This is a genomic window from Methanocorpusculum bavaricum DSM 4179, assembly GCF_000430905.1.
GTDB lineage: Archaea > Halobacteriota > Methanomicrobia > Methanomicrobiales > Methanocorpusculaceae > Methanocorpusculum > Methanocorpusculum parvum.
This window is the reverse complement of record NZ_AUMX01000011.1, coordinates 1-55,037: the sequence shown is the minus strand read 5'-3', so window position 1 is coordinate 55,037 and position 55,037 is coordinate 1. Positions and strand designations below refer to the sequence as shown.

At 53.3% G+C, this 55,037-nt stretch carries 65 protein-coding genes and 4 tRNA genes (1 of these 69 running past the window's edge); 29 read left to right on the top strand and 40 right to left on the bottom strand.

Annotated features, from left to right (window positions below; translation table 11 throughout):
• Window positions 1–1,128, top strand: the 3' portion of a protein-coding gene (locus H575_RS04970; protein ID WP_042698852.1) for a coiled-coil domain-containing protein. It extends 408 nt beyond the left edge of the window; the window shows 1,128 of its 1,536 coding nt (coding positions 409–1,536); the start codon falls outside the window, past its left edge; its stop codon occupies window positions 1,126–1,128.
• Here the strand turns inward: H575_RS04970 and H575_RS04965 are convergent, their stop codons facing one another.
• The 10 genes from H575_RS04965 to H575_RS08930 all read right to left on the bottom strand — a co-directional run bounded on the left by H575_RS04965 (window position 1,129) and on the right by H575_RS08930 (window position 9,129).
• Window positions 1,129–2,214 (bottom strand): HEAT repeat domain-containing protein, encoded by a 1,086-nt coding sequence (locus tag H575_RS04965; protein WP_042698849.1) that lies wholly within the window; start codon window positions 2,212–2,214, stop codon window positions 1,129–1,131.
• 6 nt (window positions 2,215–2,220) lie between these two features.
• Entirely contained in the window at window positions 2,221–2,502 is a 282-nt protein-coding gene (locus H575_RS04960; protein ID WP_042698846.1) for a peptidylprolyl isomerase, read from the bottom strand.
• A 34-nt stretch (window positions 2,503–2,536) separates the two neighbouring features.
• Window positions 2,537–2,974 carry a ribonuclease III domain-containing protein gene (locus H575_RS04955; RefSeq protein WP_042698844.1) on the bottom strand — a complete coding sequence of 146 codons (438 nt, stop codon included), beginning with the start codon at window positions 2,972–2,974 and terminating at the stop codon, window positions 2,537–2,539.
• Window positions 2,971–4,194: a methyl coenzyme M reductase-arginine methyltransferase Mmp10 gene (gene mmp10 / locus H575_RS04950; RefSeq protein WP_042698840.1), complete on the bottom strand. Its 1,224-nt coding sequence runs from the start codon at window positions 4,192–4,194 to the stop codon at window positions 2,971–2,973. Before mmp10 ends, H575_RS04955 begins: the two co-directional genes overlap by 4 nt.
• An 89-nt stretch (window positions 4,195–4,283) precedes the next feature.
• Complete coding sequence (locus H575_RS04945; RefSeq protein WP_042698837.1) at window positions 4,284–5,000, bottom strand: SAM-dependent methyltransferase; 717 nt, start codon at window positions 4,998–5,000, stop codon at window positions 4,284–4,286.
• Between the two features lie 655 nt (window positions 5,001–5,655).
• On the bottom strand, window positions 5,656–6,420 hold the full coding sequence (locus H575_RS04940) for a MarR family transcriptional regulator (protein WP_042698834.1): 765 nt from the start codon (window positions 6,418–6,420) through the stop codon (window positions 5,656–5,658).
• Between the two features lie 89 nt (window positions 6,421–6,509).
• A complete protein-coding gene (rnz, locus tag H575_RS04935) occupies window positions 6,510–7,448 on the bottom strand; it encodes a ribonuclease Z (protein WP_042698832.1) in 939 nt (312 codons plus the stop codon).
• Window positions 7,449–8,219, bottom strand: a complete 771-nt coding sequence (locus H575_RS04930; protein ID WP_081406668.1) for a sugar phosphate isomerase/epimerase family protein — start codon at window positions 8,217–8,219, stop codon at window positions 7,449–7,451. It lies immediately after the preceding gene.
• Window positions 8,216–8,755 carry an AAA family ATPase gene (locus tag H575_RS04925; protein ID WP_042698828.1) on the bottom strand — a complete coding sequence of 180 codons (540 nt, stop codon included), beginning with the start codon at window positions 8,753–8,755 and terminating at the stop codon, window positions 8,216–8,218. The genes H575_RS04930 and H575_RS04925 overlap by 4 nt, the downstream gene beginning before the upstream one ends.
• On the bottom strand, window positions 8,755–9,129 hold the full coding sequence (locus H575_RS08930) for an Sjogren's syndrome/scleroderma autoantigen 1 family protein (protein WP_052319966.1): 375 nt from the start codon (window positions 9,127–9,129) through the stop codon (window positions 8,755–8,757). Before H575_RS08930 ends, H575_RS04925 begins: the two co-directional genes overlap by 1 nt.
• Window positions 9,130–9,250: 121 nt before the next feature.
• Here H575_RS08930 and H575_RS04915 point away from each other — a divergent pair, with 121 nt between their 5' ends.
• Window positions 9,251–9,514: a UPF0147 family protein gene (locus H575_RS04915; protein ID WP_042698825.1), complete on the top strand. Its 264-nt coding sequence runs from the start codon at window positions 9,251–9,253 to the stop codon at window positions 9,512–9,514.
• Here H575_RS04915 and H575_RS04910 read toward each other — a convergent pair.
• Window positions 9,511–9,759, bottom strand: a complete 249-nt coding sequence (locus H575_RS04910) for a DUF1922 domain-containing protein (protein WP_042698822.1) — start codon at window positions 9,757–9,759, stop codon at window positions 9,511–9,513. The two genes, H575_RS04915 and H575_RS04910, sit on opposite strands and share 4 nt — an antisense overlap.
• Window positions 9,760–9,890: 131 nt before the next feature.
• Here H575_RS04910 and H575_RS04905 point away from each other — a divergent pair.
• The 3 genes from H575_RS04905 to H575_RS04895 all read left to right on the top strand — a co-directional run bounded on the left by H575_RS04905 (window position 9,891) and on the right by H575_RS04895 (window position 10,211).
• Window positions 9,891–10,001 (top strand) — tRNA-Tyr (locus tag H575_RS04905).
• 19 nt (window positions 10,002–10,020) lie between these two features.
• Window positions 10,021–10,093: transfer RNA gene (locus H575_RS04900), tRNA-Asp, on the top strand.
• 45 nt (window positions 10,094–10,138) lie between these two features.
• Window positions 10,139–10,211 (top strand) — tRNA-Asp (locus H575_RS04895).
• Between the two features lie 65 nt (window positions 10,212–10,276).
• On the opposite strand, the gene H575_RS04890 is transcribed toward H575_RS04895, so the two are convergent.
• The 12 genes from H575_RS04890 to H575_RS04835 form a co-directional block, all read right to left on the bottom strand.
• On the bottom strand, window positions 10,277–11,113 hold the full coding sequence (locus H575_RS04890; RefSeq protein ID WP_042698819.1) for a tetratricopeptide repeat protein: 837 nt from the start codon (window positions 11,111–11,113) through the stop codon (window positions 10,277–10,279).
• The gene (gene cofC / locus H575_RS04885) at window positions 11,106–11,744 is read right to left on the bottom strand and encodes a 2-phospho-L-lactate guanylyltransferase (RefSeq protein ID WP_042698816.1); all 639 of its coding nucleotides are present in this window, start codon (window positions 11,742–11,744) and stop codon (window positions 11,106–11,108) included. The genes H575_RS04890 and cofC overlap by 8 nt, the downstream gene beginning before the upstream one ends.
• A 44-nt stretch (window positions 11,745–11,788) precedes the next feature.
• Entirely contained in the window at window positions 11,789–12,592 is an 804-nt protein-coding gene (folP, locus tag H575_RS04880; RefSeq protein ID WP_042698814.1) for a dihydropteroate synthase, read from the bottom strand.
• Window positions 12,592–13,842 (bottom strand): serine hydroxymethyltransferase, encoded by a 1,251-nt coding sequence (gene glyA, locus H575_RS04875; RefSeq protein WP_042698811.1) that lies wholly within the window; start codon window positions 13,840–13,842, stop codon window positions 12,592–12,594. The genes folP and glyA overlap by 1 nt, the downstream gene beginning before the upstream one ends.
• A 40-nt stretch (window positions 13,843–13,882) precedes the next feature.
• Window positions 13,883–15,196, bottom strand: a complete 1,314-nt coding sequence (locus tag H575_RS04870) for an FAD-dependent oxidoreductase (protein WP_042698808.1) — start codon at window positions 15,194–15,196, stop codon at window positions 13,883–13,885.
• Between the two features lies 1 nt (window position 15,197).
• Window positions 15,198–16,133, bottom strand: coding sequence for a hypothetical protein (locus H575_RS04865; RefSeq protein WP_042698804.1), 936 nt, complete (start codon window positions 16,131–16,133; stop codon window positions 15,198–15,200).
• A 66-nt stretch (window positions 16,134–16,199) separates the two neighbouring features.
• Complete coding sequence (gene nadE, locus H575_RS04860; RefSeq protein WP_042698800.1) at window positions 16,200–16,955, bottom strand: NAD(+) synthase; 756 nt, start codon at window positions 16,953–16,955, stop codon at window positions 16,200–16,202.
• Window positions 16,952–17,506, bottom strand: coding sequence for a hypothetical protein (locus H575_RS04855; protein WP_042698797.1), 555 nt, complete (start codon window positions 17,504–17,506; stop codon window positions 16,952–16,954). Before H575_RS04855 ends, nadE begins: the two co-directional genes overlap by 4 nt.
• Window positions 17,507–17,600: 94 nt before the next feature.
• A complete protein-coding gene (locus H575_RS04850) occupies window positions 17,601–18,335 on the bottom strand; it encodes a protein-L-isoaspartate carboxylmethyltransferase (RefSeq protein WP_042698794.1) in 735 nt (244 codons plus the stop codon).
• Window positions 18,332–18,670 (bottom strand): nascent polypeptide-associated complex protein, encoded by a 339-nt coding sequence (locus H575_RS04845; RefSeq protein WP_042698792.1) that lies wholly within the window; start codon window positions 18,668–18,670, stop codon window positions 18,332–18,334. The genes H575_RS04850 and H575_RS04845 overlap by 4 nt, the downstream gene beginning before the upstream one ends.
• Complete coding sequence (locus H575_RS04840) at window positions 18,667–19,134, bottom strand: PUA domain-containing protein (protein WP_394296162.1); 468 nt, start codon at window positions 19,132–19,134, stop codon at window positions 18,667–18,669. The genes H575_RS04845 and H575_RS04840 overlap by 4 nt, the downstream gene beginning before the upstream one ends.
• Window positions 19,094–20,491 (bottom strand): single-stranded-DNA-specific exonuclease RecJ, encoded by a 1,398-nt coding sequence (locus H575_RS04835; protein WP_042698787.1) that lies wholly within the window; start codon window positions 20,489–20,491, stop codon window positions 19,094–19,096. The genes H575_RS04840 and H575_RS04835 overlap by 41 nt, the downstream gene beginning before the upstream one ends.
• 63 nt (window positions 20,492–20,554) lie before the next feature.
• Between H575_RS04835 and H575_RS04830 the strand changes: the two genes are divergently transcribed.
• The 12 genes from H575_RS04830 (at window position 20,555) to H575_RS04775 (ending at window position 27,253) form a co-directional block, all read left to right on the top strand.
• Complete coding sequence (locus H575_RS04830) at window positions 20,555–21,928, top strand: bifunctional ADP-dependent NAD(P)H-hydrate dehydratase/NAD(P)H-hydrate epimerase (protein WP_042698784.1); 1,374 nt, start codon at window positions 20,555–20,557, stop codon at window positions 21,926–21,928.
• A gap of 1 nt (window position 21,929) precedes the next feature.
• Entirely contained in the window at window positions 21,930–22,406 is a 477-nt protein-coding gene (gene moaC / locus H575_RS04825; RefSeq protein WP_042698781.1) for a cyclic pyranopterin monophosphate synthase MoaC, read from the top strand.
• A gap of 136 nt (window positions 22,407–22,542) precedes the next feature.
• Complete coding sequence (locus H575_RS04820) at window positions 22,543–23,127, top strand: 50S ribosomal protein L15e (RefSeq protein ID WP_042698778.1); 585 nt, start codon at window positions 22,543–22,545, stop codon at window positions 23,125–23,127.
• A gap of 24 nt (window positions 23,128–23,151) precedes the next feature.
• The gene (locus H575_RS04815) at window positions 23,152–23,796 is read left to right on the top strand and encodes an RNase P subunit p30 family protein (protein ID WP_042698774.1); all 645 of its coding nucleotides are present in this window, start codon (window positions 23,152–23,154) and stop codon (window positions 23,794–23,796) included.
• Entirely contained in the window at window positions 23,793–24,236 is a 444-nt protein-coding gene (locus tag H575_RS04810) for an Rpp14/Pop5 family protein (protein ID WP_052319965.1), read from the top strand. The genes H575_RS04815 and H575_RS04810 overlap by 4 nt, the downstream gene beginning before the upstream one ends.
• 2 nt (window positions 24,237–24,238) lie before the next feature.
• Window positions 24,239–25,057, top strand: a complete 819-nt coding sequence (gene psmA, locus H575_RS04805) for an archaeal proteasome endopeptidase complex subunit alpha (protein ID WP_042698771.1) — start codon at window positions 24,239–24,241, stop codon at window positions 25,055–25,057.
• An 8-nt stretch (window positions 25,058–25,065) separates the two neighbouring features.
• On the top strand, window positions 25,066–25,767 hold the full coding sequence (locus H575_RS04800; protein ID WP_042698768.1) for a ribosome assembly factor SBDS: 702 nt from the start codon (window positions 25,066–25,068) through the stop codon (window positions 25,765–25,767).
• 59 nt (window positions 25,768–25,826) lie between these two features.
• The gene (locus H575_RS04795) at window positions 25,827–26,111 is read left to right on the top strand and encodes a 50S ribosomal protein L37ae (RefSeq protein WP_042698765.1); all 285 of its coding nucleotides are present in this window, start codon (window positions 25,827–25,829) and stop codon (window positions 26,109–26,111) included.
• Between the two features lie 4 nt (window positions 26,112–26,115).
• Complete coding sequence (locus tag H575_RS04790) at window positions 26,116–26,247, top strand: DNA-directed RNA polymerase subunit P (protein ID WP_011833307.1); 132 nt, start codon at window positions 26,116–26,118, stop codon at window positions 26,245–26,247.
• Window positions 26,244–26,645 carry a Brix domain-containing protein gene (locus tag H575_RS04785; RefSeq protein ID WP_042698762.1) on the top strand — a complete coding sequence of 134 codons (402 nt, stop codon included), beginning with the start codon at window positions 26,244–26,246 and terminating at the stop codon, window positions 26,643–26,645. Before H575_RS04790 ends, H575_RS04785 begins: the two co-directional genes overlap by 4 nt.
• The gene (locus H575_RS04780) at window positions 26,642–26,872 is read left to right on the top strand and encodes a KEOPS complex subunit Pcc1 (protein ID WP_042698759.1); all 231 of its coding nucleotides are present in this window, start codon (window positions 26,642–26,644) and stop codon (window positions 26,870–26,872) included. The genes H575_RS04785 and H575_RS04780 overlap by 4 nt, the downstream gene beginning before the upstream one ends.
• A gap of 3 nt (window positions 26,873–26,875) precedes the next feature.
• Window positions 26,876–27,253, top strand: coding sequence for a prefoldin subunit beta (locus tag H575_RS04775; protein ID WP_042698756.1), 378 nt, complete (start codon window positions 26,876–26,878; stop codon window positions 27,251–27,253).
• A gap of 17 nt (window positions 27,254–27,270) precedes the next feature.
• On the opposite strand, the gene cofE is transcribed toward H575_RS04775, so the two are convergent.
• From cofE to H575_RS04755, 4 genes are read right to left on the bottom strand one after another with little or no spacing between them, the layout of a single operon-like run.
• On the bottom strand, window positions 27,271–28,059 hold the full coding sequence (gene cofE / locus H575_RS04770) for a coenzyme F420-0:L-glutamate ligase (RefSeq protein WP_245554494.1): 789 nt from the start codon (window positions 28,057–28,059) through the stop codon (window positions 27,271–27,273).
• A gap of 24 nt (window positions 28,060–28,083) precedes the next feature.
• Complete coding sequence (gene tmk, locus H575_RS04765; protein ID WP_042698750.1) at window positions 28,084–28,680, bottom strand: dTMP kinase; 597 nt, start codon at window positions 28,678–28,680, stop codon at window positions 28,084–28,086.
• Complete coding sequence (locus H575_RS04760; protein ID WP_042698747.1) at window positions 28,674–29,339, bottom strand: HisA/HisF-related TIM barrel protein; 666 nt, start codon at window positions 29,337–29,339, stop codon at window positions 28,674–28,676. Before H575_RS04760 ends, tmk begins: the two co-directional genes overlap by 7 nt.
• Window positions 29,340–30,077: a coenzyme F420-0:L-glutamate ligase gene (locus H575_RS04755; protein ID WP_042698745.1), complete on the bottom strand. Its 738-nt coding sequence runs from the start codon at window positions 30,075–30,077 to the stop codon at window positions 29,340–29,342.
• A gap of 93 nt (window positions 30,078–30,170) precedes the next feature.
• Here H575_RS04755 and H575_RS04750 point away from each other — a divergent pair, with 93 nt between their 5' ends.
• A complete protein-coding gene (locus tag H575_RS04750) occupies window positions 30,171–30,443 on the top strand; it encodes a hypothetical protein (protein WP_042698901.1) in 273 nt (90 codons plus the stop codon).
• Between the two features lie 9 nt (window positions 30,444–30,452).
• Here H575_RS04750 and H575_RS04745 read toward each other — a convergent pair whose 3' ends face one another.
• Window positions 30,453–30,605 carry a DNA helicase PriA gene (locus tag H575_RS04745; RefSeq protein WP_042698742.1) on the bottom strand — a complete coding sequence of 51 codons (153 nt, stop codon included), beginning with the start codon at window positions 30,603–30,605 and terminating at the stop codon, window positions 30,453–30,455.
• Between the two features lie 77 nt (window positions 30,606–30,682).
• Here H575_RS04745 and H575_RS04740 point away from each other — a divergent pair.
• The 4 genes from H575_RS04740 (at window position 30,683) to hcp (ending at window position 34,322) form a co-directional block, all read left to right on the top strand.
• A tRNA-Leu gene (locus tag H575_RS04740) sits at window positions 30,683–30,766 on the top strand.
• Between the two features lie 239 nt (window positions 30,767–31,005).
• Window positions 31,006–31,890, top strand: a complete 885-nt coding sequence (locus tag H575_RS04735) for a class 1 fructose-bisphosphatase (RefSeq protein ID WP_042698739.1) — start codon at window positions 31,006–31,008, stop codon at window positions 31,888–31,890.
• Window positions 31,891–31,892: 2 nt separating this feature from the next.
• Complete coding sequence (locus H575_RS04730) at window positions 31,893–32,552, top strand: fructose 1,6-bisphosphatase (RefSeq protein ID WP_042698736.1); 660 nt, start codon at window positions 31,893–31,895, stop codon at window positions 32,550–32,552.
• A gap of 153 nt (window positions 32,553–32,705) precedes the next feature.
• Complete coding sequence (gene hcp, locus H575_RS04725; protein WP_042698734.1) at window positions 32,706–34,322, top strand: hydroxylamine reductase; 1,617 nt, start codon at window positions 32,706–32,708, stop codon at window positions 34,320–34,322.
• 56 nt (window positions 34,323–34,378) lie between these two features.
• Here the strand turns inward: hcp and H575_RS04720 are convergent, their stop codons facing one another.
• Genes H575_RS04720 through H575_RS04695 form a run of 6 tightly spaced genes read right to left on the bottom strand, consistent with a single transcriptional unit; the run spans window position 34,379 to window position 40,951 of the window.
• The gene (locus H575_RS04720; RefSeq protein ID WP_042698731.1) at window positions 34,379–35,503 is read right to left on the bottom strand and encodes an isocitrate/isopropylmalate dehydrogenase family protein; all 1,125 of its coding nucleotides are present in this window, start codon (window positions 35,501–35,503) and stop codon (window positions 34,379–34,381) included.
• Window positions 35,500–35,976, bottom strand: coding sequence for a 3-isopropylmalate dehydratase small subunit (locus H575_RS04715; RefSeq protein ID WP_042698729.1), 477 nt, complete (start codon window positions 35,974–35,976; stop codon window positions 35,500–35,502). Before H575_RS04715 ends, H575_RS04720 begins: the two co-directional genes overlap by 4 nt.
• Window positions 35,977–35,979: 3 nt before the next feature.
• Window positions 35,980–37,230: a 3-isopropylmalate dehydratase large subunit gene (locus H575_RS04710; protein WP_042698726.1), complete on the bottom strand. Its 1,251-nt coding sequence runs from the start codon at window positions 37,228–37,230 to the stop codon at window positions 35,980–35,982.
• A 31-nt stretch (window positions 37,231–37,261) separates the two neighbouring features.
• Window positions 37,262–37,771 (bottom strand): acetolactate synthase small subunit, encoded by a 510-nt coding sequence (gene ilvN / locus H575_RS04705; RefSeq protein ID WP_042698724.1) that lies wholly within the window; start codon window positions 37,769–37,771, stop codon window positions 37,262–37,264.
• Window positions 37,768–39,465 carry a biosynthetic-type acetolactate synthase large subunit gene (gene ilvB / locus H575_RS04700; protein WP_042698722.1) on the bottom strand — a complete coding sequence of 566 codons (1,698 nt, stop codon included), beginning with the start codon at window positions 39,463–39,465 and terminating at the stop codon, window positions 37,768–37,770. The genes ilvN and ilvB overlap by 4 nt, the downstream gene beginning before the upstream one ends.
• Entirely contained in the window at window positions 39,437–40,951 is a 1,515-nt protein-coding gene (locus tag H575_RS04695; protein ID WP_042698719.1) for a 2-isopropylmalate synthase, read from the bottom strand. Before H575_RS04695 ends, ilvB begins: the two co-directional genes overlap by 29 nt.
• A gap of 197 nt (window positions 40,952–41,148) precedes the next feature.
• Between H575_RS04695 and H575_RS04690 the strand changes: the two genes are divergently transcribed.
• From H575_RS04690 to H575_RS04665, 6 genes are all read left to right on the top strand, one after another.
• Window positions 41,149–42,717, top strand: coding sequence for a 2-isopropylmalate synthase (locus H575_RS04690; protein ID WP_081406666.1), 1,569 nt, complete (start codon window positions 41,149–41,151; stop codon window positions 42,715–42,717).
• A gap of 59 nt (window positions 42,718–42,776) precedes the next feature.
• Window positions 42,777–43,769 (top strand): ketol-acid reductoisomerase, encoded by a 993-nt coding sequence (gene ilvC, locus H575_RS04685; RefSeq protein ID WP_042698713.1) that lies wholly within the window; start codon window positions 42,777–42,779, stop codon window positions 43,767–43,769.
• Between the two features lie 404 nt (window positions 43,770–44,173).
• A complete protein-coding gene (locus H575_RS04680) occupies window positions 44,174–44,971 on the top strand; it encodes a 2-amino-3,7-dideoxy-D-threo-hept-6-ulosonate synthase (RefSeq protein WP_042698709.1) in 798 nt (265 codons plus the stop codon).
• Window positions 44,972–45,013: 42 nt separating this feature from the next.
• On the top strand, window positions 45,014–45,880 hold the full coding sequence (locus H575_RS04675; RefSeq protein ID WP_052319970.1) for a prephenate dehydrogenase/arogenate dehydrogenase family protein: 867 nt from the start codon (window positions 45,014–45,016) through the stop codon (window positions 45,878–45,880).
• Entirely contained in the window at window positions 45,877–46,674 is a 798-nt protein-coding gene (gene pheA, locus H575_RS04670) for a prephenate dehydratase (RefSeq protein WP_042698706.1), read from the top strand. The genes H575_RS04675 and pheA overlap by 4 nt, the downstream gene beginning before the upstream one ends.
• A 413-nt stretch (window positions 46,675–47,087) precedes the next feature.
• Complete coding sequence (locus tag H575_RS04665) at window positions 47,088–47,510, top strand: DUF3795 domain-containing protein (RefSeq protein ID WP_211213857.1); 423 nt, start codon at window positions 47,088–47,090, stop codon at window positions 47,508–47,510.
• Window positions 47,511–47,547: 37 nt separating this feature from the next.
• Here H575_RS04665 and H575_RS04660 read toward each other — a convergent pair whose 3' ends face one another.
• The 6 genes from H575_RS04660 to H575_RS04635 all read right to left on the bottom strand — a co-directional run bounded on the left by H575_RS04660 (window position 47,548) and on the right by H575_RS04635 (window position 54,351).
• Window positions 47,548–48,225 carry a CpXC domain-containing protein gene (locus H575_RS04660; RefSeq protein ID WP_042698703.1) on the bottom strand — a complete coding sequence of 226 codons (678 nt, stop codon included), beginning with the start codon at window positions 48,223–48,225 and terminating at the stop codon, window positions 47,548–47,550.
• Entirely contained in the window at window positions 48,222–48,848 is a 627-nt protein-coding gene (locus H575_RS04655) for a CpXC domain-containing protein (protein ID WP_042698701.1), read from the bottom strand. The genes H575_RS04660 and H575_RS04655 overlap by 4 nt, the downstream gene beginning before the upstream one ends.
• Window positions 48,848–49,603, bottom strand: a complete 756-nt coding sequence (locus H575_RS04650) for a dihydroorotate dehydrogenase electron transfer subunit (protein ID WP_042698699.1) — start codon at window positions 49,601–49,603, stop codon at window positions 48,848–48,850. The genes H575_RS04655 and H575_RS04650 overlap by 1 nt, the downstream gene beginning before the upstream one ends.
• Window positions 49,596–50,480, bottom strand: coding sequence for a dihydroorotate dehydrogenase (locus H575_RS04645; RefSeq protein WP_042698696.1), 885 nt, complete (start codon window positions 50,478–50,480; stop codon window positions 49,596–49,598). The genes H575_RS04650 and H575_RS04645 overlap by 8 nt, the downstream gene beginning before the upstream one ends.
• 186 nt (window positions 50,481–50,666) lie before the next feature.
• The gene (locus H575_RS04640) at window positions 50,667–52,424 is read right to left on the bottom strand and encodes a PKD domain-containing protein (protein ID WP_042698692.1); all 1,758 of its coding nucleotides are present in this window, start codon (window positions 52,422–52,424) and stop codon (window positions 50,667–50,669) included.
• A gap of 13 nt (window positions 52,425–52,437) precedes the next feature.
• A complete protein-coding gene (locus tag H575_RS04635; RefSeq protein WP_081406665.1) occupies window positions 52,438–54,351 on the bottom strand; it encodes a YIP1 family protein in 1,914 nt (637 codons plus the stop codon).
• Window positions 54,352–54,445: 94 nt separating this feature from the next.
• On the opposite strand from H575_RS04635, the gene H575_RS04630 reads away from it, so the two are divergent.
• Entirely contained in the window at window positions 54,446–54,994 is a 549-nt protein-coding gene (locus H575_RS04630) for an HdeD family acid-resistance protein (RefSeq protein ID WP_162139396.1), read from the top strand.
• The last annotated feature ends 43 nt before the right edge of the window (window positions 54,995–55,037 follow it).

Below are 55,037 nucleotides of genomic sequence, written 5' to 3'. Positions count from 1 at the left end.
GTCGAAGGCGCCCGCGAAGAACAGGCCCTCGCCGAAACCGAGCGCAGACAGGAAGAGATGGCGAGATACCGGAGCCTGGAATCAGCCTATGCAGAACTCGCCGAACAGTTCAGCCTCGCCAAAGGAAAAATCGCAGCCCTCGAAAGCCTGAGAGACGAACAGCTGTCCGCCGAAGCCTCCCGGAGAAAAGAAGAAGCCCAAAAATATCAGGAACTCAAGGAAAACCTTGACGAGGTCACCCGCGACCTGATTACGGCAAAAGAGCAGCTCTCCGGTCACGAAAGCGTCCGCGAGGAGCAGGCCGCCGAATACAACCGCAAAATCGAGCGGATCAACACCCTTTACGACCAGCTCAAAAGCGACCGGGAAACGCTCGCAAACGAACAGATGAATCTCCTCGTGAAAAAACAGGAGGAACTTGCCGTCTCCTGGCAGAAACATGAAACCGAAGTTGCCGAAAGCATCCGAACGATCTGCAGAAAGCATGACTTTGTATGGTGCGAGAAGTGCGAATATCCCCACCAGGGAACGCCCGACAATGTTGTGCTGATCGGAAAGATGTACACCATCTTCGACGCAAAAAGCCCGAAAAACCCGGAAGAACTCGAAAACTTCCCGACGTATCTGAAGAATCAGGCCGAAGCGATGAAAAAATACTGCAAACACGACGACGTCAGAAAAGAAGTCTTCCTCGTGGTCCCCTCAAGCACGCTTGATGTTCTGACGACCTATCAGTATGACCTCGCGGAGTATGTCGTCTACGTCATCACGCCTGAATCCCTCATCCCCATCCTCCAGACGCTGCGGCAGATCGAAAACTACGAATTCACCGACACGATGAGTCCCGAAGATCAGGACAAACTCTGCCGGTTCATCGGCAAACTTTCCCATGCGACCAAACGCAAGATCCAGATCGACACCTACTTCTCCCGGGAACTCATCGATGCCTTACGGGGCATCGACATGATCCCGCAAGACTTCGCCACCGAGATCGGCAAATACGAACAGAAAGCCAAACTCAACCCGCCGATGGAAAAACGCGTCAAAATGATCGAGATCGAAGACGTGGAAAACGAAGTCAGAAGAATGGAAACCGAGATCGCCGTGAGAACGGCGGTCGGCGAATGATCATTTTTTCCGCTCTGCAGTCATCAGAGCGTTTTTGATTATCCCGGCAAGTATCGGATTATTTGTATGCGATGCCTCTTTGAGCGCCTCGATCACCGGCTCACCGCCGATACTGCCAAGAGACGCCGCCGCTGCGGCGCGGATCCCTGGTTTGGGGTCGGCAAGACAGGAGATCAGCGCCGGAACCACGTCAGGCCTGTCTGAACTGCCGAGAGCGGATGCGGCCGCACGGCGGACACCCGGTACCGGATCGGCAAGCAGCGGAAGAAGGGTATCTTCCAGCCTGAGCTTTTGTTTGCGGATCGTCTCCGCAGCAGCCGATCTCACCGAGGGGTCAGGGTCGCCGCATAATTCCGTGAGAACAGGAACCTCCGCGGTCACCGAGGCAAGGGCGCGGCGGACATAGGGCGAAGGATCGGCCGTAAGGCTGCCCGGAGTCAGGGCGTCCAGAACATACACGCCTGCCGCGCGGATATCCTCGCGTTCATCGGCAAGCGAAGCAAAAACCGCGGAAAGCTCATCTTCGATGAGCTGTCTGCCCCGCAGACCGGAGAGTGCCGCCAGCCTGATCGCGGGAAGATCGTTCAGCGCTGAGACTAGTGTTGGAACGACCGCCTGATCATGATAGACCCCTAGCGACATGACCGCGATCTCGCGGATATCAGATTCCGGCGACGAAGCCGCAGAGATCAGCGCGGGGATCGCGGCAGGGACACGGAACTGGCCAAGCGCCTGGACCGAGGCATACTGCGTCGTCATATCGTTTGAGGAGATCGCCGCAACCAGCGTATCGACTGCCGGCTGTCCGCCCTCCATAAAGAGCATGAGCGCGGCTTCCCTGACCCCGAGATCCTCATCTGCGAGATAGGAAAGATACTGCGCATACTCAAGCTCGGCAGAATAATTTCGCAGCGCCCAGAGCATAACGCGCCGGGTCAGCGGGTCGTTCTTTTTCAGGGCGGCCAAAATAAACTGAAGGGATGCAGGATCGTGCAGGGCACAGATCTTATTGGCTGCCTCCTCCTGCCTTGCGGTATCATCACTCCTGATAGCGGCGATAAGCTCGTCAAAGGCAGTTTTTTTCATAGAAACTCAGTTCTTAACGTCGGTCACTTTGATGAGATGCCAGCCGAACTGGGTTTTGACCGGGCCCAGGACATCGCCCGCATTAGCCTTGAAACATGCTTCTTCGAAGGGTTTGACCATCTGGCCTTTGCCAAAGTAGCCGAGATCCCCGCCGGCGTTGCCTGACGGACACTGCGAGTAGAGTTTCGCGAGTTTTGCGAAATCATCACCGGCTTTGATCTTCTGCATGATCTCTTTTGCTTCAGCTTCGGTCTTTACTAAAATGTGGGATGCTTTTACCCGTACCATACTTCTATCATATCGTGTTCACGGCCAATAAGCTCTATGGTTTCCAAACGTGATCAAGGATTGATCGGGAAGCTTCCACGCCGCCGTCCAGATAGGCGGCCCCCATCAGCGCTTCGAAGCATTCGGCTGAAACGCGGCCGCTTGTCCATATCTGCATGCGGAGTTCGCCTTTGCCCCATTTCATATATGCCGGCAGGCCGATATCCTCGGCAAGCCGGCGGACGACGCTCATATTCACCAGGTCGATCTTTTTTCTGGTGATCTCGCCTTTGTCAAACTCTCCGTCCCCGATAAGCCGGCAGATCACGATCAGATCAAGGACCGCGTCTCCAAGGACCGCGAGCGAGTCCATGGTATCATGCATGGAAAGCTCATTTTCCCGGGCATACGCGGTTCGCGTGAGGGCATGGGTGAGCAGGTCGACGTTTTTAAACGTGTAGCCGATCTTTGCATACAGGTCAGAGTAGTTCATGCCGATCTCCCGTATTGATTGATGAGCTGGATCAGCTGGGTGAATCCTTCCATTTCCATGGTCAGAACCCCGGTCAGGTCCATACCCATACTGGTTTCTCCGTCGGCCGAGAGGGTCTCGGGACCGCGGATAACTCTGCGGTCGAGAAGAAGCTCGGCCTCGGGGTCGTGGACGAATGCCCGGCCGGGGATGATGACCGTTTCTTCAAGGGTTTCCGGGTCCAGTTTTTTCAGATCGTCGATCGTGATGAGGCAGGAGATCTCCTTGTCCACAGGGACGACCATGCCTTCCGGCGCTCCGCATGCGCCGAGTATCTCTCTGATGTACGGGGCGGCGATACTCCCGGTGATGACCGAAACGCGGCCGGTGATCCGGGGCAGATGAGCGAGGAGCTCAGGCTCGTTTCGGATCGCAAACGGCGAGTCAAAGGCAGGATCATACAGAGGGGTCGCGGATAACCGCAGAGCCGGGAACCGGGCCGCTGCTTCGCTGACGATATCCCGGAACTCTTCCATGGTATGGACCCGCTGGTTTTCGATGACGGGGGCGTTGTCGAGGATGAGCCCCTGGTCTTCCCGGTTGGCAAATCTCATCAGAATGACGCCTTTGACGCCGATCTTTTCGAGCCAGGCAAGCGTGGTCCGGAGAACTTCCCCGTCGTTGACGTCGGGAAGAATGACGAGAGCCGCGTATACGTCGATTTTTGCCGCCAGCCGTTCGATGACTTCAAGGGAGGCTTCGGGGGTCGGATCATGCATGTATTTTTTCCGAAGGGCAGGGTCGCTCGCGAAAATCGTGAAGGAGATCTCCTTCATATTATTTTCGATCATGAAGTCGGCGATGTCCGGCGTGTCGAATCCTTTTCCGCTGGTGTAGCCGATGTGGAGAGGGACATTGAGGGATCCCAGGATCTCGATAAGCGGGGTGAACTCAGGGTAGCAGCTCGGGTCACCTCCTCCCGATATGGTGATCTTGGTTATATCGCCGGAGATCATCTGGAGATCGGCAAGGAAGTGATCGGCCACGTCTTTGAGCGAGTAAAAGCCGGCGTACTCTTCTTTTACGCCTTTGGCACAATACTCGCAGCCTTTTTTGAACGGCATGCAGTATCTGCAGCCGAAGGGAGGTACATCTTTTGCATGCTTAAAGTAGCAGTAAGAGCAAAATCCCCGGCAGTCTTTGCCGGGTTTTCCTCCTATATCGATCGTAAGATGTACCATGTTCTCTACATATATTGGTTTCCTGGAATATGAAACCACTCAGTTGACGGATCAGGTCAGGTTCTGTTCGGTCCGGATGCGTGTTTTGGTTATTTTCTTTGGAGAAGGATGGCGATGAAGTTCATGTACTTGCCGCCTCCCGCCTCCATGGTTTTGCGATCGCCTTTGGCGTATTCATTATCGGTGGCAAGCCAGTCGTTCCAGACTTCTTCGTTGCTTTCCATTTCATGGATGGAAATGATCTCGGCTTCGTCTGCGGCACGTATTATGTCTTCCCAGTATGCGGCGTCGTGGATGTAGTCGAGTTGTTCGGGTGTCCAGGAGAGGAGGAGCTCGGGCGGGAGATCGTCGTGACAGTCTTTTTTCATACCCGGAACGGCGATGCAGATGTATCCCCCGTGTTTGACGAACGGGAGGAGATGCTCTCCCAGATACGCTTTGTCTCTGCCGAAGTAGTTGTAGGCATCTATGCAGATGACGGCGTCGAAGAGTTCGTGCGGGAAAGGAAGCGCGGTCGCGTCCGCATGGATGGGGAGGATGGTTTCAGCAGTCAGGCCCATCTGTTCGAAGAACCGCATGTTTTCGGCAGGGTCGCTCCAGAGATCTGCGGCGATCACACGGACGCCGTATTCTTTTGCGAGGAAGACTGAGGTGACGCCCTGCCCGCTGCCGAGGTCCATGACAAGGGATCCTTTTTTGAGGCCGATGTCTTTGAGGAGTTCTTCTGTGAGTTTTACGGGGTTTGGCCCCATGATTTTTTGTCTGATCGTTTCTGTGTCGTAGTTTTTGCTTTTGCTATAGTTCATGTCTGTTCACCAATGGTTTTTTTGCTGCGTCGGTATGAAAGCCTGCGCTGCTGACATCATGTTGTGTGAACTGAAGATCTGTGGGGGTTTAAGGGCGCAGAACCGGGTATGCACAGATCTTCTTCGACACGCTCTCCAATTCACCGCAGTATTGTATTGTCATGAAATTCGCCTAGGTGAAATATATTCGTCGTGCTATTATTTGAGAATTTGCTGGATCCGGTCAGGCGGATCGGGGAGCTTTGCCAATATGGCTGGCCGGGGATGAAGGAAGGGGACTTGCCGAAAAGAGCGAGTTGTTGTCAAACGGGTTGTCAAGTATCTGCGGGCGTATTTTGGCAATCGAATCAATATTCTCAGTTTGATTTTAGTATTTGTCAATTTGCCCCATTTGACAAAGGTGTGGAAAGAGGGAGGAACGGATGGTCAGGTTTGCCGGGAGAGAGACACTGCGGGCCTTTCTCTCTCTTTTGCGTAAAATAGTAAAATATAATAATTATTATTATAATTAAAGGTATTTTTGGATTTAAAGGATGATATGGGGTTTGTTGTGTTGTCAAACGATTCGACAAGTATCTGACAAGTCGACAAACAGGTATGTGCGGTCAAACCGGTTGCCTGGTGAAAACTCTATCCGAGATCAAAAAACCGGAGATCACCGTTCAGGCCGTATGATCTCGATACAGCAGCAGTCATATCCTTCTGTCATACACTGGATCTCGGTCACATTGATCTTTTCATTGTAAAACGCGGAAAAGATCGCTTTGAGCATACCGCAGGAGATCGCACAGTTTTTCCCGGAGTCCTTGGGCATGATCATGCATTCATAACAGTGATAGACCTCGATCTGCAGAGGATCCGCGGATCGGACCTTCACCTCCCCAAATCCGTAATGTTTCCAAAACTCGGTGATGTTCGCCAGTGTTTTTTCCAATGTGTCGGCGACCAGATAAACGGCGACCGCCTGCCCCAGGATCTCCCCGCCGCGCATGATCACCGGGTCGATGTTGATGCCCGCTTCACCGAGAGCTACCTTGATTATGTGGGGGAGGATCTCTTTGTAATCGATCTTATCGTATTTTGCATACGCCTGTCTGATGAGTTCGCGAAAATCGGAAGTCCCGTTCTGGGTGCTTGGGGTGATATCCCCGATAAGCGATGCGGTGATCACATAGGTCTTCTTTCGGGCATCCCGCGGATCCGGCACAACTGAGATAAGTTCCCTCATCTCCAGAGAACAGACATACCCGGACACCGTGGATTTTGACAGCCCGGTATACTCCATGATCCGGGAAAAAGAGACCGGCCCCTCCTCTGCAAGCAGGGTGAGGATCTTGTTTCTGATCGGACTGCGTACGGTTATCACCGTACCGTTTTTCGAGTAAATATTCAGGGGTTCTTTGCTGTCCGGTTCTGGCATGGGCTGTCGCTTACTGTATTGTTTTACCCCGCCGTCTTAAGTAGATTGGGAAACCGGCACCTTTCTCCGGGCCGGTACGCGGATCCGTGTTATTCGTCGCTGAAGGGGATCTCCACGGTGGTCAGATCATTTGGCGCGATGATCTCTCCGCTGAAGAACTCTTTTGCGTCCCTGATGTGGCTTGCAGCGGTGATGTAGCGCGAACTGAAATGTACGAGCGCCAGGGTCTTCGGCTTCACAAGAGCCGCCACCTGTCCGGCTTCGCCCGCTGTTGAATGCCAGGCCTCCTTCGCCCGTTCTCTTCCCTCCTCTTCATCGAAGGTCGCTTCATGGATCAGGAGATCCGCATCGCCCAAAAGATCAGGCTGGTTTTTTACCGGCCGTGTGTCTCCGGTGTACACAACTTTTCGACCGCGGCGCCGTTCTCCCATGACCATCTCCGGGGTGATGGTCACCTCCTCACCGTCTTTTTGAATAGTGACCGGTGAACCTCTCTGGAGTTTTCCAAAGAGCGGCCCGGGTTTTACGCCTAAAGCAATAGCGCCTTCCCGGTCGAACCTCCCCGGGCGCATGTCCTCTTCCAGGACATAGCCGACACTTTCCATTCCATGAAATGTTTTGAATGCCGCTACCGAGTAGCCGTCAAATATCATCACATCCCCGTCGGATACTTCGACGGCCGTAAGCTGAAACGGGATCTTCGGCGTCAGCTGATGGATGATATTCACGAACCAGTCGATACCCCGCGGTCCGTAAAGGGTCAGCGGTTCGGCCCTTCCATTGAATGCCATCGTCTCGATGAGCCCGAATATGCCCAGATAATGGTCGGCGTGCCAGTGGGTTATAAAAACGGCATTTACGGTAAATCCGGTCTTCAGCCGCATCATCTGCTGCTGAGCTCCCTCTCCGCAGTCAAAAAGGAGCGTGTCGGATCCGCGCCTGATCATGATGCAGGAAGGATTTCGAAGCGGTGTCGGCAGAGCCCCCGCAGTTCCGAGAAAATGCACGAAGAGTGTTTCACCGGCCATTTATATCCACTTCCGTAAAAACTCGAGGCTTTTCTTCCCTTCTTTCGGGTTGCGTCCCTCGACGACGATGATCTTTCCCTTATATTCCTTCACGATCCTCGGCATGATCTTATCCCAGTTGATGGTGCCGCTCCCAAGGGAGAGGTGCTCATCGTATTTCCCGTGATTGTCGTGGATGTGGAGATGATGCGCCTTAGGCAGAATGATCTTACAGAACTCATCCAGGTTCCCTGTCGTGTTGGCGTGGCCGATGTCAAGCACGAGTCCCATACCTGAAACGCCGTCCACGAATCCTTCCTGTTCGTAGGGATCCCGGCAGAAGAAGTCGTCGAGGTTTGGCATATTTTCAAGACACGCCGTAACGCCGACACGCTCTGCCGTCTCTCCGAGACGGATGCATGCCTTTTTGTGATTGTTCCACGCGGAAGCTCCGTCGAATCTGCTCACCGGGGAGAGATACCCCGGATGGAGAACCACCGTGTCTGTGAGCTGAGCTGCCTGTTCGATACAGACGGTGAATTGTCGGACGGTCTCTTCCCAGATCGGCGTATTGATGGATGCCGGGTTTAAGTCGCTGAACGGGGCATGGACGGAGACGTCCAGTCCGGTTTCTTCGATAACTTTTCTGACTGCAGAGAACGTCTCCGGTTTGTCCAGCCGGTAGTTTCCGTCAGCCGAGATCTCCCATCCGTCGAATCCTACCTCCGCGATCTCCGCGACCCATGACGGATCTTCCCACACCTTTGAGGAGGAGGCAAAGAAGATCTTCACGACAGACCTCCCAGATAACTTCTGATCCGGGATATGAACTCATCGCGGCTCGATTCGTTTTCGATCCGCATGTCCGCCAGTGATATGGCACGGGCAAGTCCGAATGATTCCTCCCGTTCATCGCGGGAGCGAAGCGTCTCCGGCGTAGCGGTGTCATCGCTCCGTCCTCTGTTCTGCATTCTCAAAAGGCGGGTCTCAAAACCGGCTGTGATCGCGAGAAGCGAAAAGTCACTGAACACGGATCTGAAGTAGGCAACTTCGGCGTCCCCCCTGATCCCGTCGATAACAACGATAGCTGAACTGAGTTTTCGCACTTCCTCTGCCGTCAGTATTGCCACGGCGTCCATACCGAGTTCGCTGCGGAGTTTCCGTGCGGCCGCTCCGATGTTCTCATCGGTCAACGCGAGCTCTTCCTGTATGACCTTTCTCCTAATCATATCTCCCATAACTATGACCGGTATCCCCAGTTCATCGGCGATCAGTGAGAATTCGCCTTTCCCGCTTGCGGGATATCCGACAACACCGACGACCTTCATTATCTCGAGAGTATGGTTTTTGCTTCTGCAGCAGTTCGGATGCACTCAATGAGGATGCGGCAGCGTTCCGGTTCCGTCTCGGCGGCGGCACGGGTGCAGAGTTTGAGGATCAGGTCATCCAAGCCTGTGAGAATATTTTCCGGGGCAGGCGACGGGGTCTGATCCGCGGCGGCATATTTCGGGACGATCATCTGAATCTTTTCTTCAGAAGTATTCTGCGCTGGCGCTTCTTTTGGTGTATTGGCACAAACCACGCACATCTTCTTTCCCTTCACATCAAACAGCGGAGAGTCGCATACGGGGCAGGGTTCCGAGAGCATTTTGGCTCCGTTTAGGAGATACTCCGTCATTATATCCTCGGGTTTTTTTGTCATGGCTGGTTTTCTCGTACTAACAGATTAGTTTTCAGAGTATATAATGTCTCAAGAATAAAGGGAGTCTTTATTTTTGCGGAGGTATAACATGAGTTACAGATTTTGGGGATGGGAGCTAAATATGGCAAATCCGGAAGATATGATCAGGCAGTGCATTATGATGCTGCATGCAATGAGTGAAGATTCAACGATTCCGCGGAATATCCGCCGCGTGGCCGATGAGACGATGAAGGTTCTCCAGGATGAGAAGAAGACGATCGGTCTGAGAGCCGCAAGTGCCCTTTCGATGATCGATGAGGTCAGCAATGACTCAAATATGCCGATCCATGCACGGACCCGGATATGGGAGCTTGCATCAACTCTTGAAGCAGTACCCTTTGACTAATCCATTTTTTTGTCTGATTGGGTGAACCGGTCCGCAGAGGTGAATCCGGAATTTTTTGCGGTCTGCATGTGTCTGAGGAGTTCGCCTGCTGCATCTGCCGATGAAACGACGGCAAGCAGTTTTGTTTTTGCAAGATCGATTTTGTTTCCGCAAACACAGGTCTTTGTGGCATACGAGAGATCGGCAACCTGCATCCTTCTGCATTTTGTACAGCCCACTATGGCAAATCCGTCTTTGTTTATCATGGTATTCCCATCTTCTGCAATTGTCTATTTTCTTGATTTTTCGGATATTAAAAGGGAATGCTCTGCGGCCAGACATCTCTCAAACCGGCATGTTTATATTTTTACAAATCCTTCTAGTTAAAGCAGTCAATCCCGACTTAACTCAGATGGTAGAGTGCGCGGCTGTAGAAAGAAATTAACGCCTGCGGGCGTACTGCGCGGCTACCGCGATGTCCCCGGTTCGAATCCGGGAGTCGGGACCATTTTCAAGACGCAATCAATGCCCAAGTAGTGTAGTGGCCTATCATGCAGCCCTGTCACGGCTGCGACTCGGATTCGAATTCCGACTTGGGCGCTTCTTCTTTCGTTTTGATTGTGCGGGATTGACGTGCGGCGTGTTGCCCAAGTAGTGTAGTGGCCTATCATGCAGCCCTGTCACGGCTGCGACTCGGATTCGAATTCCGACTTGGGCGTTTTGTTTTTAGCGATTTTTTGTATTACTTTTCCGACCGAACGGTTAAAAAAAAGATGATGGATTTCAGAGACGCAGACTTTTTGCGTTCATCCATCTTACCCGGATCTTTAACTCATCCTCTGGTGCCGGTCCGGCTGCCAACGCATCCGAGTACATGGAGTATGCTTCGGTAAAGTTTTTCAGCTGTTCAAAGATGATCCCTTTGAAAAACAGGACGAGTGCGCGGTTTTCCGGTCCGGCAGCAAGACAGGCGTCGTAATATCTGAGTGCATCGTAGAGCAGTCCTTCGCCGCGAAGATTGTTCCCCCGCTCGAACAGCTCTTCGGCCGTTCCCGCGGGTTTTCGCCAGTTCCCGGATTTGTACACTTCGGCAGCATACGGCGGAGCAAAAGCTTTGCCGGACTCTTTTGCGATATGGACTTTTGAAAGCCAGATCTGGGTCAGCATTGCGTCGTCATGCAGAAAACACCACTCCTCCGCACGGTACAGACAGTTGCCCGCCTCCTCGTATTTTTTCTGCTGGGCATATGCCTGGGCGCGAACGACCAGAGATGCCGCATCTGCTTCTCTGATTTTGTCTGCTTCATCCACTGTGAGAAGCGCCTCTTCCGGTTTTTCCGCATACAGCTGTGCCTCGGCCTTGAGGACGAGCAGCATCGAGGCGAGGTCTGAGGCTTTGTCTACATCCGCACCTTTCCATTCTGGCAGGATCCGGATGGCTGTGTCCATACAGTCAGCACACTCAGCATATCGGCCAAGCGCTTTCAATATTGAGGCTTTTCCGACATACGTGAGCGGATCGGCCGGGTCCTCTCCGATCGCCTCGCCGTATTTTGCGAGTGCCTCCTCAAACTTTCCGGAGAGAGCCAGCTCCTCTGCTTTTTCAATAAAATCAGACAACTTCCTTACCATCCCGGTGGACCTTTACTCTCCCCTCTTCTACCGAGAGGGTGAATCCGTGCTCATACAGCCATTCACGGGCATTTCCGTGTCCGTGGATCATCAGTTCGACCAGATCGGCCGGTTCATCCACGTCAGTTGACATCCGCATGGAATCGATGATCTCAACAGTAAGTTCGAGCTCCTCGGCGATCTGAAGATGCCTTCGGAACGAGAATCCATAGTATTCCACATGGAACTTCTCGGGCTTTTTAACAAAGATCACGTTCGTCCCGCCGTCGAGGCCCGGGACGATCGCCATATCAGCTTTGGTGGAGATGACCCGCTGGAGACTGCCCGGAGTCACCATCGGGAGATCCGACATGATGATCAGGGAAGGGCAGTGGAACTGCGGAAGGGCCCAGTTGATCGCTTCATTGAGCCCCTCTTTTCGTACTGCCACGAGGGCATCCCGGCACTCATACTTCGATGTGCAGAGGAGTGTGGCGCTGCATCCTGTTCGTCTGACCGCGAGGATCACATCTTCCAGCATTATCCTCGCAAACTCTTCGCGCTCTTCCTGGGTGAGAATAGACGAAAGCCGCGTCTTCGGGTTGACCGGTTTGAACGGAATCAGGGCGTGGAAGTACATTGTTACTACTAATTGGGGTCTTTTTATGATAGATACTTTTCTCCCTAAGGATGCATCATCTGAAATATTTTAACGATATCGCGGGATGGTCCGACATCATGGACGCGGCAGATATCCGCACCTCCCGTAAGCAGACCATATAATACAGCAAGAGAGCCGTACAGCCGTTCATGCGGCGGTTGATTCAGGCAGTCACCGATGAACGTCTTTCTGGACACGGCGGCGAGAAGAGGAAAACCGTATGTTTTCAGTTCCGAAAATCTCCGGCAAAGTTCCCAGTCCGCTTCGCTCGACCGCTCCGTCACCCACTTCCCCACGCCCGGATCCAGAATGAGCTGATCGATCCCGTAGTTCTCCGCCCGCAGGATGATCTTTTTCAGGGCTTCATGCGTGGAGCTGATGTCGGTTGGGTCTCCGGGGATTTTGTGCGCCGCCATGGCAATCACCGGAAGACCGCTGTCCGCTGCGATCTTTGCATACCGTTCGTTTGCAAGTCCGCCGATATCGTTCACGGCAGATATATCATATCTGAGCGCTGCTTCAAGGACCTCGGGATACATCGTATCAAGAGAAAAGACGGCCCCGGAGTCATCCAGATTCCGCAACGTGCGGATAACGCGTTCCTTTTCCTCGGCTACAGATATGGGGGGCGCGGTAAGAGCTGTGCTTCGCGCCCCTATGTCGATGATGTCGGCGCCTGCCCTGATCATCTCTTCGACACGGGTCGTTACCTGGTCGAGCGGGGTGAATGAGTCTGAGAAAAAGGATTCCGGGCTGATGTTCAGCACACCCATGAGCCGCGGCGGATTGGCACCTCCGATGCCAATCCCTCTAATGCTGACTTCCATTATAAGGTCCGGATCTCAGGATACAGCGGATATTTCAGACAGAGTGCCGTGACTTCAGCTTTGACCGATGCAAGGACCTTCTCATCCCCGATGTGGTTGAGGGCTTTGGCGATCCAGTCTCCTATCTGTTTACACTGATCCTCCTTCATTCCGCGGGTGGTGATGGTCGGGGTTCCGATCCGGATACCCGATGTCTCGAAGGGAGAGAGCGCCTGCCGCGGGATCGTGTTCTTGTTGACGGTGATCCCGGCTTTTCCTAAAGCGACCTCGGCCTGCTGACCTGATATATTGTGGTCGGAGAGGTCGAGTAGACAAAGGTGGTTGTCGGTTCCGCCGGAGACGAGCCGGAAGTTGTTGTCTTCCATGGTCGCGGCGAGTACTTTGCAGTTTTTCACGACCTGTTTTGCATACTCTTTGTAGTCTTCGGTGAGCGCTTCGCGGAAACACACTGCTTTGGCGGCGATAACGTGCATAAGAGGTCCGCCCTGCATGCCTGGAAAGACTGCCTTGTCGATCGAGTTTGCATACTCTTTATTGCACATGATCACGCCTCCGCGTGGTCCCCGGAGGGTTTTATGGGTCGTAGACGTGGTGTATGTGGTGACGCCGACCGGAGAGTTGTGCAGGCCGGTGCAGCAGAGTCCGGAGATGTGGGCGATATCCGCCATGGACCGGGCGCCAACACCCTCCGCGATCTCCGCGAATGCCTTGAAGTCGATCTCACGCGGATATGCCGATGCGCCGCAGACGATGAGGTCGGGGCGGGTCTTTCGTGCGAGTTCCTCAATAACGCCGTAGTCGAGCATTTCAGTGTCAAAATCAACACCGTAAAATGAGATGTCGAAAAATTTGCCGGACATGTTTGCCGGATCGCCGTGGGAAAGATGGCCGCCGTTGTTCAGACTCTGACTGAGGATCTTGTCTCCCGGTTTCAGACATGAAAGGTAGACGGCTTCGTTTGCCTGACTGCCTGAGTGAGGCTGGACATTTGCGTGTTCTGCGCCGAAAAGTTTGCAGAGCCTGTCGCGTGCCAGGTTTTCGATCTGATCATGAAATTCACAGCCGCCGTAGTAACGTTTTCCCGGATATCCTTCTGCATATTTATTCGTCAGAATTGTACCCATTGCCTCCATTACTTCGCGTGCGACGACATTTTCCGATGCGATAAGTTCAAGCCCCTCAACCTGGCGCTTGTGTTCTTTGTTTATCAGCTGGAAAATTTCCGGGTCAAATAGTGCCAGGGACGACATATTATCTAAATATATAGTTAATAGGAAGTGATAAAGGCGTCTACTCTTTGTCCAATGCGTCTGCCGCGAGACGGATCATTGAGTACATTCCGTCCGGGGTAGGGTGGACTTCCAGCATCGAAGAGAATTCATGGACTGTCACGCCTTTGCGTACCAGATACCCGAGATAGGTCCCGACGATGCTTGTTCCGGGCGCTGAGGTGGCAAATCCCAGTATCTTCCCGTCATCCTTTGATACGGTGAGATGCATCGAGCCGACCGATCCGTCCGCTACATGCCAGAATGATTCGGGTCCGGCGATGTTGGGTGAGGAAAATGTTACGCCTTCCGCGTCTTTTTTCGGAACGCATACTGTATAATCCAGCCCAAGAACGATCGTATAAGGGAACTGCTCAAGGTCCACTCTGCGGGGAAGGCCGAGGATCGAATCCGCAGCCGCAAAACCCTGGAGACGGGCAACCGGGGTAAAATACGGAGCGCCGGTCACATCGCCTGCGGCATATATGCCCTGGATAGAGGTCTCCATTTTTTCGTTTACCTTGATCGAACCGTCAGGATTTTTCGCCATACCGGTGAAAATTGAGGTCTCCGGTCTCATCCCGGTCGCGAAAAGAACGGCATCGAAGGGCATCTTCTCACCGTTTAAGATGACGCCTTCAACCTGATCTTTGCCGGTGATCTGCTCTATTGTCCCGTATTTGATAGTGACATCTGCAAGATCGCGGCGAACTGCCTTCATCATTGCTTCGGAGAGTACCGGCAGGAACACACTCCTGCAGAAGATGGTAACTTCACACCCGAAGGCTCTGAAGATGTAGGCGAACTCGGCGGCGGAGATCCCCCCGCCGATAATTGCGAGCCTTTTTGGAAGCACAGGCATTGTCCGGATCGTTTTTGCCGTGTAGGTTCCGGGAAGATCGTTTCCCGGGATTTCTGGAACATATATCCCGGAACCGGCGGCGATGATGATGTTTTCTGCTTCGCGCATCTCCCCGTTCACGACCAATTTTCCGTCCCTGATCTCTGCCTCGGCTCCGTATTCGATCACGACCCCGGCCGCTTTTGTCTCCCGCTCAAGGATGAACTCCAGTTTTTTCTGGACCTCTTCAAGTTTTTGGATAACTTCCGGGAACCGGACTGAGGCACTTCCCTCGACGACGCCTGATTTTTTCAAAAAAGATAGGGTATTGATACTGCGGGCGACATCGTTCAGCCCGCAGACGAGCATGCATCCGTCATGGATGCATGTTCCGCCGATCGCCTTCCTTTCAAGAAGGGTGACTTCTTTTCCTGCTCCGGCGAGGCGGAGAGATGCCATCCTCCCGGCAGGTCCTGCGCCGATAACGTAGATCATTTCAGAACACTTCGCAGCCTTCGTCGGATGGAAGGGTAAGTTCCTCGCCTGAGTATGCATTCACTTCCACTATGTCTTTCTTTCCTCTGACCTGCCAGACCGGGACGTATACTTTTTTGAAGATCAGTTCGATGTTCTCATCGCTTGGACGGAAGTCTTTCTCCTCGGCAAATATCGCATCGCCGGCGGTTGTTTTGATTCTGACCCTTCTGGTGAGCTTTTTGATCAGATCAGCTTTGACCCGCTCTTTTGCATCGTCCATGCTGGTGACCGGCGCCATGACCTCGGCATCCTGCGGGAGCTCCGCCTCCTGCGGAACGACATCACCAAACTGGCCGGGCAGATCATTGATCGCATTGATCCATCCTGACCCTTCTTCATCAAAAGAGACACTCTTTCCTTTATAGGTCGCTTCTCCGCCGCTTTTATACTGGTAATACCAGTAAGGGATCATACGCAGGACCGTATTTCCCTGCTGACGGGCAACACGGGCCGCTTCCTGACCGGAGATTCGCAGCGGAAGCACAAGATCATACCCGATCGGCGGCTGACGGATCCCGACATTCGTGTATGCATAACTCGGTCCCCCGACGAGGTCAAACGGCATACTCCAGATGCGTGCAGCTGCCGCATCGCCAATGTATTTGAGCAGTTTCTCCCTCGTCCAGAGGTCCGACTCCTTTGGCTGGAAGTATGAACTCCCGGTAAAAATGATTTTGTCGCAGCGGACTTTGGTTCCGTTGAGTGTTATCGTGTAGGGGGTCATGTCGAAACGCTGAAGAAGACCCGTGTCGTCAGAAGACATGACCAGGATGCATTTTGTATCCCGTACCGCCGAGAGATTGAACGGCCCCTCTTCAATCTCACAGTCATATCCGGCGGTCTCGAGAACACGCCGTATCTCGGTCACCGCATGTGTGTGAATCAGTTCACCCATAATTAGTTACTATTGGTTCTCCATTCTCATAAATTCCAATGTCTCGGCTCTCTCCTCCGTATCATTTCAGGTGGTGAGCAGATTTACCGCCGGGACACGTTTGTGCATGGAATATTTGACAAATCCAAGCACCTTCTCCTCAATCGGATTCGCAGGGATGCCGCCGCTCCTTTCCAAAGAGATCAGCGCTGCATCCAGTTCGGCATAGGTCATGCCAAGTTCCCCTTCGTCACTCTGCCCCTCCCAGAATCCTGCGCTGGGAGGTTTGCTGATGATCGAATCAGGGACACCAAGCTCCTTTGCGAGAAGAAACACATCCTTTTTCCAGAGATGGAGGAGCGGCTGGATGTCGGCTGCGGAGTCTCCCCACTTCGTTGAGTATCCGATCATATACTCGGTTTTGTTTGATGTTCCGCAGACAAGGAGACTGCGTGCCGCGGCGATATTATATAATGTGGTCATTCTGAGACGGGCCGCGATGTTCCCCCGCAGAATCGGCGTGTCGGTGATGTGAGGGGCTGCAAGAAATGCTGATCTGACTTCTTCTAAGGGGACTGTGATCAGCTCGACGCCCATGCTCCGGCACAGTTCTTCCGCATCGTCATGATCCGCCGGATCATTGGACGAGACCGGCATATTCACGCCTAAGACCCGTTCAGGTCCGAGCGCTTTGCAGCAGAGCGAGCAGGCGACCGCCGAATCGATCCCGCCGGAAATACCGACAACTATCCCGCGGGCATGTGCTCCCCATACTGTCTGTCTGATGAGATCTTTGATTTTTACGATCTCGCATCCTATACAATCGCAGGTTACTTCGGTCATTCATCCACCTTTTTTAATGCGTCATGAAGATTTTTCAGCGCATAACGTGTTCCCGGATGGTCCGTGGAAAACCCATCCAGGAATTCCGCCACGTCCCCGCTGATCTCCGGCGCAGGTCCCGGATATCCATGCCTCTGTGCATACCAGAACACCTCTCCGGCCGGTATCACCGAGAAGGGAGCGATCCGCCGCCCCTTGTCGGAACCGACCAGCCTGTCCTGGGTCCCGGCGCAGACGGACTCCAGGACATAGAGCGCCGCGTCGTCCAATGTGGCCGGCTCGAGGATCACGTCGGCATCCTTTGGCTCTTTCAAAAAGAGCAGATCGGTCCGGGCCGCAAGCATTTCCGCCAGAAAGATCCGCAGGGCAAAACTGCGAAACGTTTTGTCTTCTTCGACAAAGAGTCGTGTGCCTGAGGGAAACCCTCCCTGATGCCGGATCTCTTTTTTGGCTTTTGCCGCTATGTCGGCAGCAGCGTGATATTCGCAAAGAGAGAGACCCGAGTACGGCTGGATCACGGCCGCTTCTCTGCTGCACCTGCTGCATTTCATACAAGAAGTATGGGCTCTTCAAAGATATGGATATTCCCCGGGTTTGGGATCAGGCTCGCCGTCCCGATCCTGTCGGGCGGAAAAAAAAGTATGTTCAGAGTTTGCGGCAGACCGTCAGGTATCCCGTGTGGGAGACGCGTGTCGACGGTCTCGTGCCCCTTTTACTTCGGGTGAGTTCACGTTCCATGCACTCAAACGTCAGGACGGATTCCTCACCGAACATTTCCCGGGCAGTATCCATCACGCAGAAGGTCTGTTCCAGAAACGGCGTATAGGTCGCGAAGTACCCGCCGATCTTCAGGAGCGGGTATACGTGCCTGACGTGTTCGGGCTGGATCTGCATATCCAGATGGATGATATCGTAGGGTCCGTCCGTGACTTCCAGAACATCACAGGCCCGGCACTCGACGTTGTCGAGCCCGGCGTCCCGGATGTTTCCTTCCGCTATTTTGGAGAACTCGGGCCGTGCTTCGCAGGTGACTACCGAGCCTGCGCATCCGCCGAAGAAGATGGCCGCGATCCCCGATCCGGTTCCGGCATCCAGCACGCGGTCACGCCGGCACATTCCCGTGTAGGCCATGACCATGCCGATGTCTTTTGGCATCATGGGGGCTCCCGTCCGTTTTCCGTGCGAGAAAAAGTCCGTTGCTTTCGGGACGAAGACGTGGAACGTTTTTCCAAGATGGGTCAGGACGGCAGCTCCGTCCTCCAGTCCCGCGACCTCCGCAAGATCGATCATGCCAAGATCCGTCGAGAGTTTTCCCTCGCCGGCCTTCACATAATACTCGCGTCCGTGTCCGCGGACGATGACTCTGTTTGATCCGATCATACCGCGGTCAGTTTTAAAATTGCCTCGGCAATATCCCCTTTGCACTCGACGAGAGCGGCGCGGGCCGCGTCCGGCGAGACGGAAGTTTGTGAAGCCACAAGCTCCACATCCGACTCAGGGATCTCGACTGCGGCTTCTTCGAAGTGAACATCACCCGTAAGCTGATATGAGGTCTGACCCTGCATCGTGATGCCGACGACCTCGGCATTCAGAAAGACATAATTTCCGGACGCTGTGTAGACCACAACTTTCGAGACATCGGCGATCTCGTCCATCTTCATACCCATCTTCTTCATCGCTGCTTTCATCTGTTTGGGATTTACTCCTGGCATCATTTTTTGTTCCTTCCTTGTCTAACTTTTACTGCTGTTCCGTAATTAAATCCGATCATTTCGCTTCCGGAGAGTACTGCCATCCCGGTGGCGATCAGATTGTCCGATTCATCGACGACAAACACTTCGTCTTCTGCGTGAATATTTGGATCACTCGATATTACGTGTTTTGCCATCGCATTTTTGCCGTCGGCCACGAAAGGTACCGCCTCTTCCATGATCACGACCCGGTTTGCCGGAGCCGGCAGAAATGCATGCAGAGCCTGTGCTCCGGGATAGCCGAGCGTGAACCGCCCGTCATTCGCCCGGACAGTGACCAGCCGTTCTTTGGCCAGGCTCACGTACCGTACCCGCTTTGTGGTCGAGTATGAAAACGTGACCTGGTCGGGAAAGAGCGCTTCTCCTGCCCCCCGCCCGAACTGGAAGTCAGCGATCCTTCTGACCCGCTGCAAACTGCCCTTTGACAAGCTCGTTAACTCTTCTGATGAAATCATGCTCGCATCCTTTGGGGATATATGCGCCGGCTGCAATATTATGCCCTCCGCCTGCTCCCCCTGATTCGACGGCGGCCGTGACCAGAACTTCCTGCAGATCGACTCCGCGGCGCAGAACTTTTTCATAGGTCCGCATCGAGACTTTGATGAGATCGGGTTCGTCAGAGACGCTGCACATTACGAGGATCGGCTTATTGGTGTCGAGTTTTGAGAGAGCCATGCCTGCCCCGATCCCGGCGATCGTATCCGGATACTTATCTCCGGTATGGATCGCCTGGATCGATCCGAGATCTTCCACGCCCGTTTCGATGATGTACTCGCAGAGTTCGCGGATGATGGATCGGTGATGTCTGAGCATATGCTCGGCCTCACGGTACTTCTGCCCCCGGTCGCCGAAACAGACAGCCTCGCCGATCTTCGGCTTGGCCCATCTGCCGCAGGCATTCAGCATCGTGGCATACTCAGACGCATTCCTCAGCGGCGTTTTTTCCATCTCATCAGGGAAGAAGTAATGTTCGGCAATAAACCCGTCTGATGACTCGCCGTTGGCAATGATCTGCTCTGCAAGAACGCTGGCAAGTCTTTTTTCCTCTTCGGAAGAGAGTTCTTCCCAAACCCTCTGGTCAGACGGTGACTGGTAGATCCCGATCCGGCAGAGCAGCGCGGCTGCTTCTGCAGGTTTTCCTGAGATGCCGGGTATCTGCGGATCGTCAGCATTCGAGAGACAGATGTGAAGCGGCCTTGTTGAGAGGCCATAACAGTTTATCCCGCGCCTGATCCGGATATGCCCGCTGTCAGCTCCGTCCTCTGCTATCCATCTGGCAACACCAACCAGTCCGTGATTTTCCCGCGCCATCATATCGCCGACGTTTCCAACGACGGAAAGTTTTGCCAGATCAGTATTTGCCGGGTCGAGCTTTCTTGCGACCAAATAAGCAATGCCTGCGGCGCTGCATTTTACGTAATCCTCCCCATAAAACTGGGAGTTCACCTGAAAGTATTCTGTGCCGCCGGGTGCCGGCTGACTTATGTGGTGGTCAAGGATGAGGACACTGTCTGCCGTGATGCCTGCTTCTTCCAGAAGATTCTGCTGACCCCCGCCAAGATCGGTGAAGATCTTCAGCGTGTCGTCATCCGGGATATGCTTCATGGTCATCGGCTCGAGCTGGCGGACAAAGACCGGGTTTACCGGGATCCCCAGCCGGGTGACGGCCTGCGAGATGATCGCTTCGCTGGAGATTCCGTCGGCATCTATGTGCGAGATGAGGGTGGCGGCGTCAGCTTCCAGAATTATCTTTGCGGCGCGGCTGACATCTTCAACGAATCCCATTCCTTATCTGTTGGGATGTATGTGGGGAAAAATCATTACCAGTGCAGACACACACTAACATATATGCGGGATCTGATTCAGTTCGGTCTCTCCGGCGTTATTTCACCGGAGACGATGCGTGTCGTTGATAAAAACGCGGATGATTACGGCATCTCCGCGGCCGAGCGCATGGAGAGCGCGGGATCCGTACTCGCCGCCGCCGTCCGATCCGAATCTCCTGCATCCGTTCTGATCCTCTGCGGAACGGGAAACAACGGAGGAGACGGATTTGTGTGCGCCCGTCATCTCGCAAAGGAGTATTCGGTAATGGTGGTCTTCACCGGAAAGCCGAAGACGCCGGAGGCAGGGGCGGCGTTTTTTGCACTGGAAGGGTGCCCGGCGGAACTTTCTTCCACCTGGTCGGCTGAGGATTTTTCCGCCGATGTGATCGTGGATGCTCTCATGGGAACAGGCGCCTCCCTGCCGCTTCGGGAACCATATGCCTCCCTTGTGGATCTGATGAACGCGGCAAAAGGCCGGATCCTTGCCTGTGATATGCCGACGCCCGGGGCAAGGGCGGACCGGGTTATCGCATTTCATCTTGCAAAAACCGAAGGCGCCGAGGCATACAGTATCGGGATCCCGTTCGGCGCAGAGATTTTCTGCGGGAAAGGGGATCTTCTTTCAGTCCCCAAAAAGCCGTCCGGAGCGCACAAGGGATGGGGGGGCTATGTGCTCGTGATCGGCGGAGGGCCGTATCAGGGTGCGCCGTTCCTTGCTGGCTGCGCCGCCCTCAGATCAGGCGCGGACGTCGTCCGCGTAGCGGCTCCCGTTGACGGATTCATGCCGGATCTGATCCTTGAGAGACTGCCGGGAAACAAAGTGGGCAAAGAGCATCTGGACCGGCTGCTTGCATTAGCAGAGAACGCGGATGTGGTGATCGCCGGCCCTGGTCTTGGTGCCGATCCGGAAAGTCTCGAGGTGGCTTCGCAGGTGGTCTCCGCCGCGAAACGTGCCGTGGTGGACGCCGATCTCCTGCGAAATCCTCTGCCGAAAGCACGGGAGCAGACGATCTACACGCCGCATGCAGGCGAGTTTGCCAGGGTCTTCTGTCCGGTCCCGGAGAAGCTCAGTGATAGGGGGGTCGTCGTACGGGAAGCGGCGAAACGTGCCGGCGGGACAGTCATTCTAAAAGGGGCGATCGATGTGATCTCGGACGGCGCCCGGGTGAAGTTCAACCGGTCCGGCGCCCCGGGTATGACCACGGGGGGCACCGGCGATGTTCTCTCAGGCGTATGCGGCGGACTTCTTTCACGAATGAATGCCTTTGAGGCCGCCTGCGCCGCGGTGTATGCCGCGGGATTGGCCGGGGAACTGGCTGATGAAGACACCGGGGACGGTTTAATCGCAAGCGATTTACTCAGGCACCTTGCATACATAGTGTATAAGGAGAAATAAGATGCCGGTTTTTACGCACCTGAATGAAAATAACGAAGTCCACATGGTGGATGTGACGCCAAAGCCGGATGTTTCACGTGAAGCTACCGCAAAGGGACGGATCTATCTGCGGCCTGAAACGCTCGCGGCCATCGCCGAAGGCCGGGTCCTTAAAGGAAATGTGCTTGCAACTGCCCAAGTGGCGGGAACGCTCGCGGTAAAACAGACATGGGCACTCATCCCGATGTGCCACCCCCTTCCGGTTGGCGGGGTGACGATCTGGTTTGAACAGACGGACGAGTACATCGAGGCGTTCTGCCGGGTAAAAACCTACGGGAAGACCGGTATCGAAATGGAAGCGCTGACTGGAGTTTCCCTGTCACTTTTGACGATCTGGGACATGGTCAAGTCGGCGGAGAAGGACGAGGCAGGCCAGTATCCGGTGACCCGCATCGACGGTATCGCTGTTATAGAGAAGATCAAGGGAACGCCCGAGTAAAGCCTCCTTCGGCCATCACGGAGTATTTATACAACATAGCCCCAATAATATACAGTTTACAGCTAGCCGCATCCAGTGCGGTCTGTATATCACAGGAATGTAGCCTATACGGCTGAACCTGAGGTGAAACCAACACATGTCGAAATCAATGTATGGATATGTCCGTGACGCGTGGAAAAAGCCCGCAGAGTCCGGAGTAAAGAAACTCCTCTGGGAGAGAATGCAGACCTGGCGCCGTCAGGGCGCCGTTGTCAGGCTTGAGCGCCCGACCCGTATCGACAGAGCGCGGGAGCTCGGCTACAAAGCAAAGCAGGGCATCATCGTTGTTCGCGCATCCATCCGCCGCGGTGGCCGCAGAAAATCGAGATATATCCGCGGACGCAGAACCAACCGTATGGGAATGCGCAAAGCAACCCCGGGCAAGAACCTGCAGTCGATCGCAGAAGAGCGCGCCGCAACCCGCTACCCGAACATGGAAGTTCTGAACTCCTACTGGGTAGGCCAGGACGGAAAGAGCAAGTATTACGAGATCATCCTTGTTGACAGAAACAGCCCGTCTGTTCTCGCCGACAAGAACCTCGCATGGGTTGCCGAAACCCGCGGACGTGTGTTCCGTGGTAAGACTTCCGCCGGAAGAAAGGCACGCGGACTCCACAACCGCGGAACCGGAACTGAAAAGTGCCGGCCCAGCATTACTTCCCACAGGAACCAGGGTAAATAACCCTGTTCTCATTTTTTTCTCATTATGATAACAGACGCATGCGTGTATGCGAATAACTCATCACACACAACGCTTCGTCGTTTTGCCCTGACCGCCGCATCCTGCGGTTTTTCCCGGATCATCGCCTGCGATCCTGCCGAGGATATCTCCGAGTATGCCGGCGTTTCTATTCTGAAAGGCAGACTGATCGGCAAACTGAGCGGAAAGGCATTCTTCGACGCGGTCAAAAAGACCTCTGCCGGCACGGTCGTCTTCGTGCAGGTCGGAGAAAACAGTTTCAACCGCACGGCCGTCACCACGAAAGGAGTACATCTTCTGACCGGCATCTCTGACCTTCCGAAAGGCGGATTCGATCACATCGTTTCGAAGATGGCGGCACAGCAGAACACCGGCGTCGTTCTTGACTTCTCACGGATCATCGATCCGAAAACACGGCGGACTGCTCTTTCCCGGTATGACGAGATACTTGCTTTCCAGCGGAAGTATCATTTCCCGCTTTTGATCGCAAGCGGCGCATCCGAGTGTCTCGGACAGCGGAATATCACCGAGATCATCGCACTCGCCGACCTCTTCGGGATGACAGAACAGGAAGTCAGATCTGCTCTCGACTCACTCGATGGCATTCTTTCTCCGAAAAAGACCGTTGAGATCGTGGAGGAGAGATCATGAGCGTCCTTCCGCCGACACTTCGTGAGAACCGGCGTTACGTCCTGTTTCGGATCATCACGCCCGTGAATCCGACCCAGAAGGAGGTGTACCGATCCATGGCTGAATCGGTAACTGCACTTTTCGGCGATGCGGGGGCGGCAAAAATGCATCCCGCTGTCGTCTGGTCCGAAGGTGAATATGCGATCGCCCGATGTACCTGCGGATATGAAAAGTCCCTCATCGCCGCTTTGGCCGTTGTCACGAAAGTTTGCGGTGAGCCGGCGGCATTCAGATCGGTCGCAACCTCCGGGACCATCCTTTCTTTGAAAAAAAAGGTGGTTCACGAGGCGGCAGATGATGCCGCGTATCCGGGATATCTGTGCGCAGGTAAGAAGGTTAATAATCTTTCAAAAGAGAATGGGCATAGATATCTAACTAGAGATGATATAATTAAGGAGTAACAATGCAGCCACAACAATATCAAATGGGCGGATACGATCGTGCCATCACGATGTTTTCCCCCGATGGACGTCTGTATCAGGTAGAATATGCCCGTGAAGCGGTCAAAAGGGGAACGACCGCTGTCGGCATAAAATGCAAGACGGGAGTTGTACTTCTCGTTGACAAACGGGTGAACTCCCGTCTCCTGGAGCCCTCCTCGATCGAGAAGATCTTCCGGATCGATGAACACATCGGCGTCGCCTCCTCGGGTCTCGTCGGAGATGCACGGATACTCGTTGACCGTGCACGGATAGAATCCCAGATCAATCGGGTCAGTTACGGCGAACCGATCGATGTGGAGACTCTCGCAAAGAAACTCTGCGATCACATGCAGAGCTACACGCTGTTCGGCGGGGCGCGGCCTTACGGAACGGCGCTTCTGATCGCCGGGGCCGAGTCGTCGCCGACCGGGCAGAAGTATCATCTCTTCGAGACCGACCCGTCCGGAACACTTCTCGAATACTCCGCAACCGGTATCGGTATCGGCAGACCGGCTGTCATCAAACTCTTTGAACAGGAGTACAAAGAGACTTGTACTGCCGAAGAAGCAGTTCTGCTCGGCCTCAAGGCTTTGCACACCGCCACTGAAGGCAAGTTCGATATGAACACCGTCGAGATCGGCATTGCCGGTGAGTATTCCAAGAAGCACTCTTCCAAAAAGGAGACTGAGACCGCAAACGGAGCAAAAATATCGACACTCTCGTTCAGAAAACTGAATGCAGATGAAGTAAAGGCAGCTGTTGCCAAATTTTCCAAGACGACTCCTGCGAAAAAGGAGTGAGCTGATCTATGATTTCCCTTGATGATGCAGTAACCGCCCGTCTGGAAACACACGGACTGAAGTTTGAACTGTTGGTCGATCCAGAACTTGCCGACAAAATGCGGCACGGGGCGGATCTCGACATTGAAGATGTTGTTGCAGCGATGTATGTGTATGAGAACGCCTCGCGCGGAGACAAGTCTCCGGATGAGGATATCCTGAAGGTGTTCAAGACCACTGATTTTCGGGAAGTCGCCAAACACATCATTCTCAAAGGTGAAATCCATCTCACGACCGAGCAGCGGCGTCATCTGATCGAAGAAAAACGCAGACGCGTGATCGCGTTCATCGCACGAAACGCTGTCAATCCGCAGACCGGCCTTCCCCACCCGGTCATGCGGATCGAGATGGCTCTGGAACAGGTCAGGGTAAACTACGATCCGTTCAAATCTGTAGATGATCTGGTCAAGGAGACCGTCAAAGCTTTGCGTCCGATCCTGCCGATAAGGTTCGAGGAGCGGCGCATCGCCGCCAAGTTCCCGATGGACTTTGCGGCCAAAGCCTATGCTTCCATCTCGAGCGCGGCCTATGTGACCATGGATAAAAACGAATGGCAAAGCGACGGATCATGGATCTGCGTCGTAACGATTCCTGCCGGCATGCAGGAGGAGTTCTTCAATCTGGCAAATGCCGCAGCGAAAGGCGATGCACAGCTGAAGATTCTTGAGTAACGCATACTATTAAAACAACTGAGAACGAATATTACTAGATATTTCTGGAGGAATAAAAAATGGCATCCAAGAGTAAACATGTTGCAAAAGGACGCGTAACCGGCAGTGCCGGCCGCTTTGGTCCGAGATACGGCCGTTTCTGCCGTAAGATGGTCAATGAGAGCGAGAAGATTTCCCGCGCGAAACACCTGTGTCCGATGTGCGACACGATCGCAGTAAAGCGTGTCGGCACCGGTATCTGGGAGTGCAAGAAATGCGGATACAAATACGCAGGCGGCGCCTACGTTCCGCAGACCCCGGGCCTTAAGGTTGTTCTTCGCGCCATCGAGACGAAAGGAGTATAACCCAATGGTTGCTTACAAGTGCGCCCGCTGTAAACAGCTGGTAGAAATCGGTACGAACATCCGCTGTCCCTACTGCGGTCACCGTATCCTTTTCAAGGCCCGCGGTGCCGGCACGAAAGAACTGAAAGCCAGATGACGATCGTAACTTCATCGCGCAAACCAGCACCGGAGGTCCGGAAACTGGCAAAAGAAATCGCTTTTGCTCTGGACTTCCCGTTTGTCCAGCGGGGAAAAGCAGGCATACATGATATAGGGGGAGAAGACCCCCGTGTTATTTTCCTGTCAGGCTCGAAACGGCAGGGTCCGGTGTTCGATTTGATGGTGAATGATTCCCTGGTTTTTTCCATGCTGATCAGCAACGTAAAAGAGTCCGAACGAACCGGTCCGTTTACCAAAGGATTTCTCACCCGGGAAAAGGAGCTGTTCGATTATCTCTCGCCGCATGTTCCCATCACCTATGATGAGAATGCTGACGGTCCTATCGTTTTTTGCGGCACACAGAAAAGACAGTATGTCCTGCAGGTTATGGTATGAACCACGCCGCCCGTTTTGTCTTTGAAACCAGGTTTGCAGAAAAACTGTATGAAGTTCTCGCCCCGGAGATCGCAAGTGATCCGGGAGAAAAATCCAACGTGCGGCTCACCCGCAGCGAATCATCCGTGTTCCTCTCTGTAGAGGCGGAAGATGCTGCAGCTCTTCGGGCATCCCTCAATATGTGGCTGCGGTTGGTTAATGTATCCCATGAAGTATTGGAGTTGTAAAAAATGACAGCACCCCAGCAGGCGGCGGGTATCCCGCCGCAGATCCAGCAGCAGCTTGGAATGTTCCAGCAGATCCAGCAGCAGCTTCAGCAGGTATCGTCCCAGAAAATGCAGTATGAGATGACGCTGCGTGAAACGAAACGCGCCCTTGAAGAGATCGAGTCGGCAGCGGAAGACGCAGTAATGTATTCGGCAGTAGGTTCGATTCTGATCCAGAAACAAAAACCGGCCGTCAAAGCGGAACTCGAAGAGAAGGTCGACTCCCTTGAACTCCGCATCAGCTCACTGGACAAACAGGAAAAGGCAATGACCACGAAAGCGGGCCAGCTCCAAAAGCAGATCCAGGAAGCCATCAGCGGCGGCGTCCCGGCTGCCCAGTAACTTTTTTTTCTAAAAAATTATTTGCCGAGACTGAGGAAGAGATCCTCTTCGGCGGAGATCGTTTCGATTTTACAATTTTCGCATCTGACATACGGGTATCCGCGTACAAGCACAACCGGGACCCCTTCTGAAGACTCGCCCATAAGAAGTTCGGCGGTCGAAGCAAGAGAGTCGGCTATCGCCCTCCGGGTGACCTGCAGTTTGTTTCCATACAGGTCTGGTTTACCCCGTTCGTCGGTGATCGGCAGGATCCCCGAACAGCCGATAGCGACTCCCGACACCCCAAGACGCATCGAATGGGTCCGGGAGTCTATGATGATGACGGCGGCATCCTTTCCGGTGCGCTCCATTATTCCTTTTCTCAGCCGTCCGGCACTGGCTTCCGGATCGGCCGGCAGACGGGTGACCCACCCGTTTGGCGCGTTCGACTCGTCCACGCCGGCATTTGGGAGGATCAGATTCCATTTTCCGGCAAGCAGATATCCCGGAATGCCGCCGACGATCGTATCGCTCTCCATCAAAACGACCTCGGCAACCCGGGGGTCGAGATGATACTTCTCTGAAAGTCTGTATGCCTCGGCGGACGGGGTGATGTCATCGAGCCTGACATTCCGACCTTCGGTCGTGGAAAGCGGCGACTCGGCAAACAAAAGGATGTCGCCGTCTTCTATCGTCTTTGCCTCGGTGTTTTTGAGGGCGGAGATGACCCGGTCAAGTATATCGTCACCGGATACAAGCAGCCCGGTGGAGATTCCGTATACAGAGAAGAAACCCGACATGTGGGGAAACATATGCTCTGCACTCATATCAGCTTTCGGATTAAAAAAAGATCAGACGGACATCCGGTCCCGGATGCTCTTTTCGACGAAGTCGAGGATCGTTGCCGGATCCTGCTCTGCGTCGATAAGAAGAAATCGGCCCGGATCCTCGGCTGCCCGTTCAAGATACCGTTTCTGAACTTCTTCGAGAAATGCAGGATCCTCGAAGTGTTCCTTACCAGGTCTGCCGGCAAGACGCTGCATCGCGGTCTTGGGCGCTATCAAAAGAAGGATCGTCAGGTCGGGACGGACCGACCAGCCCGCATGCACTGCAGTAAGCCATGCTTTCGGATCGGGAATGATGCCGGCAAGGGATACCTGCTGGTAGGCGAATCGGCTGTCGGAATACCGGTCTGAGATAACCAGTTTTTTTGCTTCGAGTGCCGGAAGCACGGTCTGGGTCAGATGAGCGGCATGATCCGCGACAAACAGTGTCGCCTCGGCGAACGGATCCTTGTTTGCCTCGATCTCCCGGCGGACCGCGGCGTTCACCAGCGGACTGCCTGGCTCCTTGGTGAACACCGCTTCGAGATCCTGGAGCCGTGTTTTGAGACCTTCATAGAGTGTGGACTTTCCTGCTCCGTCGATCCCCTCAAGAGTGATCAGCAAAATGTTCCCTCCCGGATGATCTCCAGCGGGATCTTTCCTTTGTGAACAGCAGTCGAGATGATCACGCCGTCATATCCCGCATCGCAGAGGACGCGAAGATCTTCCAGCGTATTCACCCCCCCTCCGTAGAGGAGCGGTTTCTTCGTTGCGGCCCGGATATGCTTTGCGAAATTCTGGTCGATACCGGATTCAGTACCGACCGAGGAGATGTTTAAGAGAATGATTCCGTCAAAGGCGTATTTTTCCGCATCGCGGATCACCTCGACCGGGTCAAGCCCGTCGGGGATGACCTTTCCGTCTTTTACATCGACGCTGAGATACCCGCCGGTGAACTCTTCAAAAGGAGCATCGGCCGTTTCCGTCCCGACGATGTTGGCAACGCCCGGGAGATACTCCTCAGGGATACTGCAGCCCCGGTCGACCCAGAGCTTCTCCGGGACCGACGCGAGTTTCAGGATCGTCTCGGTGTGATCGCCGCACAGTCCGATCCGGTCAAGATCCGCCACGTATGCGTATTTGGGCTTCATCACCGAAAGATACGACAGAGGCTCGGCCGAAGGGGAAAGCCCCCAGGTCAGGGGGCGGTACTGATCCCGGTTGCCGCTTTTCCCGTGGACGACATACCCGTCCATCAGGTCCATTGCAAGAATCACGTCCATTTATCGTTTCATAGCCTTTCGGATCAGGTCTTCTTCTTTGGTGAAGTAGAGCGAGTCATGGCCTTTCCAGGTGCCGCACCCGGAAAACTTCACGGCCGGGATCCCGTTGTTGCTCTCTCCCATAATGAAGTTGGAGAAGGCCGCGATCTCATCGACGACTGCCTCTTCTGTGATCTCGAGTTCCAGACCGAAGAGGTCATGGTCGCCGCGGAAGTCCCGGATCGCGGTCATGCCTGCCCAGCCGATCGCGTTTCCGCACTGACCACGGCGGAATGCCCTGCCGCAGGTATCGGTCACGATGACGCCGACATCCTTTCCGGTGATCTTTTTGACGGCTTCCCGGATCTCTCTGCACTCGGAAGAGGGATCTTTTGGGAGGATGATGATATTTTCGCCTTCTATATTACTATTGTCCACGCCGGCGCGCACGCCTACATGGCCGCAGGGAACTTCGGAGAGGATGAACGGATACTCCTGGATGATCTCGGTGGACGAATCCAGGATCGCCTGGATGAACCGGGGGTCTTCTTTCGTGAGTCCCGAGATCCGAAACGCATCCGGCGAGGGCGTGATATCGGCGAGAGCGCGGGTATACCCTTTTGCTTTCGAAACGATCGTTGATGCGATACAGAGGATATCTCCGTCTTCGAAGGTGGTATTTCTGCAGATTATTGCCGGGAGATCATCGCCTTTCTGAATGAGCGGGATCCCGGAAATTCCCGTTACTTGAACTGACATAGACACTTCATATTTACCTCTCGGCTAATAAAAGCACGTGTTTAGATGCCGGGGGAATCTTTTTCACTCCCTGCGCCAATCATCAATTACCATATGAGTACCTATCGGGTGATCCGCTGCCCCGGCTGTCATCAGTTTACCTACACCGACTATTACGGAAAGTGGAAGCTCTGCCCGGTCTGCGGGGAGGTGATCTCGGTTCGAAACGTGCCGGTGTATCTGGAAGTGGACGCTTTCTCCGAGGCTGAAGTGCTCATAAAAGAGGTGGAACGGTATCTTTCCCATACCGGACGGCTCGACCTGACAAGGGAAGAGGTGGATATGATCCGGGAGAAGTATCTGGAGTGGCTGGGCACACCCGTATAAGGGCCGGGTCTACCAGAGTTTTCCGCAGTGGGGGCAGAGGATCGCAAGCCGCCGGCCGCACCGCGGACAGTAGAGTTTTCCCCGCGTGTCCTGGGTCAGTTCGGTGCCGCACTCCCGACAGAATATCTCGCGTTTAAAGCCGCATGTGTGCTGAACTACCATGGAATACTATTGTTCATTCATATAGATTAATGCGAAGGTTATTTTTCCTCTCCTGTCAATATGTTACAGTCAAAATTGCGAGGGTTGCCAAGCCAGGTTAACGGCGCAGGGTTTAGGACCCTGTCTCTAGGAGTTCAAGGGTTCGAATCCCTTCCCTCGCATTCCTTTTTCTAAGAGTGTTGTATTCCATCGATTCCGACCGTTACCCCCGTCATCCTGAATAATTTTATTCAGAACATGCCGGCAGCAGTTCGTTCCACGCATGAGTTTCAGAGGGTTTCGCTTCCGATACGCATCTCTGAAAGAACAAATGAGATGACCAGATACACGATACGGCGCGGTCCGAATCTTTCACATCAGGATACGTTTTTTTGCCTCCAAAACGCATATCATAGGTACTATGAAAACCTTGCAGGAGTATCTTTCCGCCTCACATGCCCCTGAGGATCTGGGAAAAATAATCATGCTGATCGCGGATCAGGCAGGACCGATCCGTTCCGCGTTTATCAGCAACCAGAATTATGCGGGCTCCACGAACTCTTCCGGCGAGGATCAGGCTGAGATGGATACCTGGGCCGATGCCCGGATCACGTCTGTTCTGCAGAAGAGCGGGCTTGTACGTGCCGTTGCTTCCGAAGAACAGGAGGATATCGTGCAGATGTCTTCTTCTGCGAAGTACTCCATCGTGATGGACCCCCTCGACGGCTCTTCACTTATCAAGGTAAACCTCAGCGTCGGGACGATCGTCGGGATCTATGAAGGCGACGTTCTTCAGGCGGGAAATCAGCTTCGCGCCGCGTTCTATATGCTCTACGGCCCGATGACCACCTTGACCATCTCGCTTGGAAACGGTGTTTCGATCTTTGCCATGAACGCGGAAGGGACCTACGTTCTCCTAAAAGAGAATGTGAAGATCCCGGAAGGAACGCTCTGCGGGAGCGGCGGTCTGCGGCCCGAGTGGACCGAGAAACACATCCGGTACATGAATGAGATCGAGTGCGAAGGCGGAAAGAACCGGTACTCCGGCTCTTTTGTGGCCGACTTCCACCAGATCCTGGAGTACGGCGGCGTGTATGCCTATCCGGCGACGAAGAAGTCTGCCTCTGGAAAACTGCGGCTGGTCTTCGAGATCAACCCGATCGGCTTCCTCGCGGATCAGGCAGGAGGAGCGGTCTCGAACGGCGAGTGTTCTACTCTGGACATCGTGCCGACAAAGGTCCATCAGAGAACTCCCGTCTATGTCGGCAGCAAAGGAATGATCGCAAAGATCGAGGCGATCCGCTGAGCATGAAAACAGCGGTCTCGGTCTTTGCAAAACCGGTCGGCGGGGTATGCGGGACGACCCGGGTCTTTCCCGACATCCTCCAGACCGCGGCAAAGATGCTCAAAAAGGCGGAAGGCGGCATTTTGACCGACTCGTTCGTGACGCACACGGCCGACCGTCTGGTCCTGATCGCGGTCCATGATCCGGATGTCCAGCCGGACACGCTTATTGCCGCGGTCTTCTCCGCGGCCGAGGAGATCGCAGAAAAACGTCATCTGTTCTGCGGTCCTGATCCGGTCTCGGTCTGCCGGATGATAATAGAGGAGCGGGATAACGAGCCGCTTCTTCTGTTCCTCTCCGGGTCGGAGATGATGCCTTGGGGAGAAGTGATGATCCCGAATCAGCATACTCTCGCGGACGGCGTTTTGTTTCTTACACGTGCCGGGGGTGAGTTCCCGTCCACGGCCGAGTTTTGTGAACGGTTCGCACACCGCGGTCTGAATCAGCAGGGGATATGCCCAGTCAGTCTCTGTGATTCGTCGAATGTTCGAACAACGGTCATCCCGGTGGTCGGACTCGGCTTTTCGCTCGCGAATGGCAGGCTTACCGGACCGGTGGACCTTTTCGACACGCCGCTTTTTGACGCTCCCAGATTTTGGGCATCGGACCGGCGCTCAGAATGATCTGATGAGAAAAATCAACTATAATTCAGCTTGAATTTCCACATAACTCCTAATATTCATCTTTTTTTGCGCAGATACGAATCTATATATACTCAAAGATACATCTATCAATTATCTCTCGGCTTTCCCCCGCGAGACAAGGAAGGCTTGAAAATGTTTTGTCAGCAGTGCGAAGAAACCGCCAGAAACCTCGGCTGTACGGCCGGCGGCGTCTGCGGTAAAAGTAATGATACGGCATGCTATCAGGATGCCGTGAACTTTGTTCTCTCCGGGATCGCGTATCGAAGGATCCATCAGCCGAAGGGAGCAAAAATTCCGGCAAACACCTCAGCCCAGGATACATTTGTGGTTGAAGCATTGTTTGCTACCTTAACGAACGTCAACTTTGATGAATCACGGTTCGACGCATATCTGAAAAAGGCAATCGCGTATCGTGACGCCTACCCGCAGATCCCGGGAGAGCCCAAAGCGTGTTCATGGGTGCCCAAATCCCGTGAGGATATCATCATCCTTGACGGCGGGATCGGACTTCTTTCGATCGAGGATCCAAATGAACGCTCGCTCTTTTCACTGCTTCTGTTTGCACTGAAGGGGATGTGCGCGTATTATTCTCATGCCGAGGTGCTAGGAAAAACGGATCCGGCAATCGTGAACTTCATCTATAAGGGTCTGGCTTCGCGTTTTGAGAAGCACTCGTTTGGAGAACGCGCGGCTCTCGTCATGGAATCCGGGAAAGTCGGCGCCCAGGTACTCGCACTTCTTGATTCGGCAAACAAACGCTACGGAGTAACAGAGATCACGAACGTGAACTGCGGTGTTGGGAAAAATCCCGGCATCCTCGTGACGGGTCACGATCTCAAGGATCTGTATATGCTGCTTCGGCAGACGGAAGGAAAAGGAGTCGATGTCTATACACACGGCGAGATGCTTATCGCCCACGCCCATCCGTGTTTTAAGAAGTTCCCTCATCTGATCGGAAACTACGGGACGTCCTGGGCGAACCAGAAGGCAGAGTTCCCGTCATTTAACGGCCCGATCCTGTTTACGACGAACTGTCTGGTGCCGCCGCCGGACACGTATAAAGGCAGGATCTATACGACCGGGTCGGTGGGTTTTCCAAACGCAGTCCATATCCTGGAGAAACCGGACGGATCGAAGGATTTCTCTTCGATCATTGCCTGTGCGAAGAAGTGTGATCCGCCAAAGGATCTGCAGTGCGGGGATCTCGTAACCGGCGCAGGTCATGACGCGGTACTTGCTCTTGCCCCGAAGGTTCTTGATCTGGTGAAGCGGGGGAAGATCAAGCACTTCGTGGTGATGGCGGGATGCGACGGCCGGCACAAGGAGCGTTCATATTACACGGAGTTTGCGAAGGCTTTGCCGAAGGATGTGATCATTCTTACGGCAGGGTGCGCGAAGTACCGGTATAACCGTCTTGGTCTCGGCGATATCGAGGGGATCCCCCGGGTGCTGGATGCCGGACAGTGTAATGATTCGTATTCGCTCGTGGTGATCGCTCAGGAGCTGGCGAAGGCTTTGGGTGTCGAAGTGGGTGAGCTGCCGCTTTCGTTCAATATCGCGTGGTATGAGCAGAAGGCGATCCTGGTGTTTTTGGTACTGCTGGCTCTGGGCATCAAGAACATTATGATCGGACCGAATCTGCCGGCATGTTTGTCGCCTGATGTGCTGAACATGCTCGTGAAGGAGTTTGGCGTGCAGCCGAACACGACGGTGCCGGAGGATATGAAAAAGCTCGGGATCACGCGCTGAAAAAAACAGAGCGAAGGGAAACTCAGCTCTCCCCCCGCATTTTTTTCTTTTCCGAATTATCCTCTCAGAATATCCTTCGCGATCCAGTCGCCGATATCCGACGTCCGCATTGATCCGCCCATATCTTTTGTGACCGCCTTTGCAAGGATCGAATGCTCGATCGAGCTGACCACGGCCGATGCCGCAGCGTGTTCCCCAAGCGAATCCAGCAGAAGTGAGCCGGACCAGATCGTTGCAAGCGGATTTGCCACATTCTTTCCTTTATACTTCGGTGCAGATCCGTGGATGGGTTCGAACATTGACGTCCCCTTCGGGTTGATGTTTCCCCCCGGAGCAAGACCGAGGCCTCCCTGGATCATCGCACCGAGATCGGTGATGATGTCCCCAAACATGTTTGGGGTGACGACGACATCGAACCATTCCGGATTTTTGACAAACCACATCGTGACCGCGTCAACGAAGTTGTACTCAGTCGACACGTTCGGGTAGCCTTTTTTTGTCTCCTCAAACACTTCACGCCAGAGTCCGTAGACGTCCGTTAACACGTTCGCCTTATCGACAGACGTCAGTTTCTTTTCCCGCTTTTGCGCAAGATCGAATGCATACTCCATCACGCGCTTCGAACCCTCTCGGCTGACAACGCCGATCTGGTACGCAAGTTCATCCGAATCGGTCTCCACATCGATCCCGAACTTCACCGAGTAAAGATCGCGGATGACTTCCAGATGATCCCGCTGTTTTCCTGCCTTTGCACGTGAACCGATACCCACATAAAAGTCCTCGGTGTTTTCCCGGACAACGACAAAGTCGATGTCCTCGGGCTTCTTATTTGCGAGGGGGGTCTCGACTCCCTTCAGGAGTTTAATTGGGCGAAGATTCACATACTGATCGAAGTAGAATCTGATCGCAAGCAGGATGCCTTTCTCCAGGATTCCGGGTTTGACCCGGTCATCACCGATAGCGCCGAAGTAGATCGCCGGAAATTTTTCCAGTTCTTTCAGTTCATCTTCCGAGATCAGTACCCCGGTCTGCAGATACTTCTCTGCTCCCGTATCGAAATCGGTCCAGTTGATATCGAACCCGAACTTCTCACCGGCAGCATCCAGTACTTTTCTTCCTTCGGCAATGATCTCAGGACCAATGCCGTCACCCGGCATACATGCCGCATTATATGTTGTCATTTATTTCCTCGCATTTTTGCGTATTCAACAAGGCCGCCGGCCTCAACTATTCTCATCATAAACACCGGGATCGGTTCAAGCGGATACTTCTTTTTGTCTGCTTCGATGTATGCCTCCTTGAGGTTCACGAAAACCTCTGCTCCGTCGGCAATTTTGTCCGTATCCGGACAAACGAGCGGTAAAACACCGGTGTTTATCGCATTCCGGTAAAAGATCCTCGCAAACGATTTTGCAACGACAAATTCGATGCCGGCTCCTTTCAGTGCGAGAGGGGCATGCTCACGCGATGAACCGCAGCCGAAGTTTCTGCCGGCAACGATCACATCGCCGTCCTTTGCCTCCTTGGAGAATTCTCTGCGCGTGCCTTCGAAAGCATGCGATGCAAGCTCTTTTGGATCGTAGATCGTCAGGAACCGGCCCGGGATTATCGCGTCGGTGTCGATGTCGTTACCGAATTTCCATGCTCTTCCCATGATTCAGACCTCCCTCGGGTCGGTGATCACGCCGGTGACCGCGCTGGCAGCCGCCGTTTCAGGCGAGGAAAGATACACGAAACTCTCGGCACTTCCCTGTCTTCCCCGGAAGTTACGGTTCGATGTGGAGAGTGAGACCTCGCCGGGAGCTAAAAGCCCGAAAGCTCCGCCCATACACGGACCGCAGCACGGCGCTTCAACCAGTGCCCCTGCTTCGACGAACTTCTCGATAAGTCCTGCTTTCAGGATCTTCATGTACTCTGCTTTGGATGCCGGGACCATGATCACGCGAACATCTTCTGAGAAGACATTGTCGCCTAATACTTCGGCAGCACGAGCAAAATCCTCATATCTGCCGTTCGTGCATGACCCGATGAAGACCTGATCGACCGGTTTTCCGGCGACTTCAGTCACATCGACAACATTGTCGACATTATGCGGGACGGCGATCTTCGGATTGATCTTGGAGATATCATAATCTCGTGTCTCAAAGAATTTTGCATCCTCATCGCTCGCGAGTGAAAACGGCGTGCAGTCCGTTCTTCCCCGCAGATACTCCCAGGTCTTTTCATCCGGCGGGACGATGCCTGCCTTTGCTCCCATCTCGATGGCCATATTTGCACAGGTCATTCTTCCGGGAATGTCCATGTCGGAGAATGCGTTCCCGCAGAATTCAAGAGCCCGATAGGTCGCACCGTCCGCGCCGATATCGCCGGCAAGGGTCAGGATAAGATCCTTGGGACCGACCCGGTTCTGGAACTTCCCATTTGCATTGATCCGGATGGTTTCCGGAACTCTGAAGTAGAGTTCGCCGAACTTCAGGACGTATGCCATATCAGTCGAGCCGATACCTGTCGAAAATGCACCAAGAGCGCCGTACGCACAGGTATGGGAATCTGACCCGACGACGATATCGCCGGGTTTTACGCGCCCCTTCTCGGGAACGACCTGGTGACAGACCCCCTCTTTTATGTCATAGTTGTGGATGCCCTGTTCACGGGCAAACGTTCTCATCATCACATGATTTTCTGCTGCGCTGATGGAATCAGCAGGGATCTGATGGTCGAAGAGCATGATGACTTTTTTTGGATCAAAGACACTGCCCCCACCCATATCTTTCATTACATTGATCGCAAGAGGGCCTGTGATATCATGTATCATCGCACCGTCGACCGGCGCCATTACTACATCTCCTGCTCTGCATTCTTTTTTGCAGTGGGCGGAGAAGATTTTTTCAGTTATGGTCAATCCCATTTACATCACTTTCTTATTTTTTTATCTAAAATCATTCTTTTTTACTCAGACACGACCCGGAAGATCCACGCTGCAAAGCGACCCTGCCGGTCCGGACGAGTTCCAATACGCCGTAGGGACGCAGGAGAGATTCCAGAGCAAAGATCTTTTCCGGATCCCCGGTGATCTCAAGAACAAGGGTCTGCGGGCCGACATCGATGATCTTTGCGCGGAATATATCGGCGACCTGCATGACCTCGGAACGCTGGAGTCCCGGCTCGGCATGGACTTTTATCAGCGCGAGCTCGCGTTCGACATGCTCTTTTTCCGTGATATCCGTGATCTTTATGACATCGATCAGCTTATTGAGCTGTTTTTTGACCTGTTCGATGTGCATTTCGTCACCGATGACAACGATCGTGATCCGGCTCATACCCGGTGTTTCACAGGTCCCGACCGCAAGACTTTCGATGTTGAATCCTCGTCGTGAGAAGAGACCGGAAACCCGTGCGAGAACGCCGGCCTTGTTCTCGACAAGGACGCTGATGATATGCTGTTTCATGACTCGGATCCTCCGTTGTGATTATGTTTTCCGATCATCTCACTGATCGCAGCACCTGCCGGGACCATGGGAAAGACATTCTCTTCCCGCTCGATCCTGAAATCCAGGAGATACGGGCCGTTGTACGTTAACGCGGTTCTGAGAGCCTCGTCGATCTGACCAACAGAATCAACCCGCATTCCCTCGATCCCGTAGGCTTTTGCGATCCCGACAAAGTCCACGGGCGGCAGTTCCGTGTAGGAGTATCTTCTGTCGTAGAAGAGTTCCTGCCACTGTCTGACCATCCCGAGATACATGTTGTTCAGGATCACGATCTTCACCGGAATTTTGTACTGCGCAACGGTGGCAAGTTCCTGGATGTTCATCTGGAAACTTCCGTCACCGGCGATGACAACGACCGTTTCTTCAGGCTTCGCAAACCAGGCTCCTATCGCAGCCGGGAATCCGTACCCCATCGTTCCAAGACCGCCCGAGCTGATCCACTGGCGGGGTCGGGTAAATCCGTAGTGCTGGGCGGCCCACATCTGGTTCTGACCGACCTCACTCACAATTATCCCGCCGCCGTCAAGGAGCTCGGAGAGCTTGCGGATGATATTCTGCGGATGGACTTTCCCGTCGTTTACGACCCGTAACGGATGGTTTTTCCGCCATAATTTCACCTGTTCCAGCCAGGGTTCAGAGATACAACCTTTATTCTCCGCCATACAGATCATGTCGGCAAGAACCGATTTGGCATCGCCCACGATCGGCACGTCGGGATTGACATTTTTCCCGATCTCGGCGGGATCGATGTCGATATGGATGATTTTTGCATGCGGAGCGAAATGGCTCAGCTTTCCGGTGACACGGTCATCGAACCGTGCGCCGACCGCGATAAGGAGATCGGTCTCGGATACGGCGTAATTTGCATATTCTGTCCCGTGCATCCCGAGCATGCCGAGATTTAACGGGTGATCTGCCGGGATCGCTCCAAGACCCATCAGGGTCGTCGTGACCGGGAGGCAGAAGAGCTCGGCAGTCCTGATCAGTTCCTCCGACGCTCCGGCTGCGATGACGCCGCCGCCTGCATAGATGACAGGTTTTTTCGCGCTCAGGATCAGGTCAAGGGCCTTTTTGATCTGTTTGGCGTGCCCCTTTAATGTCGGCTTGTATCCTCTGAGTTCAGGCTCACCGGAGAGAACTTCTTCCGCGGCAACTTTCGCCGTCAGAACATCTTTGGGCAGATCGATGAGGACCGGGCCGTTTCGTCCTGTTCCAGCGATATAAAACGCGGACTTTACCGTCATTTTGATATCGCGGGCATCTTTTACCAGATAGTTGTGTTTGGTGATCGGCAGCGTTATTCCGGTGATGTCAGACTCCTGGAATGCATCATTTCCGAGCATTCCTGTTGGAACCTGACCGGTAAGTGCAACGATCGGCACCGAATCCATGTTAGCCGTGGCAATACCTGAAATGAGATTGCAGGCTCCCGGACCGGATGTCGAAAGACAAACGCCGACGCGTCCGCTGGCCCGGGCATATCCGTCCGCCGCATGAACGGCTGCCTGTTCATGTCTGACAAGGATATGCGTTACCTGTGCATCATAGAGCTCGTCGTATATCGGGAGGACAGCGCCTCCCGGATAGCCGAATATGATTTCAACACCCTCTTCTTTTAAACTTTCAATCAGTATTGCTGCGCCTGTTTTCATTCTCATCTCTCAGTAATCTATTCATGCCTGCTATTACCGCCTCGACACTTGCCTCAATGATATCTGTTCTGGCACCCCGGGAAGTCAAAACCCTCCCGTCTTTTCTCAGTTTCACCGTTACGTCGACCAAAGCATCCGTTCCGCCGTTGATCGCATCCACATGGTACTCCTCAAGCGTGATGTCGCCGAACTGGGCGACCGACTGCTGGAGGACTTTGACGGTCGCATCTACCGGACCTGTTCCGGTAGCTGCGCCGGTTACTTTCGTCCCGTTTACGACCATCGTTGCCGAAGCCGTTGGAATGGCGTTACTGCCGCTCACGACCGTGAACTGTTTAAGGCTGATCACCGGCTTGCATTCCAGAAGCATCACCGAATCTGCGATCGCCATAACATCGGCATCGGTCACTTTCATGCCCATATCACCGACTTTTTTGACTCGCGCCACGATCTCGGCAAGATGTTTTTCACCAGGTTCATACCCGAGCTCTTTAAGAGCCGACTGGACCGATGCGGATCCTGAATGTTTTCCAAGAACGATCCTTCGTTTTCTTCCGACCGTTTCCGGCGACATCGGTTCGTAGGTTGTCGGATCCCGCATAAGTCCGTGCGCATGGATCCCGCTTTCATGCGTGAATGCCATTCCGCCGACGATCGGTTTATTGGCTGCGAGCGGGATCTTTGTCAGCTGGGATACGAGGGTCGAGAGTGCATAGATCTTGGTCGTATCGATCCCGGTATCATAGCCGTACAGCTTTTCAAGCACCATCACGACCTCTTCGAAGGGCACGTTTCCTGCACGCTCTCCCATCCCGTTGATGGTCGTGTGGGCACAGGTCGCTCCTGATCGTAACGCCGCGATGGTATTTGAAAGAGCCAGTCCAAGGTCATTATGACAATGGATGCTTAAGGGTGCGAAGCATAACGGCGGAATGACCTCTGCGGTCCTTTCAGGCGTTAACAGCCCGACGGTATCACAGAAACAAAGCCTGTCAGCTCCGTGTGCTACTCCATCTCTAAAAAGCCGGGCCAGATATTCCTGATCTGCCCTTGAAGAATCCTCGCCTGAGAGTTCGACAGTAAGCCCTCTCTCTTTGGCATATGCAACGGATTCCATTGCCATTACATAGACTTCTTCGCGGGTTTTCCCGAGTTTTTTGGTTATATGAAGGTCAGAAACCGGAACGACAAGATGCACCGAATCCACACCGCATTTCACGGCAAGATCGATATCTTCGGTCTTGGCACGCGCATATGTGCAGATCTCTGCGTTGAGTCCCGCATCAGATATCAGCTTGAGAGCTTCTCTTTCGCCTTCGGATGCGACCGCGGATCCAGCCTCGATCACATTCACGCCGATTGCGGAAAGTTCTTCTGCGATTTTCAGTTTCTGTACGGGTGTCAGAGAGACGCCCGGCGTCTGTTCCCCGTCACGAAGGGTCGTGTCCAGGAAACGGATGTTTTTATAGCCAAATAAAACAATCACTCATGGGATTAAACTCCGGTTAGATAGTCTAACTTCGATTGGTATATATAAGTTTTGGAAAATCAGCAGAAATCCGCGCCCCCAACTGTGATTTTTTACGAATAGCGCAGAATACGCAATATGGGGGCCGTTTTTCAGTGCTGAAAAGAAAGTATTATATAATCGCGGTGCGTTGATATGTGGTATGTCTCAGGAAGATGGGATCGGAGCAGTCACTGCGAAAGTGGCGGATTGCATTCTATTGCAATGAAAGTACAGTCAACACGAATAGACGAGTGACTATTTTAGACACCACCCTTCGTGATGGTGAACAGACTCCCGGTGTATCATTCACACTGGAGCAGAAGATTGAAATTGCGCATCAGCTGTCCGACATCGGCGTTGATGTGATCGAAGCTGGCTTTCCGGCATCTTCGGATGTCGAATTTGAAACGGTCAGGAGGATCTGTGCTGAAGAGGGTATCCGCCCCAAGATCTGCGGACTCGCACGCTCAGTAAAAGCGGATGTAGATCGTTGTATCGAGGCCGGCGTTGATATGGTCCATGTGTTTATTCCTACATCTGAGATCCAGAGAACCTATACCATCAAAAAAAGTCATGCCGAAGTCCTGGCCATTACCCGCGAGATCATTACATATGCACGTTCAAAGTGCGATATTGTGATGTTCTCACCGATGGATGCGACCAGAACAAAACCGTCAGAGCTGATCGAAGTCTGTAAAGCAGCAGATGAAGCCGGCGTGACGATCATCAACATTCCCGACACCGTCGGGGTAAGCACTCCGTCGATGATGAAACCCCTCGTCGCGATGATCCGGGAAAACGTCAAATGCAGAATCGACGTGCATTGTCACAACGATTTCGGTCTGGCGACCGCAAACACGATCGCCGCGGTAGAAGGCGGAGCAGATCAGATCCAGGTCACCGTAAACGGTATCGGCGAACGTGCGGGAAATGCCGATCTCGCACAGACGGTCATGATCCTGAAATCGATCTATGGAATGGAGACCAACATTCAGACAGAAAAACTGGTCGAGACATCAAGACTGGTCTCCAGATTTTCCCGGATCGCCGTACTCCCTGTCCAGCCGGTAGTGGGCGACAATGCATTCTCGCACGAAAGCGGGATCCACTCCCACGGCGTAATGGCAAACCCGGGAACATTTGAACCCGGCATCATGACGCCCGAAATGGTGGGTCACCGAAGACGCTTAAAGCTTGGAAAGCATGTTGGAAAACATGCCGTCCGGCAGATGCTGGAAGACGTAAACGTAAATCCGTCCGACCCGGAGCTGGACATGATCGTCGCAAAGGTCAAGGAGATCTCCGGACGCGGACGAAAAGTAACCGAGTTCGATCTGTTCGAGATCGCAAAAAGCATCACCGGCAGTCATAATGACAAAAAAATGATCGAGCTGGATGACATTTCGGTATTCACCGGCAGCCATGCGATCCCGACGGCAAGCGTACGGGTCGTGGTCCACGGGGAAAACAAAACCTGCTCAAGAACGGGTGACGGGCCGGTGGATGCGGCAATGAAAGCGCTTTTAGCGATCGCGCCGGGAAAAGTTCAGTTGAAAAGCTTTCAAATCGAGGCGATATCAGGAGGGAGCGATGCTCTGGGCTGTGTCACCATCGAAGTTGAGGACGAGAAAGGCAGGATCTTTGATGCAGCTGCTTCAAACAGTGACATCGTGATCGCATCCGCCGAGGCGATGGTGAATGCCCTCAATGTCGTGTACCGTTCAGGCGGATTCGACAGATAAACTATTTAATCATAAGAAGGTTAAACTACACAGTATTTACCAAAAAAGGAAGGAAAAAAATGATGGAAAAATATCATGAAACGGATGCGGACCTGAAAGATCTCTCAGGAAAAACGATCGCAGTTATAGGCTACGGATCACAGGGAAGAGGTCAGTCATTGAATCTGAAAGACAGCGGCCTTAACGTCATCATCGGGATCAGAGCAGGAAAGAGCAGAGATCTCGCAAAGAAAGACGGGTTTGCAGTCTACGACGTCGCCGAAGCTGCAAAGAAAGCAGATGTCATCATGATCCTCGTCCCCGACGAGACCCAGGCGGCAGTCTACAAAGCCGAGATCATGCCCTACCTCACAGAGAACAAATGCCTCATGTTCTCCCACGGATTCAACATCCACTTCGGGCAGATCGTTCCTCCGGCAAATGTCGATGTCATCATGGTCGCACCCAAAGGTCCCGGCCACATGGTCAGAAGAACCTACGAAGAAGGAAAAGGAGTCCCCGCACTCATCGCGATCGAGCAGGACCACACCGGAAACGCAAAGAAATTCGCTCTTGCCTATGCAAAAGGAATCGGCGCGACCAGAGCAGTCGTCCTTGAAACGACCTTCAGAGAAGAGACCGAAACCGATCTCTTCGGCGAACAGGCAGTTCTCTGCGGAGGAGTCACCTCGCTCATCAAAGCCGGATTCGACACCCTCGTCGATGCAGGATACGCGCCTGAGATGGCATACCTGGAAGTTCTGCACGAGATGAAGCTCATCGTCGACCTGATCTACGAAGGCGGATTCACCAAAATGCGTGAAGCGATCTCCAACACCGCACAATACGGCGACATCACCCGCGGCCCGCGTGTGATCGGCGAAGAATCCTACGAAGCAATGCGCGAGATCCTCTACGAGATCCAGTCCGGCGAATTTGCCAAGGAATGGATCCTTGAAAACATGGTCAACAGACCGGTCTTCAACGCACTTACCCGGGCAGATGAAGAGCATCTGATCGAGGAAGTCGGATCAGAACTTCGTGCAATGATGCCCCAGTTCAAAAAGAACTGAATCTCCCCTCCACTTTTTTTACGATTTTTATCGAACTGCTCTGCAGAATAAACATCCGGGGCACATGGTTTTATTACCGATCACGTGAAATGGTACTGGTATGTGTGACGAATGTCTGCCAGCTAAGCGAGGAATCGCCGCCAGCAGAAGCTCTGTACTGAGCACATCGCACAATGCATCTTTTGAAAATATCCTGTCTGTGATTGCAGACGGCCTAGTATCTGTATACGTCAGCATTGCTGTTATTTTCAGCATTAGCTATGTATTCTGGTTTAGACAGTAGTCAAACTGCACCAGAACAGATCTCCATAAAATAACTCAAGCCTTTTATCGGGAACTCCTCTGGTGCAGTGGATACCAGATTTTTACCAAATCACCTGAATAAAAAAACACCGGAGAAAAAAATGAGAGGAAAAGAGATCAGACTTGAAAGAATCATGAAAAGAGATACAGGAACAACCGTCATAGTCCCGATGGATCACGGCGTGTCCAGCGGACCTATCCCCGGATTGATCGATCTGGAAAGATCGGTCGATCTGGTCGCAAAAGGCGGAGCCAACGCAGTAATCGGCCATATGGGACTCGCTCTCCACGGTCACCGGAAAGGCGGCCCTGACATCGGATTGATCCTGCATCTATCCGCAAGCACGGATCTGGGACCGGATCCGAACAACAAAGTCCTGGTCAACAGCGTGCAGAATGCGCTGAAAATGGGAGCAGACGGCGTATCCATGCATGTAAACATCGGCGCCGAGAATGAAGCAAACATGCTTGGCGACCTTGGGCGGGTCGCGATCGAGTGTATCGAATGGGGAATGCCGCTTCTTGCGATGATGTATCCCCGGGGAAAAGACATCAGATCCGAGAACATGCAGGAAGCCGTCAAACTCGCGGCCCGGGTCGGATCAGAACTTGGGGCAGACATCGTCAAAACCGTCTACACCGGAGACCCGGATTCATTCAGGGAAGTCACCGAAGGATGCCATGTACCCGTAGTTATCGCCGGCGGCTCGAAAATGAGCGATCTGGCGACCATGCAGCTGATCGAAGGGGCGATGGAAGGCGGCGCTGCCGGCGTATCGATCGGGCGAAACGCATTCCAGCACAAATACCCGGACCGATTCGTCAGAGCCGCCGCGATGATCGTCCATGAACGCAGAACTGCAGAAGAAGCGATCGAGATCCTGCTCGCCGAGGATTGAAGACAGAGAAAACGAACCGGAAAATCATCAGGAATGCAGGATATGGAACCAGCCGCAGGAGAAAAGAAGATGATCCGAAAGGATACCGTCGGAATAATCGGGGGATTCGGCGGCATGGGACGGTTGTTCTCAGCCGTGTTCCAGCGGGCGGGATACAAAGTCCTCTGTTCCGGAAGAAAAACGCCCGTCTCAAATGAGGATATCGCCTTGACCTGCGATATTGTCATCGTCTCTGTTCCCATCCATGACACCGTCCGGGTGATCGAGGAGATCGCCCCGCTTCTCAGCGAAGAGCAGGTGTTCTGCGATCTCACCTCCATAAAAACCGCTCCGGTCGAAGCGATGCTGAGATCCAAAGCGCAGGTCATCGGCCTCCACCCGATGTTCGGCCCTTCGGTCTCCACGATCTTCGGTCAGACGATCGCCGCATCGCCCGCCAGATGTGAGGAAAAAACCCGGGAGATGCTCTATCAGATATTCACAAACGAAGGAGCGAAGGTTTGTCCGATGGATCCAAAGGAGCATGACAAAATCATGAGCATCGTCCAGGGTCTTGTACACTTTACGACCCTGTCCGTCGCCGAGACGATAAAAAACACCGGCATCCCGCTGGAGGCAATCCTTCCGGTGATGAGCCCGGTGTACCGGATCGAACTCGGTCTGGTCGGAAGGATACTCGGACAGGATCCTTCACTCTATGCAGACATCCTGCAGATGAACCCGGAAACGGCAGGCGTCCTTGAAACCCTCGCAGATTCGGTCGCCTCGCTGAAAACGATCGTCGAATCAAAGGATCCGGAGAAGTTCGCCGCCTTCTTTACGGAAAACAGCAATGCATTCAGATCCTATATCCCCCAAGCGGCTGAAGAGACGGACAGACTGATCGAAACTCTGGTGAAGATGAAATGACATTAGCAGTACTTGGCCCGAAAGGCACGTTCTCCTGTGAACTTGCCGAAAAAATCAGGGAAGAACATGAAGAGATACTTCTCTATCCGACGATACGGGACGTTTTCACCGCGGTTCTCGAGAAAAATATCCGGGGCATCGTTCCTGTAGAAAACAGCGAGGCGGGCGGCGTCGGGGAGACCCTGGACGGTCTTTTGCAGACAGAATGCAGTATCACCGCAGAATATTACATGCCGATACGGCACTTTTTCGTATCAAGATACGGGCCGGATGAGATATCGGTCATCTACACCCACTCCCAGTCGCATGAACAGTGCAGCGTCTTTCTGCGCAGTCTGAAAAATATCTCCCTGATCCATACGAGCAGCAACGCCCAAAGCGCAAAAGAGGCGGCATCGGTGCAAGGCTCGGCGGCCGTAACAACGGAAAGCGCCGCAAAATTGTACGGCCTTTCGATCCTGAAAAAAGATATTCAGAACGCGCAGAACAACACCACCCGGTTTCTTGAGATAACAGCCGGCGTTTCAAAGCCAAACGATTTGGAAAAATGCAGTGTCGTTATCATCCCAAGAGAGAACCGGCCGGGTCTTTTATACGGGATCCTGGGGATCTTTGCACGCAGAGGGATCAATCTGACACGTATCGAGTCGCGCCCGTCGAAGGAAGGGATCGGCAGATATGTCTTTTTCATCGATTTCGAAACGAATCGGGGATGGCAGGAGACGATCACCGAACTGAAGGAGATCACCGGGGTGAAAGAGCTTGGATGCTATAGAAAAAAAGAGGCGGCCTAGATTTCGCGGACGTGCTCTTTTCGATTTCTTTTTCCCTTGGCAAAGCCTATAAATTAATGCCTGTTCCTATAACCATTTAGCGGCGGTGAAGGAACAGGCATTCGTTTCTTCGACCCGCAGTTTTCTGTTGTATTCTTTCAGGCAGCCGGTATTTTCACGCAGATCATCTGATCATTCAGCCCTGGCCGGACGCGTATTTCCCAGAATAGAGAAAGGACATAAGCGGGAATGGGTTTTGGCGTTCACGACCCTGAAAACACACTATTATAATAGTGCATATTTTCAGTCATGTCATATTCACAATCAAACACCCGTATTCTATATTAATATACCCAGAAACCAGAGGGGCATACGATGGTTTTATGTATCTGCTGAAAAATACTATTTTCTTGTGCGGTGTGCGGTACATGAAAATGCCTGACAGAATTCCACAAGCTATGTTTGCCCCCTGCGGGATGAACTGTATGGTCTGCTGCAGGCATTGTCTGCCAAAAAAATCCTGCGGCGGATGCCTCATGGATGCGGACAGAAAAACCGAAGGCTCCAAAAACTGCAGGATACTGGCATGCCTCCGGCAAAAAGGCCTCCATTACTGTTTTTCCTGCGAAAATTTTCCCTGCAGCCTGCTATATAAAATGGATAAACGCTATCGGGATCGATACGCTGAAAGTCTGATCGAAAACAGCATCCTGGCAAGGGACCAGGGACTTGACGCATTTCTTGCGGCCGAACGGAAAAAATGGACCTGTCAAAAATGTGAAGGGATCATCTCGCTGCATGACAATGAATGCAGCGAATGCCATACTTTTTTTGGAAAAAACCGGACCCTCATCTAAAAAACAGAAAGGGTTATCCCAATCAGTCTGTAAAAAATCAGACGGTTTCCTCGTCTGAACCGTCCTGATCGCCAAGACGTTCCAGGATCCACTTTGAATCGACCGCCGCGCACTCTGTTATCGGCACATCCCAGATCGGCTCTCCGGTGAGGACGCATGTCTGATACAAAGCATACGGCAGCTCCAGGGTCCCCATAAGCTCCTCATCGCGGAACGCCGTAAACACCAGCACCTCCTCGCCGTCGACCACATCGCGCTTCGTGAACTTCAGCTCATCCGGGATCTTTTCCGGATCATCGTCCCGCATCTTTGCAAGCGTTAAGACCTTAAACAGCTCAACCACGCGGTCATCCAGTCCTGCTTCGAAGATGAAGATCTTCTCCTTCAGCGCATTCATATCCGCAACAAGCCTCATCGGTCGTTCGTGATAGATCACCTGATCGGCGATATCTCCTTCGATACCGACCTCGCGATCCTCACAATCCGGTTCAAGATAGATCAGAAATCCGCCGTTCGTCTCCTTATCTTCATACACGAACGGGTAGCCGGCATATCCGGCAAAACTGCATTCATCACAGCTGAACTCAAACAGCTCCCCGGTCAGCACCTTCTCGCGCATCTCCGGATCGGTCGTCACGTTCACCGACGGACAGATCGTGATCGTCTGTTCATGCCCGCAGACCGGACAGACCACAACATCTTCATCGGTGATCATACGCGGATCCACTCTTTATCGACGACGCTGTAGCCTTCCACGGGACGTTCCCAGATCACATGCATAAGCATCTTGATCTTCTCATAAGTATCAAACGGGATCTTGATCGGATCGAGATACTCGGTCCCGAGACGGGGGACAAAGATCAGCGACCTGCCTTCGCAGGCGAAACGGTCCTCGGCGTAATAGAGAGCTTCGGGGATGATCTTCTCCTTTTTTGCCTCCATCTCTTTCAGGATCGAATCTTTTACGAGTTCGATGATCCGGTCATCCAGCTTGTCGCGGAAGATAAAGATCTTCTCGCGCATATCGTCCTGCGTGTGGACAAGTCTCATCCGGATCTCAGATAGAAGATGAGCTGGCAAAACATTTGGGAGACTGATCGTCCGCTCAGTTGAATCCGGCTGGAAATAGAGGGAGAACTTTTCATTCAGATCATGATAGAGGAGGGGATATTCAACAGCCCCGGAAAAACCGCAGTTGTCGCAGACGAGCATCGTAAGGGATCCGTCGAGGAACTTCTCACGAATGTCGTGGTTTGCGGCATTGATACTTCTGTAGAGGGTGAACTCCTGTTTTGACCCGCATTTTGGGCAGGTGATGACTTGTACTTCTGATTTCATTACTCTTTCCTCCCGCTTGGTCCGCGGTGGTGATGCGCAAACTCGCCGGATTTTATCAGATCTCCGGTGAAAACCGGCCCGTCTTTGCAGACTCTGAGTCCGTGGTCATCCATACAGCAGGATCCGCAGACCCCGACCGCACATTTCATGTACCGGTGCATCGAGAACTGGCCGCGGTTTTCGATACCTTTTGCCACCAGACGGTCAAGAACGCCTTTCATCATCATCTCGGGACCGCAGACACAGATCGTGTCATATGATGTTATATCGATCTGATCGATGATCCCGGTGACAAATCCGTGGAATCCGTATGTTCCGTCATCTGTGGCGATTTTTAGATCGCTGACTTTTTCGAGGTCCTCGGCAAAGACGAGCTCTTCTTTGGTCCGTGCCCCGAGAATGAAGGTGTCGACTTCTCCGGATGCCGCCAGCGTAAAGAGCGGGGTGACCCCGATTCCGCCGGCAACGGCAAGCACTTTTCCGCTCGGGGAAAATCCGTTCCCGAACGGGCCGCGGATCCCAAGTTTGTCGCCGGCTTTGAGGGAGAAGAGCGCTTGTGTGGCATCCCCGACTTTCATGACGGTGATGGAGTTCGCGGCAGAAAATGCCATCGGGATCTCGTCGACTCCCGGGATCCAGACCATGCAGAACTGACCGGGGCGGAATGCAAAGAGTTTGTCAAAGACGAACGTTTTGACGGTGGGCGTTTCATCGACGACTGTTGTGATCGTCACGACCTCAGGCATCTCAGACATGGGCGCACCCCACGATCTCTTCGGCGGGTATTCCGTCTTCGGCGTAAAGATCGGCCGCGATTTCGGAGAATACATTGACCGAGTCGTAGATCGCGCTGCCGATCTCGACGGCGGAGGCGCCTGCCATCATCATTTCTACGACATTGTCTGCAGTCGTTATCCCGCCGCAGCCGATGATCGGGATGCCGACGGCTTCGTAAAGGTCATAGACGCTTCGAACGGCGATCGGGAAGACCGCTTTGCCGGAGAGCCCGCCAAAGACGTTGCCGAGAACAGGGCGGCAAAGTTCGGTGGATATCCTCATTGCTTTGACGGTGTTTATTGCGACTAACGCGTCGGCTCCGCCTTTTTCTGCAGCTTTTCCAATCATTTTGATATCGGTTACGTTGGGGGTGAGTTTGACCCAGACGGGTTTATTGTATGTTTTGACGATCTCGGTGCATTCCTGTACGATCCGCGGGTCGACGCCGATGGCGGCGCCGTAGCCTTCCGCGTGGGGACAGGAGAGGTTCAGTTCGAATGCGGCGGCATTGGAAAACCAGGATGCGACTTCGCCGAACTCGGCTGGAGTGCCGCCGAAAATACTTACTACGACCGGTTCGCCCTTAAGGGGGGAGATCTCTTCGACGAAGTCTTTGGACGGGTTTGGCAGTCCCATGGCATTGATGAGTCCGCAGTCGACCGGGATGAGGGCCGGACCGTGATGACCGGGAATGGGGTTTGGGCCGATGGATTTTGTGACGACGCCGCCTGCACCGAGAGCGAGCATTCTTTTTAATGATGCGCCGGTGGTCCCGAGGATCCCTGCTGCAAGGAGCATGTGATTTTTGAGAGGGACGCCGGCGATCTCCTCTTCTGGAAGCTTTATCTGGATCATTGTATTTCTTGCAGGTACTATTCGCGGTTTTGGGTTATGTAACTCTCTGTTCGGGATGGGAGCAGAGTAAGGAGGGGGAGGAGACGAAGAGAGGTGTGCGGCTGAAGATATTTGCGCAGGGTCGGGAAAAAAGAGGGATCCGTCCGGGCAGGTATTTTTGTTTTGCCGCTGTCAGGACGCCCGCGTTCAGCTTGTATTTCCGCTCTCGTTCACGGCAAAGAGATAATTTGCCGGATCGAAGATGCTGTAGAAGAGATGCATGAACTCTTTGATGATGTCAAGAGGAGCCGGGATCATGCTCATATTGCCTGTCTCGGCGGATGATGTCGTCAGAGATTTCACCGCCGCGGTCTGGGTCGGGGTTGAAGTAGCGAGCGGAGCCTTCACCAGAATAGAGAGGGACTCAGTAACGCTGCCGTTTGTATTTGTGGCGGTTAAAATTGGATAATAGCTTACTGCGGTTGAATAGGTGTGGTCCACATACCCATTCTTTGTAGAGGTAATGATTGTCCCGTCACCAAAATTCAGTGTTACATTCGTGGCATTGGTTGTTGCTACCGTGAATCGTACGTCCAAAGGTGAAGTCCCGGAGGTAGGCGTCACAGTAAATTTGGTGATAACAGGGTGGATCTTTCCTTCTGCTGTTGTTTTAGGACATGTATAGGTGATCGTGGCTGATGTCCTGTCATCATTCAGGGACACGAGCGCTGTTTTATCGTTTAACGTAGCCTTAGATTCAGAAGTGAATTTATATCCGCTTTCGGCCTCTACAGTAATCACTGCCTTATAGACGGTTTCATACTTAAATACAGTTCCACTAGTGGATTCGTCTGAATCGTCCTTCCAGGTAATATTGGAAATGGAAGCAATACCTCCGCTTGGTGTTGAACTTACGGCGGGTTTGGAGGTATTTTTTGTTGCCCCTCCAACCGGCAGAGTCACGCCGGAGATCGTAACGGAATCAATGCGGGTTATCAGTGAGGTTGCGTCGAACGAATGATTAAGAATGATTTGGTTGCCTGTTCTGCTGACAAACTCTTCTGTTGGAATATTCTGTCCATTCAGGGCTACTGTTGGTGAGTTTGTAAATTTATAATTCGTTGATTCTACGGGAATGGTAATATTGGCATAATATTTCTGTCCTTCGACAAATGTAGGGACCAACGGACTCCAGGCTACAGTTGGATTCCCAACCCCGCGTGTAATCGAACTTGGATTCGCGGGCAAATTTCCGGTCGCTGGCGGAGTTAAATTCAGAGCCACATATGAAATTTCAATGGGAGTGGTTGCATCAAATTCATGGCTAATTGTAAGTTCATTATCGGATACTTCAACTTTAGTTCCAGATACCAGGTTACCATTCAGTTTCACCGTTGAAGAACTGGCAAACAGATAACCGGGTTCTGCAGGAACCTTAATTGTAGCTGTATAATTTATATTAGAATTGAATGGGGAGTTATTTGGATCCCATGATACACTGGGCGTTCCAACACCCGTCGTGTCAGATGTAGCAGATGTAGCCGGAGGTTCCCCGGTTCTCGGAGCAGTTATCGTCACATTGACCAAATCAAGCGAAATTTTGTCAGTTGATTCAAAATCTTGGGATACAGTGAACGATTTATTCGTTAAGATTCTAGGATCGACGGACTTATCATTAACTGTAACTTTCACTGACTCAGTAAAATTGTAACCATTATTTGCAGTGACCGTAATCGTAGAAGTATACGCGGTACCTGGAGCAAATTTAGCACCGCTCGGAGTCCACGTTATGGTCCCTGCTGCATTATCCAACGTGAGAGATACTTGTGGTGCTTCACCTGTTTTTGGCGTAGTTACAGAAATTGCAATATTATCAATGGGTGTATCATCCGCGCTCACTGCCCCCACGCATCCCATCACCAGGAACATCGCGAGAAGCACCAGTATCAATCGTTTCAGAATCATTTTTGTACCTCCTCTACATCGACCCTGCTGCAAACAGCAGCACATACACAATGATCAGGCCAAGAAACGCGGAAACCGCCGCCTGGCCCGTCCGCATATCCTGACCGGCGACAAGACCCTTCCAGGTCACCGCCGCCGACCAGATACCGGCCGCAAACATACCCAGGATCGGGATCCAGCCAATCACCGCATATGAAAGTGTGCTCCGCATCACGATCGCCGTTATCTCTGAAAACCGGACATCCGGCTCACAGACCCGCGCCGTGATCCCGGTCACCACTGCCCGGATCATCACCGCTGCCAGCCATATCAGATACAGAACCAGAATAAACAGCACCAGAAGCATCAGATCGGTCTGCAGAGCCGAAAAAATCGGGAAATTTTCAGGCGAGATCCGCAAAACCGCCGGCGCCGCATACGCGATCATCAAAACCGACACAACCGCCCACAACGCTCCCGACAACAAAAACATCCAAAGAGCATCCCGCGGCCGCTCATGCAGATAAAACGAATACGCATCAGACGGCCGGGTCAGAAATCCGATCAGCCCGCCGTTATACGGCGGTTTTTCCCGCCGCTCCCGCTTCGCCGGCCGATCTGTGTTCGCCCGTCTCTCCCGGCGCGGGGAAATATCCGAAGATTCAGACGCCGCCGCATTTCGATGAAGAAGCGTCCCGCACAAAGCGCACACCTCATCATCCACATGATTTCTGGCCCCGCATGCCGGACAGTACATATCCTGCGAATTCCTCCGGGAAGGCGGCGCCACCGTCGTTACCGTATACTGCCGGGCCTCCGGGGCATACATCGGCTCCTCCTCCGGGAGAAGCTCGGAAAGCTTCTGGATCCACTGCTCCCGGTCCGGCATCCCGGAAAACAGCAGATGCATCTCCTTCTCCCCCTCACGTCCCGCGATCTGCAGAGCGATACCCGGCTCTCCCACCTCGCCTGCAAGACGGATCGCGCGGCAAAGCGTATTCAGCGCAAACTCTCCCATAATCGAGGTCTTCCCCTCGATCACCAGCCGCGTGTTCGTCAGATGCAGCGTAACAAAATTCCGCTTGATCCTAACGCCGCCCGTCGAAAGAACCACACGCTCACCCGCTTCAGGTGAAAATATCCCCGTACAGGTCACCACCGCCGGCTCAGGCGCGGCCGAGATCAGCACCTGGTGAGAAGGCAGCCGCTCTTTCAGCTCCCTCATCCAGGCGGTCCGTGCCGAATCGGTTGGAAACGACAGAACCATCTGCTTTGCCCCGGTCTGGGATCCGACGGAAAGAGCGATCGCCGGTTCTCCCTCCTCCGTCTCGAACGCCGCGGCATCCATCAGCTCGGCGATCGCAAACTCCCGCCCGATTTTCCCTGCCGTATTCTGGAGGATCAGCCGGATATTGGTCAGATATATCGTATAAAAAGTCCGCTTCACCCGCACGCCGGCCGTTTCGATCACGACCGACTCGCCGGAGACGAACTCCGGGCGGACGGTGTTCACCGGAATGTCCGGTGCCGGAACAACCGGTTTGATCTTCAGTTCCGGGGCAGGACTTCGCGGCGGAGCCGCAGTTTTGGGCTGTGCAGACTCTCCTGCACCCCCTTCGGCAAACGGTTTTTCGCCGCCCGCTTCGGTGATCTGATCCAGCCAGGCCTGCTGCTCGCCCGCCTTGAAGACATTCCCTACGGGAAACGCCCAGATCATCTCCTTTTGTCCTTCCGGGGTGGAAACGACAAGTTTCAGACCCGGTTCGCCGGACTCCAGTCTGCAGGGCTCCGCGGAAAGGATGCTGCTGACCTTGAATTCCCTGGGCGAAGGACCTCCCTCAACGATAAGGCGTTCGCTTGTCAGCGTCGCAAAAAACTGCCGGTTCTTGACAAGGATCGGTGATGCGTAATGCTGAACTTCGTTTGCGTGCATCTCTACGGGAGACATAGACTAATAGGTTAACTGTTTCTCCTCCTAACTATTTATACATGTCAACACGGTATACGATGTTTTAATACGTTTGCGGATGTATTTTCATCATATGACTGAAAATTCCTGCCCTATGTGCGCAAGCACCTTCGGGTCGCTTTTGGCAAAAGGGATACTGATGATCATTCTCGGTATCCTGATGATGGTTTTCACCCTGGCATCTCTGTTTGCGAGTGAGATCCTTCTTGCGATCCTGCTGATCTTTGTGGGTATCACTCTTCTGACCGCCGGAACGACCTTCTTTGGCGAGGCGAAACGCACCTGGTGGGTCGTCGTTCTGGGTGTCCTGGTGATCCTGTTCGGTATCCTTACGCTGATTAACCCGGGGATCATGCTCGTGTATGCAATGTATGTTCTTGCGGCCGCAGCCTTGATCGGCGGAGTGACGGATCTTGCCGTTGCGTTGATGGGAAAATCCGCTCAGTTCAACCGCGGTCTTCTCGCCGTTTCCGGTATCCTGGGGATTATCCTCGGTGTTTTGTTCCTGATCAACCCGGTCATTTCGGCATTTACGATCATCGAGATCGCGGGCATCTTCTTCTTTGCATTCGGTATCGTGGCGATCATCGAAGCATTCATGGCAAAATCCGCATCCGCATAACTGCTGAGGAAACTTAGCCTTTTTTTGCCTTGCGGCCAAATCT

Coding starts and splice junctions, on each gene's coding strand:
- H575_RS04965 (WP_042698849.1), bottom strand. CDS start 2,214: ATGAAAAAAACTGCCTTTGACGAGCTTATCGCCGCTATCAGGAGTGAT.
- H575_RS04960 (WP_042698846.1), bottom strand. CDS start 2,502: ATGGTACGGGTAAAAGCATCCCACATTTTAGTAAAGACCGAAGCTGAA.
- H575_RS04955 (WP_042698844.1), bottom strand. CDS start 2,974: ATGAACTACTCTGACCTGTATGCAAAGATCGGCTACACGTTTAAAAAC.
- mmp10 (WP_042698840.1), bottom strand. CDS start 4,194: ATGGTACATCTTACGATCGATATAGGAGGAAAACCCGGCAAAGACTGC.
- H575_RS04945 (WP_042698837.1), bottom strand. CDS start 5,000: ATGAACTATAGCAAAAGCAAAAACTACGACACAGAAACGATCAGACAA.
- H575_RS04940 (WP_042698834.1), bottom strand. CDS start 6,420: ATGCCAGAACCGGACAGCAAAGAACCCCTGAATATTTACTCGAAAAAC.
- rnz (WP_042698832.1), bottom strand. CDS start 7,448: ATGGCCGGTGAAACACTCTTCGTGCATTTTCTCGGAACTGCGGGGGCT.
- H575_RS04925 (WP_042698828.1), bottom strand. CDS start 8,755: ATGAAGGTCGTCGGTGTTGTCGGATATCCCGCAAGCGGGAAAGGCGAA.
- H575_RS08930 (WP_052319966.1), bottom strand. CDS start 9,129: ATGACAAAAAAACCCGAGGATATAATGACGGAGTATCTCCTAAACGGA.
- H575_RS04915 (WP_042698825.1), top strand. CDS start 9,251: ATGGCAAATCCGGAAGATATGATCAGGCAGTGCATTATGATGCTGCAT.
- H575_RS04910 (WP_042698822.1), bottom strand. CDS start 9,759: ATGATAAACAAAGACGGATTTGCCATAGTGGGCTGTACAAAATGCAGA.
- cofC (WP_042698816.1), bottom strand. CDS start 11,744: ATGTACTTCCACGCCCTGATTCCGTTCAAACCGGTCAACCCGAAGACG.
- folP (WP_042698814.1), bottom strand. CDS start 12,592: ATGGAAGTCAGCATTAGAGGGATTGGCATCGGAGGTGCCAATCCGCCG.
- glyA (WP_042698811.1), bottom strand. CDS start 13,842: ATGTCGTCCCTGGCACTATTTGACCCGGAAATTTTCCAGCTGATAAAC.
- H575_RS04870 (WP_042698808.1), bottom strand. CDS start 15,196: ATGATCTACGTTATCGGCGCAGGACCTGCCGGGAGGATGGCATCTCTC.
- H575_RS04865 (WP_042698804.1), bottom strand. CDS start 16,133: ATGGGTGAACTGATTCACACACATGCGGTGACCGAGATACGGCGTGTT.
- nadE (WP_042698800.1), bottom strand. CDS start 16,955: ATGACCGAAGTAACCTGCGATTGTATAGGATGCGAGATCGTAAAAATC.
- H575_RS04855 (WP_042698797.1), bottom strand. CDS start 17,506: ATGAAATGCAGCAGGTGCAGCAGAGAAGCGGCCGTGATCCAGCCGTAC.
- H575_RS04850 (WP_042698794.1), bottom strand. CDS start 18,335: ATGATCGGATCAAACAGAGTCATCGTCCGCGGACACGGACGCGAGTAT.
- H575_RS04845 (WP_042698792.1), bottom strand. CDS start 18,670: ATGATGCCAGGAGTAAATCCCAAACAGATGAAAGCAGCGATGAAGAAG.
- H575_RS04835 (WP_042698787.1), bottom strand. CDS start 20,491: ATGGGATTCGTTGAAGATGTCAGCCGCGCCGCAAAGATAATTCTGGAA.
- H575_RS04830 (WP_042698784.1), top strand. CDS start 20,555: ATGCGGGATCTGATTCAGTTCGGTCTCTCCGGCGTTATTTCACCGGAG.
- moaC (WP_042698781.1), top strand. CDS start 21,930: ATGCCGGTTTTTACGCACCTGAATGAAAATAACGAAGTCCACATGGTG.
- H575_RS04820 (WP_042698778.1), top strand. CDS start 22,543: ATGTCGAAATCAATGTATGGATATGTCCGTGACGCGTGGAAAAAGCCC.
- H575_RS04815 (WP_042698774.1), top strand. CDS start 23,152: ATGATAACAGACGCATGCGTGTATGCGAATAACTCATCACACACAACG.
- H575_RS04810 (WP_052319965.1), top strand. CDS start 23,793: ATGAGCGTCCTTCCGCCGACACTTCGTGAGAACCGGCGTTACGTCCTG.
- psmA (WP_042698771.1), top strand. CDS start 24,239: ATGCAGCCACAACAATATCAAATGGGCGGATACGATCGTGCCATCACG.
- H575_RS04800 (WP_042698768.1), top strand. CDS start 25,066: ATGATTTCCCTTGATGATGCAGTAACCGCCCGTCTGGAAACACACGGA.
- H575_RS04795 (WP_042698765.1), top strand. CDS start 25,827: ATGGCATCCAAGAGTAAACATGTTGCAAAAGGACGCGTAACCGGCAGT.
- H575_RS04790 (WP_011833307.1), top strand. CDS start 26,116: ATGGTTGCTTACAAGTGCGCCCGCTGTAAACAGCTGGTAGAAATCGGT.
- H575_RS04785 (WP_042698762.1), top strand. CDS start 26,244: ATGACGATCGTAACTTCATCGCGCAAACCAGCACCGGAGGTCCGGAAA.
- H575_RS04780 (WP_042698759.1), top strand. CDS start 26,642: ATGAACCACGCCGCCCGTTTTGTCTTTGAAACCAGGTTTGCAGAAAAA.
- H575_RS04775 (WP_042698756.1), top strand. CDS start 26,876: ATGACAGCACCCCAGCAGGCGGCGGGTATCCCGCCGCAGATCCAGCAG.
- cofE (WP_245554494.1), bottom strand. CDS start 28,059: ATGAGTGCAGAGCATATGTTTCCCCACATGTCGGGTTTCTTCTCTGTA.
- H575_RS04760 (WP_042698747.1), bottom strand. CDS start 29,339: ATGGACGTGATTCTTGCAATGGACCTGATGGACGGGTATGTCGTCCAC.
- H575_RS04755 (WP_042698745.1), bottom strand. CDS start 30,077: ATGTCAGTTCAAGTAACGGGAATTTCCGGGATCCCGCTCATTCAGAAA.
- H575_RS04750 (WP_042698901.1), top strand. CDS start 30,171: ATGAGTACCTATCGGGTGATCCGCTGCCCCGGCTGTCATCAGTTTACC.
- H575_RS04745 (WP_042698742.1), bottom strand. CDS start 30,605: ATGGTAGTTCAGCACACATGCGGCTTTAAACGCGAGATATTCTGTCGG.
- H575_RS04735 (WP_042698739.1), top strand. CDS start 31,006: ATGAAAACCTTGCAGGAGTATCTTTCCGCCTCACATGCCCCTGAGGAT.
- H575_RS04730 (WP_042698736.1), top strand. CDS start 31,893: ATGAAAACAGCGGTCTCGGTCTTTGCAAAACCGGTCGGCGGGGTATGC.
- hcp (WP_042698734.1), top strand. CDS start 32,706: ATGTTTTGTCAGCAGTGCGAAGAAACCGCCAGAAACCTCGGCTGTACG.
- H575_RS04720 (WP_042698731.1), bottom strand. CDS start 35,503: ATGACAACATATAATGCGGCATGTATGCCGGGTGACGGCATTGGTCCT.
- H575_RS04715 (WP_042698729.1), bottom strand. CDS start 35,976: ATGGGAAGAGCATGGAAATTCGGTAACGACATCGACACCGACGCGATA.
- H575_RS04710 (WP_042698726.1), bottom strand. CDS start 37,230: ATGGGATTGACCATAACTGAAAAAATCTTCTCCGCCCACTGCAAAAAA.
- ilvN (WP_042698724.1), bottom strand. CDS start 37,771: ATGAAACAGCATATCATCAGCGTCCTTGTCGAGAACAAGGCCGGCGTT.
- ilvB (WP_042698722.1), bottom strand. CDS start 39,465: ATGAAAACAGGCGCAGCAATACTGATTGAAAGTTTAAAAGAAGAGGGT.
- H575_RS04690 (WP_081406666.1), top strand. CDS start 41,149: ATGGGATCGGAGCAGTCACTGCGAAAGTGGCGGATTGCATTCTATTGC.
- ilvC (WP_042698713.1), top strand. CDS start 42,777: ATGATGGAAAAATATCATGAAACGGATGCGGACCTGAAAGATCTCTCA.
- H575_RS04680 (WP_042698709.1), top strand. CDS start 44,174: ATGAGAGGAAAAGAGATCAGACTTGAAAGAATCATGAAAAGAGATACA.
- H575_RS04675 (WP_052319970.1), top strand. CDS start 45,014: ATGGAACCAGCCGCAGGAGAAAAGAAGATGATCCGAAAGGATACCGTC.
- pheA (WP_042698706.1), top strand. CDS start 45,877: ATGACATTAGCAGTACTTGGCCCGAAAGGCACGTTCTCCTGTGAACTT.
- H575_RS04665 (WP_211213857.1), top strand. CDS start 47,088: ATGCCTGACAGAATTCCACAAGCTATGTTTGCCCCCTGCGGGATGAAC.
- H575_RS04660 (WP_042698703.1), bottom strand. CDS start 48,225: ATGATCACCGATGAAGATGTTGTGGTCTGTCCGGTCTGCGGGCATGAA.
- H575_RS04655 (WP_042698701.1), bottom strand. CDS start 48,848: ATGAAATCAGAAGTACAAGTCATCACCTGCCCAAAATGCGGGTCAAAA.
- H575_RS04650 (WP_042698699.1), bottom strand. CDS start 49,603: ATGTCTGAGATGCCTGAGGTCGTGACGATCACAACAGTCGTCGATGAA.
- H575_RS04645 (WP_042698696.1), bottom strand. CDS start 50,480: ATGATCCAGATAAAGCTTCCAGAAGAGGAGATCGCCGGCGTCCCTCTC.
- H575_RS04640 (WP_042698692.1), bottom strand. CDS start 52,424: ATGATTCTGAAACGATTGATACTGGTGCTTCTCGCGATGTTCCTGGTG.
- H575_RS04635 (WP_081406665.1), bottom strand. CDS start 54,351: ATGTCTCCCGTAGAGATGCACGCAAACGAAGTTCAGCATTACGCATCA.
- H575_RS04630 (WP_162139396.1), top strand. CDS start 54,446: ATGACTGAAAATTCCTGCCCTATGTGCGCAAGCACCTTCGGGTCGCTT.